At 67.7% G+C, this 55,171-nt stretch carries 59 protein-coding genes, 4 tRNA genes and 1 pseudogene (2 of these 64 cut by a window edge); 33 read left to right on the top strand and 31 right to left on the bottom strand.

Going from position 1 to position 55,171, the window contains the following annotated elements; genetic code table 11:
• Positions 1–657: the 3' portion of a tRNA glutamyl-Q(34) synthetase GluQRS gene (gene gluQRS, locus QM806_RS11115; protein ID WP_054246857.1), read on the top strand. It extends 300 nt beyond the left edge of the window; 657 of the gene's 957 nt are visible here — the last part of the coding sequence; its start codon lies off the left edge, out of view; its stop codon occupies positions 655–657.
• On the opposite strand, the gene QM806_RS11110 is transcribed toward gluQRS, so the two are convergent.
• The gene (locus QM806_RS11110) at positions 626–1,195 is read right to left on the bottom strand and encodes a DUF4190 domain-containing protein (protein WP_039951749.1); all 570 of its coding nucleotides are present in this window, start codon (positions 1,193–1,195) and stop codon (positions 626–628) included. The two genes, gluQRS and QM806_RS11110, sit on opposite strands and share 32 nt — an antisense overlap.
• 576 nt (positions 1,196–1,771) lie before the next feature.
• Between QM806_RS11110 and QM806_RS41360 the strand changes: the two genes are divergently transcribed.
• The 3 genes from QM806_RS41360 to QM806_RS11095 all read left to right on the top strand — a co-directional run bounded on the left by QM806_RS41360 (position 1,772) and on the right by QM806_RS11095 (position 4,033).
• Positions 1,772–2,395, top strand: a complete 624-nt coding sequence (locus QM806_RS41360; RefSeq protein ID WP_338132111.1) for a DUF2189 domain-containing protein — start codon at positions 1,772–1,774, stop codon at positions 2,393–2,395.
• Between the two features lie 158 nt (positions 2,396–2,553).
• Positions 2,554–3,186, top strand: coding sequence for an RDD family protein (locus QM806_RS11100; protein ID WP_007298402.1), 633 nt, complete (start codon positions 2,554–2,556; stop codon positions 3,184–3,186).
• Positions 3,187–3,304: 118 nt separating this feature from the next.
• A complete protein-coding gene (locus QM806_RS11095) occupies positions 3,305–4,033 on the top strand; it encodes a queuosine precursor transporter (protein ID WP_005248717.1) in 729 nt (242 codons plus the stop codon).
• Positions 4,034–4,076: 43 nt separating this feature from the next.
• On the opposite strand, the gene tgt is transcribed toward QM806_RS11095, so the two are convergent.
• Positions 4,077–5,321 carry a tRNA guanosine(34) transglycosylase Tgt gene (gene tgt / locus QM806_RS11090; protein WP_005561587.1) on the bottom strand — a complete coding sequence of 415 codons (1,245 nt, stop codon included), beginning with the start codon at positions 5,319–5,321 and terminating at the stop codon, positions 4,077–4,079.
• Between the two features lie 106 nt (positions 5,322–5,427).
• Here tgt and QM806_RS11085 point away from each other — a divergent pair, with 106 nt between their 5' ends.
• Positions 5,428–7,311 (top strand): sulfatase-like hydrolase/transferase, encoded by a 1,884-nt coding sequence (locus QM806_RS11085; RefSeq protein ID WP_283291348.1) that lies wholly within the window; start codon positions 5,428–5,430, stop codon positions 7,309–7,311.
• A gap of 5 nt (positions 7,312–7,316) precedes the next feature.
• Positions 7,317–8,558, top strand: a complete 1,242-nt coding sequence (locus tag QM806_RS11080; protein ID WP_283291346.1) for a hypothetical protein — start codon at positions 7,317–7,319, stop codon at positions 8,556–8,558.
• Positions 8,559–8,600: 42 nt separating this feature from the next.
• Here the strand turns inward: QM806_RS11080 and QM806_RS11075 are convergent, their stop codons facing one another.
• The 4 genes from QM806_RS11075 to QM806_RS11060 form a co-directional block, all read right to left on the bottom strand.
• The gene (locus tag QM806_RS11075) at positions 8,601–10,580 is read right to left on the bottom strand and encodes an ABC transporter ATP-binding protein (RefSeq protein ID WP_283291344.1); all 1,980 of its coding nucleotides are present in this window, start codon (positions 10,578–10,580) and stop codon (positions 8,601–8,603) included.
• Complete coding sequence (locus QM806_RS11070; protein WP_065488718.1) at positions 10,577–12,310, bottom strand: ABC transporter ATP-binding protein; 1,734 nt, start codon at positions 12,308–12,310, stop codon at positions 10,577–10,579. The genes QM806_RS11075 and QM806_RS11070 overlap by 4 nt, the downstream gene beginning before the upstream one ends.
• A 116-nt stretch (positions 12,311–12,426) precedes the next feature.
• The gene (locus QM806_RS11065) at positions 12,427–14,775 is read right to left on the bottom strand and encodes an MMPL family transporter (RefSeq protein ID WP_265146899.1); all 2,349 of its coding nucleotides are present in this window, start codon (positions 14,773–14,775) and stop codon (positions 12,427–12,429) included.
• A 50-nt stretch (positions 14,776–14,825) separates the two neighbouring features.
• Positions 14,826–15,428: a TetR/AcrR family transcriptional regulator gene (locus QM806_RS11060; protein WP_005253325.1), complete on the bottom strand. Its 603-nt coding sequence runs from the start codon at positions 15,426–15,428 to the stop codon at positions 14,826–14,828.
• A 121-nt stretch (positions 15,429–15,549) separates the two neighbouring features.
• Between QM806_RS11060 and QM806_RS11055 the strand changes: the two genes are divergently transcribed.
• From QM806_RS11055 to QM806_RS11035, 5 genes are all read left to right on the top strand, one after another.
• Complete coding sequence (locus QM806_RS11055) at positions 15,550–16,365, top strand: class I SAM-dependent methyltransferase (protein WP_169693791.1); 816 nt, start codon at positions 15,550–15,552, stop codon at positions 16,363–16,365.
• Positions 16,366–16,501: 136 nt separating this feature from the next.
• Positions 16,502–17,575 carry an aromatic ring-hydroxylating oxygenase subunit alpha gene (locus QM806_RS11050; RefSeq protein WP_043787312.1) on the top strand — a complete coding sequence of 358 codons (1,074 nt, stop codon included), beginning with the start codon at positions 16,502–16,504 and terminating at the stop codon, positions 17,573–17,575.
• 18 nt (positions 17,576–17,593) lie between these two features.
• Positions 17,594–17,809, top strand: a complete 216-nt coding sequence (locus QM806_RS11045) for a hypothetical protein (RefSeq protein WP_005561602.1) — start codon at positions 17,594–17,596, stop codon at positions 17,807–17,809.
• A 15-nt stretch (positions 17,810–17,824) separates the two neighbouring features.
• Positions 17,825–18,784, top strand: coding sequence for a PDR/VanB family oxidoreductase (locus QM806_RS11040; RefSeq protein WP_054246843.1), 960 nt, complete (start codon positions 17,825–17,827; stop codon positions 18,782–18,784).
• A 15-nt stretch (positions 18,785–18,799) separates the two neighbouring features.
• Positions 18,800–19,552 (top strand): IclR family transcriptional regulator, encoded by a 753-nt coding sequence (locus QM806_RS11035; RefSeq protein ID WP_005561607.1) that lies wholly within the window; start codon positions 18,800–18,802, stop codon positions 19,550–19,552.
• Here QM806_RS11035 and QM806_RS11030 read toward each other — a convergent pair.
• Positions 19,518–20,015 (bottom strand): RrF2 family transcriptional regulator, encoded by a 498-nt coding sequence (locus tag QM806_RS11030; RefSeq protein ID WP_005248742.1) that lies wholly within the window; start codon positions 20,013–20,015, stop codon positions 19,518–19,520. The two genes, QM806_RS11035 and QM806_RS11030, sit on opposite strands and share 35 nt — an antisense overlap.
• Positions 20,016–20,052: 37 nt before the next feature.
• Entirely contained in the window at positions 20,053–20,469 is a 417-nt protein-coding gene (locus QM806_RS11025; RefSeq protein WP_005253310.1) for a VOC family protein, read from the bottom strand.
• A gap of 165 nt (positions 20,470–20,634) precedes the next feature.
• Here QM806_RS11025 and QM806_RS11020 point away from each other — a divergent pair, with 165 nt between their 5' ends.
• Positions 20,635–21,603, top strand: a complete 969-nt coding sequence (locus tag QM806_RS11020) for a sterol desaturase family protein (RefSeq protein WP_005253308.1) — start codon at positions 20,635–20,637, stop codon at positions 21,601–21,603.
• On the opposite strand, the gene QM806_RS11015 is transcribed toward QM806_RS11020, so the two are convergent.
• The 6 genes from QM806_RS11015 to QM806_RS10990 all read right to left on the bottom strand — a co-directional run bounded on the left by QM806_RS11015 (position 21,535) and on the right by QM806_RS10990 (position 24,661).
• Positions 21,535–22,218, bottom strand: coding sequence for a YceI family protein (locus QM806_RS11015; RefSeq protein ID WP_005561610.1), 684 nt, complete (start codon positions 22,216–22,218; stop codon positions 21,535–21,537). The genes QM806_RS11020 and QM806_RS11015 overlap by 69 nt on opposite strands.
• Before the next feature lie 69 nt (positions 22,219–22,287).
• The gene (locus QM806_RS11010; RefSeq protein WP_054246841.1) at positions 22,288–23,082 is read right to left on the bottom strand and encodes an SDR family NAD(P)-dependent oxidoreductase; all 795 of its coding nucleotides are present in this window, start codon (positions 23,080–23,082) and stop codon (positions 22,288–22,290) included.
• A gap of 93 nt (positions 23,083–23,175) precedes the next feature.
• A tRNA-Ser gene (locus tag QM806_RS11005) sits at positions 23,176–23,266 on the bottom strand.
• Positions 23,267–23,321: 55 nt separating this feature from the next.
• Positions 23,322–23,513, bottom strand: a complete 192-nt coding sequence (locus QM806_RS11000; protein WP_005561211.1) for a CsbD family protein — start codon at positions 23,511–23,513, stop codon at positions 23,322–23,324.
• Between the two features lie 138 nt (positions 23,514–23,651).
• Positions 23,652–24,110, bottom strand: coding sequence for a nucleoside deaminase (locus QM806_RS10995; RefSeq protein ID WP_005561213.1), 459 nt, complete (start codon positions 24,108–24,110; stop codon positions 23,652–23,654).
• An 11-nt stretch (positions 24,111–24,121) separates the two neighbouring features.
• Positions 24,122–24,661, bottom strand: a complete 540-nt coding sequence (locus QM806_RS10990) for a tRNA adenosine deaminase-associated protein (RefSeq protein ID WP_065488705.1) — start codon at positions 24,659–24,661, stop codon at positions 24,122–24,124.
• Between the two features lie 49 nt (positions 24,662–24,710).
• On the opposite strand from QM806_RS10990, the gene QM806_RS10985 reads away from it, so the two are divergent.
• Positions 24,711–25,679 (top strand): prephenate dehydrogenase, encoded by a 969-nt coding sequence (locus QM806_RS10985; RefSeq protein WP_169693792.1) that lies wholly within the window; start codon positions 24,711–24,713, stop codon positions 25,677–25,679.
• A gap of 49 nt (positions 25,680–25,728) precedes the next feature.
• On the opposite strand, the gene QM806_RS10980 is transcribed toward QM806_RS10985, so the two are convergent.
• Positions 25,729–26,316 (bottom strand): putative glycolipid-binding domain-containing protein, encoded by a 588-nt coding sequence (locus tag QM806_RS10980; protein WP_005248751.1) that lies wholly within the window; start codon positions 26,314–26,316, stop codon positions 25,729–25,731.
• Positions 26,313–27,425 (bottom strand): hypothetical protein, encoded by a 1,113-nt coding sequence (locus QM806_RS10975; protein ID WP_265146895.1) that lies wholly within the window; start codon positions 27,423–27,425, stop codon positions 26,313–26,315. The genes QM806_RS10980 and QM806_RS10975 overlap by 4 nt, the downstream gene beginning before the upstream one ends.
• A gap of 180 nt (positions 27,426–27,605) precedes the next feature.
• Here QM806_RS10975 and QM806_RS10970 point away from each other — a divergent pair, with 180 nt between their 5' ends.
• The 5 genes from QM806_RS10970 (at position 27,606) to QM806_RS10950 (ending at position 30,795) form a co-directional block, all read left to right on the top strand.
• The gene (locus QM806_RS10970; protein ID WP_005561219.1) at positions 27,606–28,751 is read left to right on the top strand and encodes a DNA cytosine methyltransferase; all 1,146 of its coding nucleotides are present in this window, start codon (positions 27,606–27,608) and stop codon (positions 28,749–28,751) included.
• Between the two features lie 14 nt (positions 28,752–28,765).
• Positions 28,766–29,170, top strand: coding sequence for a very short patch repair endonuclease (locus QM806_RS10965; protein WP_005561220.1), 405 nt, complete (start codon positions 28,766–28,768; stop codon positions 29,168–29,170).
• 124 nt (positions 29,171–29,294) lie between these two features.
• Entirely contained in the window at positions 29,295–29,564 is a 270-nt protein-coding gene (locus QM806_RS10960) for a hypothetical protein (protein ID WP_037202863.1), read from the top strand.
• 61 nt (positions 29,565–29,625) lie between these two features.
• Positions 29,626–30,282 (top strand): class I SAM-dependent methyltransferase, encoded by a 657-nt coding sequence (locus QM806_RS10955; RefSeq protein ID WP_283291339.1) that lies wholly within the window; start codon positions 29,626–29,628, stop codon positions 30,280–30,282.
• Positions 30,283–30,363: 81 nt separating this feature from the next.
• The gene (locus tag QM806_RS10950) at positions 30,364–30,795 is read left to right on the top strand and encodes a nitroreductase family deazaflavin-dependent oxidoreductase (RefSeq protein ID WP_005561222.1); all 432 of its coding nucleotides are present in this window, start codon (positions 30,364–30,366) and stop codon (positions 30,793–30,795) included.
• A 16-nt stretch (positions 30,796–30,811) separates the two neighbouring features.
• Here the strand turns inward: QM806_RS10950 and QM806_RS10945 are convergent, their stop codons facing one another.
• The 5 genes from QM806_RS10945 to QM806_RS10925 form a co-directional block, all read right to left on the bottom strand.
• Complete coding sequence (locus tag QM806_RS10945) at positions 30,812–31,615, bottom strand: NAD(P)H-binding protein (protein WP_005561223.1); 804 nt, start codon at positions 31,613–31,615, stop codon at positions 30,812–30,814.
• A 76-nt stretch (positions 31,616–31,691) separates the two neighbouring features.
• Positions 31,692–33,005 (bottom strand): serine hydrolase domain-containing protein, encoded by a 1,314-nt coding sequence (locus tag QM806_RS10940; RefSeq protein ID WP_037202823.1) that lies wholly within the window; start codon positions 33,003–33,005, stop codon positions 31,692–31,694.
• A 102-nt stretch (positions 33,006–33,107) separates the two neighbouring features.
• Positions 33,108–34,676 carry an MFS transporter gene (locus tag QM806_RS10935; RefSeq protein WP_005561224.1) on the bottom strand — a complete coding sequence of 523 codons (1,569 nt, stop codon included), beginning with the start codon at positions 34,674–34,676 and terminating at the stop codon, positions 33,108–33,110.
• Entirely contained in the window at positions 34,673–35,911 is a 1,239-nt protein-coding gene (locus tag QM806_RS10930) for a cation:proton antiporter (protein WP_120659901.1), read from the bottom strand. Before QM806_RS10930 ends, QM806_RS10935 begins: the two co-directional genes overlap by 4 nt.
• 133 nt (positions 35,912–36,044) lie before the next feature.
• The gene (locus QM806_RS10925; protein ID WP_061041108.1) at positions 36,045–37,118 is read right to left on the bottom strand and encodes a D-2-hydroxyacid dehydrogenase; all 1,074 of its coding nucleotides are present in this window, start codon (positions 37,116–37,118) and stop codon (positions 36,045–36,047) included.
• Positions 37,119–37,327: 209 nt separating this feature from the next.
• Here QM806_RS10925 and QM806_RS10920 point away from each other — a divergent pair, with 209 nt between their 5' ends.
• The 3 genes and pseudogenes from QM806_RS10920 to QM806_RS10910 all read left to right on the top strand — a co-directional run.
• Positions 37,328–38,776, top strand: coding sequence for an MFS transporter (locus QM806_RS10920; protein ID WP_375154196.1), 1,449 nt, complete (start codon positions 37,328–37,330; stop codon positions 38,774–38,776).
• Complete coding sequence (locus QM806_RS10915) at positions 38,773–39,513, top strand: fumarylacetoacetate hydrolase family protein (protein WP_005561231.1); 741 nt, start codon at positions 38,773–38,775, stop codon at positions 39,511–39,513. Before QM806_RS10920 ends, QM806_RS10915 begins: the two co-directional genes overlap by 4 nt.
• Positions 39,510–39,650: pseudogene (locus QM806_RS10910) on the top strand (SDR family NAD(P)-dependent oxidoreductase); the annotation flags it as partial. The gene QM806_RS10915 and the pseudogene QM806_RS10910, both read left to right, overlap by 4 nt.
• Before the next feature lie 65 nt (positions 39,651–39,715).
• On the opposite strand, the gene QM806_RS10905 reads toward QM806_RS10910, so the two are convergent.
• Positions 39,716–40,627 carry a LysR family transcriptional regulator gene (locus QM806_RS10905; protein ID WP_005561233.1) on the bottom strand — a complete coding sequence of 304 codons (912 nt, stop codon included), beginning with the start codon at positions 40,625–40,627 and terminating at the stop codon, positions 39,716–39,718.
• Between the two features lie 101 nt (positions 40,628–40,728).
• On the opposite strand from QM806_RS10905, the gene QM806_RS10900 reads away from it, so the two are divergent.
• A complete protein-coding gene (locus tag QM806_RS10900; RefSeq protein WP_005253274.1) occupies positions 40,729–41,094 on the top strand; it encodes a YybH family protein in 366 nt (121 codons plus the stop codon).
• Between the two features lie 86 nt (positions 41,095–41,180).
• Entirely contained in the window at positions 41,181–41,654 is a 474-nt protein-coding gene (locus QM806_RS10895; protein WP_050998641.1) for a hypothetical protein, read from the top strand.
• 16 nt (positions 41,655–41,670) lie between these two features.
• Here the strand turns inward: QM806_RS10895 and QM806_RS10890 are convergent, their stop codons facing one another.
• Positions 41,671–42,030: an Rv2640c family ArsR-like transcriptional regulator gene (locus QM806_RS10890; protein WP_005253272.1), complete on the bottom strand. Its 360-nt coding sequence runs from the start codon at positions 42,028–42,030 to the stop codon at positions 41,671–41,673.
• A 93-nt stretch (positions 42,031–42,123) separates the two neighbouring features.
• On the opposite strand from QM806_RS10890, the gene QM806_RS10885 reads away from it, so the two are divergent.
• Complete coding sequence (locus tag QM806_RS10885; RefSeq protein WP_005253271.1) at positions 42,124–42,597, top strand: ArsI/CadI family heavy metal resistance metalloenzyme; 474 nt, start codon at positions 42,124–42,126, stop codon at positions 42,595–42,597.
• A 59-nt stretch (positions 42,598–42,656) separates the two neighbouring features.
• Here QM806_RS10885 and QM806_RS10880 read toward each other — a convergent pair.
• The 3 genes from QM806_RS10880 to QM806_RS10870 form a co-directional block, all read right to left on the bottom strand.
• Positions 42,657–42,729 (bottom strand) — tRNA-Arg (locus QM806_RS10880).
• Between the two features lie 45 nt (positions 42,730–42,774).
• Positions 42,775–42,866: transfer RNA gene (locus QM806_RS10875), tRNA-Ser, on the bottom strand.
• A 99-nt stretch (positions 42,867–42,965) separates the two neighbouring features.
• The gene (locus QM806_RS10870; protein ID WP_005253270.1) at positions 42,966–43,691 is read right to left on the bottom strand and encodes a dienelactone hydrolase family protein; all 726 of its coding nucleotides are present in this window, start codon (positions 43,689–43,691) and stop codon (positions 42,966–42,968) included.
• Positions 43,692–43,752: 61 nt separating this feature from the next.
• Between QM806_RS10870 and hisC the strand changes: the two genes are divergently transcribed.
• On the top strand, positions 43,753–44,829 hold the full coding sequence (gene hisC, locus QM806_RS10865; RefSeq protein ID WP_005253269.1) for a histidinol-phosphate transaminase: 1,077 nt from the start codon (positions 43,753–43,755) through the stop codon (positions 44,827–44,829).
• Between the two features lie 89 nt (positions 44,830–44,918).
• Positions 44,919–46,619, top strand: a complete 1,701-nt coding sequence (locus tag QM806_RS10860) for a bifunctional metallophosphatase/5'-nucleotidase (protein ID WP_120659903.1) — start codon at positions 44,919–44,921, stop codon at positions 46,617–46,619.
• Between the two features lie 8 nt (positions 46,620–46,627).
• On the opposite strand, the gene QM806_RS10855 is transcribed toward QM806_RS10860, so the two are convergent.
• On the bottom strand, positions 46,628–47,629 hold the full coding sequence (locus tag QM806_RS10855; protein ID WP_005253267.1) for an alpha/beta hydrolase: 1,002 nt from the start codon (positions 47,627–47,629) through the stop codon (positions 46,628–46,630).
• A gap of 310 nt (positions 47,630–47,939) precedes the next feature.
• Positions 47,940–48,572, bottom strand: coding sequence for a maleylpyruvate isomerase family mycothiol-dependent enzyme (locus QM806_RS10850; RefSeq protein ID WP_005569415.1), 633 nt, complete (start codon positions 48,570–48,572; stop codon positions 47,940–47,942).
• 142 nt (positions 48,573–48,714) lie between these two features.
• Between QM806_RS10850 and QM806_RS10845 the strand changes: the two genes are divergently transcribed.
• From QM806_RS10845 to QM806_RS10830, 4 genes are read left to right on the top strand one after another with little or no spacing between them, the layout of a single operon-like run.
• On the top strand, positions 48,715–48,981 hold the full coding sequence (locus QM806_RS10845) for an ArsR/SmtB family transcription factor (protein ID WP_249343845.1): 267 nt from the start codon (positions 48,715–48,717) through the stop codon (positions 48,979–48,981).
• Positions 48,981–49,964 (top strand): TIGR03086 family metal-binding protein, encoded by a 984-nt coding sequence (locus tag QM806_RS10840; protein WP_210461338.1) that lies wholly within the window; start codon positions 48,981–48,983, stop codon positions 49,962–49,964. The genes QM806_RS10845 and QM806_RS10840 overlap by 1 nt, the downstream gene beginning before the upstream one ends.
• Positions 49,965–49,988: 24 nt before the next feature.
• Positions 49,989–50,780, top strand: a complete 792-nt coding sequence (locus tag QM806_RS10835; protein WP_120659904.1) for a VOC family protein — start codon at positions 49,989–49,991, stop codon at positions 50,778–50,780.
• Between the two features lie 3 nt (positions 50,781–50,783).
• The gene (locus QM806_RS10830; RefSeq protein WP_169693798.1) at positions 50,784–50,996 is read left to right on the top strand and encodes a hypothetical protein; all 213 of its coding nucleotides are present in this window, start codon (positions 50,784–50,786) and stop codon (positions 50,994–50,996) included.
• Between the two features lie 54 nt (positions 50,997–51,050).
• Here the strand turns inward: QM806_RS10830 and QM806_RS10825 are convergent.
• A tRNA-Ser gene (locus QM806_RS10825) sits at positions 51,051–51,138 on the bottom strand.
• A gap of 42 nt (positions 51,139–51,180) precedes the next feature.
• Positions 51,181–51,663, bottom strand: coding sequence for a MarR family winged helix-turn-helix transcriptional regulator (locus tag QM806_RS10820; protein ID WP_005248780.1), 483 nt, complete (start codon positions 51,661–51,663; stop codon positions 51,181–51,183).
• A 121-nt stretch (positions 51,664–51,784) separates the two neighbouring features.
• Between QM806_RS10820 and QM806_RS10815 the strand changes: the two genes are divergently transcribed.
• The gene (locus tag QM806_RS10815; RefSeq protein WP_283291338.1) at positions 51,785–52,780 is read left to right on the top strand and encodes an NAD(P)H-quinone oxidoreductase; all 996 of its coding nucleotides are present in this window, start codon (positions 51,785–51,787) and stop codon (positions 52,778–52,780) included.
• Between the two features lie 104 nt (positions 52,781–52,884).
• Here QM806_RS10815 and QM806_RS10810 read toward each other — a convergent pair whose 3' ends face one another.
• Positions 52,885–54,087, bottom strand: coding sequence for a cysteine desulfurase-like protein (locus QM806_RS10810; RefSeq protein ID WP_005253261.1), 1,203 nt, complete (start codon positions 54,085–54,087; stop codon positions 52,885–52,887).
• A gap of 133 nt (positions 54,088–54,220) precedes the next feature.
• Here QM806_RS10810 and QM806_RS10805 point away from each other — a divergent pair, with 133 nt between their 5' ends.
• Together QM806_RS10805 and wzm are read left to right on the top strand one after the other, a co-directional pair.
• A complete protein-coding gene (locus tag QM806_RS10805; RefSeq protein ID WP_005571487.1) occupies positions 54,221–54,805 on the top strand; it encodes a bacterial proteasome activator family protein in 585 nt (194 codons plus the stop codon).
• A gap of 48 nt (positions 54,806–54,853) precedes the next feature.
• Positions 54,854–55,171 carry the 5' portion of a galactan export ABC transporter permease subunit Wzm/RfbD gene (gene wzm / locus QM806_RS10800; protein WP_005571488.1) on the top strand. The gene runs 555 nt beyond the window's last position, so only the first 318 of its 873 coding nucleotides appear in the window; it begins with the start codon at positions 54,854–54,856; its stop codon lies beyond the right edge, outside the window.

Raw genomic sequence — 55,171 nt, 5'->3', positions numbered from 1 at the left:
CTCCATGCCGCCGGTCTCGCGTACGAGTGTTTCTGCACGAGAAGAGAAATCCAGAAAGCGGCGTCGGCGCCGCACGCACCGCAGGGTGCCTACCCGGGGACGTGCCGCAACCTGACACCGGACGAACGCGCAGACCGGCTCGCCGGCGGACGACCACCCGCGCTGCGCCTGCGCGCCGGCGTCACCTCGTTCACCATCGACGACGTCCTGCACGGCAGCTATTCCGGCATGGTGGACGACCTCGTGCTGCGTCGCGGCGACGGCACACCCGCCTACAACCTCGCGGTGGTCGTCGACGACGCCGCCCAGGGAATCGATCAGGTGGTACGCGGCGACGACCTGCTCTCGTCCGCGCCCCGTCAGGCATACCTCGCCGGGCTGCTCGGGTTGACCGCCCCCACCTACGCGCACGTGGCCCTCGCACTCAACGAGGACGGCAAACGGCTCGCGAAACGTGACGGCGCCGTCACGCTCACCGACCAGAAAGCGTTGGGACGCACCCCGAGCGACGTCCTCGGAGTGCTGGCGACGTCGCTCGGGCTCGCGGAACCGGGCGAGGTCGTGGATCTCGGGATACTCCTCGACCGGTTCGACCCGGCCCGCCTGCACCGCGAACCGTGGGTGGTCAGGCTCCCGACGCCGCCGCAATCACCATGATCACGAAGAACAGGATCCAGCCGACGACGTAGGCGCCGCCGATGGCGATTCCGGCGATCGCGAGCCCACGGCCCTCCTGCCCGGACTGCTTGATCTGGCCCAGCGCGATGATGCCGAGGATGATGCCGACGACGGAGCCGACCCCGTAGAAGCATCCACCGACGATCGACGTGATCAGCGACGCGATCGCGAGACCGTTCGTCCCCAGCGACTGCGGGTAGGGCGCGCCGTACGGGTTCGGTGCGCCGTACTGCGGGGCGGGACCGCCGTACTGGCCCGGCGGCCCGTACTGATTGGGTGCGCCGCCGTACTGGTTGGGGGCGCTGTACTGATTCGGTGCGGCATACGGGTTGGGCGTCCCGTACTGCTGGTTCGGAGCCCCGTACTGGTCGCCGCCGTACTGATTCCGATTCGGCGCGGCATACGGATTCGGCGACGTCCCGTACGCGCCCGGCTGCTGATAGTCGGGGTACTTCTCGGTGGGCGCCGAATACGTGGGATAACCGGATTCGTCCACCCCGTATCCGTCACGCGGCAAGCCGGGAACCTCACCGTAAGTGGGTGGTGTTTGCCCGTTGTACGGATTCGAATCGTCCGATCCCCCAGAATTAGTCACGATAACCAGCGTAAAGCATCAAAACCGCAGGAGAAGAAGCAGACCAAAGGGAGGCGAGTAAAGGATTGTCCACGTAGTGTTTATTCGCACTGTCACGCGCGAGCATTCAACTCTTGCTGAGGGGATCACATGACGACTGGTGGATACGACCCTAACGACAAACCTGAAGGTGGTGACCAGGGCGGATACCCCCCACAGGGCAATCCTCCACCGCCGCCCGGTGGTTATCCGCCGCCCCCGGGGAATTACCCTCCGCCGCCGCAGGGACCGCCGCCCGGCGGATATCCGCCACCGCCGCCCGGCGGAAACTACCCGCCGCCGCCCGGCGGAAACTATCCACCGCCCGGTAATTACCCACCGCCGCCGCCCGGCGGAAATTACCCGCCGCCGCAGGGCAATTACCCGCCGCCGCACCAGGGACCGCCGCCCGGTGGATATCCGCCGCCCCCGCCGATGTCGGATTACGGCACGCCTGGGCAGACGCCGGGGCAGTTCTCCGTGGGCGACGCGATCGGCTACGGCTGGAACAAGTTCAAGGACAACGCGCTCATCTGGATCGGCATCCTGCTGATCGCCGCCATCATCCAGGTCGTGCTGAACCTCGTCTTCGGCGGCTTCAGCACGTCGTCCGACATGAGCGCGGCGTTCTCGGTGTGGCGCATCATCGGCACGATCGTCACGACCATCGTCGGCTACCTGATCAATGCGGCTCTGGTGCGGGGCGCCCTGCACGAAGTGGACGGGAACAAGCCGGCGTTCGGTTCGTTCTTCCAGTTCACCAATGTCGGGGCGATCATCATCGCCAGCGTGATCATCGGTGTGGCCGCCACCATCGGTTTCGTCCTGCTCATCATCCCGGGTCTCATCGTGATCTTCCTGACCTGGTGGACGCTGCAGTTCGTCATCGATCAGAACGAGGACGCCATCACCGGCATCAAGTCGAGCTTCCGCGTCATCTCGCAGAACGTCGGCCCGGTGCTGCTGCTGGCCCTGGCCCTCGTCGGCATCAACATCGTCGGTGCAATCCTCTGCGGAGTCGGACTTCTCGTCTCGATCCCGATCACGATCATCGCGTCGACCTACGCGTACCGCGTGCTCACCGGCCGTTACGTCGCGGCCTGACCGACCGCTCCCCACGGGTGAGCGTGCTTCCTGTCCAACGAGACGGAAGTACGCTCACCCGTTTTGCTACTCCCGTCACTCGAGTCACTCCCACCCCTTGCGTAAGGTGCTCAGGCGTCATCCGAGACATTCAGGACTCGAGATTCGAGGGGGAACACATGACTACCGGTGGATTCGATCCAGGCCAGGGACAACAACCGTTCGGCGGGCAGCAGTACGGGCAACCGCACTACAACGGGGCGGGGCAGCAGCACGGACAGCAGTTCGGCGCACCGCCGCAGTTCGATTCGGCGCAGCAGTTCGGCACCCAGCCGTTCGCGCAGCCGGACTTCGGGTTCGACCCGTCCCGCCCCGGTGAACTTCTTCCCCGCCTCGGCGCACGAGTGATCGACGGCCTGATCGTCGGCATCCCGATGGCCGTGGTCAGCACCGTCCTCGCGCTGGTGCTGGGCAACTTCCTGGGCAGCGTCCTCGGCGCGATCCTCACCGCGGCCGCCGCCGTCGGCTATTTCGTCTTCCTCGAAACGACGAGGGGGCAGACCCTGGGCAAGCAGATTCTGGGCCTGCGCGTCGAGGGCCCGAACGGCGGACTCCCCACCCAGCAGCAGTCGCTGACCAGGAACGGTTTCTACGTCCTGTCCGCGCTCGGCGGGTTCCCGCTCCTCGGGTTCCTGTTCGGACTGCTCGGCGTCGTCGCCGCGATCGTCATCGGGGTGACCATCAACGGCAGCCCCACCAAGCAGGGCAAGCACGACGAACTGGCCGGCGGCACGCGCGTCGTCCAGGGCTAGTCCGAACCACTCCCTACCGTGCGGGTGAACGTACCTTTCGTCGCGTCAGATCGGACAAAAGGTACGTTCACCCGTTCCTGATTCGCGCCCTTCCCCGTTCAAGTGCTTGGATTGCGGCGTGACAGCCTCAGATCAGCAGACCAAACCAGACGACCACGCGACGTTCGCGCACGTCAGCCGGGGGTACTACCCCACGTTCGTCGCCCTCTTCACCGCGACGCTGCTGATCTCGAATATCTGCGCGACGAAGGGCGTCGCATTCTTCGCCGATTCGTCGCTGACCATCGGACCGCTGCAGATCCTGCCCGTCATCACCGACGGCGGCTTCTTCCTGTTCCCGCTGGCCTACATTCTCGGCGACGTCCTCAGCGAGGTGTACGGGTTCAAGTCGACCCGTCGCGCGATCTACCTGGGCTTCGGCGCCCTGATCCTGGCCGCGTTCTGCTTCTGGCTCCTCATCGAGCTGCCGTCCGCCGACTTCTACGAGAACCAGGAAGCGCTGCGGTCCGTCGTCGGCGTCTACCCGCGTCTGCTGCTCGCCGGGCTGGCCGGTTACCTCGTCGGGCAGATGCTGAACTCGGTGACGCTGGTCCTGATCAAGGAGCGCACCAAGGAGAAGCACCTGTGGGCGCGGCTCATCGGTTCCACCATCGTCGGTGAGTTCGCCGACACCCTGATCTTCTGCTCCATCGCCGCAGGCGCGATCGGCATCAGCACGTGGAGCGATTTCGTCAACTACGTGATCGTCGGTTTCCTGTGGAAGACCCTCGTCGAGGTACTGGTCATGCCGATCACGTACCGCGTCATCGCCTACGTGAAGAAGCGCGAACCCACCTACCAGCTTTGACCCCCACGTGAGTGGGAAAGTGTGCCCGAGGACGCTTTCCCACTCACGTGCGGTAGAAGCGACCCAGGGTGTCGGCCTTGAACTCGTCGAAGTAGCCGCCTTCGATGCTGGCGCGGATCTGATCGACCAACCGGACGGTGAAGCGTTCGTTGTGGATGGTGCACAGCGTGGACGCCAGCATTTCCTTCGCCTTGAACAAATGGTGAATGTAGGCGCTGGTGTAATTCGCGCAGGTGTAGCAATCGCAGTTCTCGTCGATGGGCGTGAAGTCACGACGGAAGCGGCTGGTGTTGATGTTGAACCGGCCGTCCGGGTGGTATATCGCGGCGTTGCGCGCGACCCGCGACGGATTCACGCAGTCGAACGTGTCGGCGCCGTTCTCGATGGCCACGAAGAAGTCGTCCGGCTCGCTGATGCCGAGCATGTGCCGCGGCTTGTGCTCGGGAAGCTCCTCGTTGCACCAGCGGACGATGGTGCCCAGGTTCTGCTTCTCGAGCGCCCCGCCGATGCCGTACCCGTCGAAACCGCGGCCGCTCTCCCCCGTGATCGACTCGAGCCCCCGGCACGCCTGCCTCCGCAGGTCCTCGTACTGCGCGCCCTGCACGACCCCGAACAGCGCCTGGTACGGGCGATGGGAACGCTCGGCGGTGAGCTTCTCGTGCTCGGCGATGCAGCGCACCGCCCACGCCTGCGTCCGCTCCACCGACCGCTCCTGGTATCCACGGGTGTTCAGCAGTGTGGTGAGCTCGTCGAACGCGAACATGATGTCGGCGCCGAGCTGGTGCTGGATCTGCATCGACACCTCGGGGGTGAACCGGTGCCGCGACCCGTCCAGGTGCGATTTGAACGTGACGCCGTCGTCGTCGACGGTCGCGAGGCGTTCCTTGCCCTTCGCGATGACGTCGTCGGAGCGCACCCCGACGGCTTCCATCGCGAGGACCTTCTTGAACCCGACGCCCAGCGACATGACCTGGAATCCGCCGCTGTCGGTGAACGTCGGGCCGTCCCAGTTCATGAACTTGCCCAGACCGCCGGCCTCGTCGACGATGTCCGGCCCGGGCTGCAGGTACAGGTGGTACGCGTTGGCGAGCAGCGACTGCGCGCCCAGCTCCTTCATGCTCTCCGGCAGCACCGCCTTGACGGTGGCCTTGGTGCCGACGGCCACGAACGACGGCGTCGCGATGTCGCCGTGCGGGGTGTGAATGGTTCCGGTGCGGCCCAGCTGCCCGTCGAGTCGGGTGCCGACGGTGAAGAACGGATCGGGCGGGGTCGGGACTACGGCATTCACGGGTGTATCCAATCACGGGCGACATTTCCGGCGACACATCACTACTTCGTTCGAAAGTGGGTACAGACAGGGAGACGATCCCAGCCCTTCGACCGGAGGAACCGCCATGAGCGACGAGAAGGCCGGCCATCGGATCGACAGGAGAACGTTTCTCTCGGGTGCGGCGGTCGCCGGCGGGGTAACCGTGATGTCGGGCCTCTTCGACCGCCGGGCGGACGCGTCGGAGAAGCCGCTGCATCGTCAGCCCAGCAATTACGTGCAGCCCAACATCGTGTTCATCGTCGTCGACGAGATGCGGTTTCCCCAGGTCTTTCCGGCGGAAATCACCACTGCCGACCAGTTCCTGCAGCGGTTCATGCCCAACCTCTACACGCTGTGGGCGCCCGGGGTGAAGTTCACGCAGCACTACACGGCCGGGGTGGCATGCAGCCCCGGCCGTGCGTGTTTCGTCACCGGCCTCTATCCGCTGCAGAACTGGATGCTGCAGACGCGGACCGGCAATCGGGCCTCCCCCGTCCCGTCGCCCGCGATGGGGAGGGACTTTCCGACGTACGGCAAACTGCTGCGGCAGGCGGGCTACGTCACGCCGTACGTCGGGAAGTGGCATCTGTCGCCGTCCCCCGACGAGGACTCCGGGCTCGCCCCCGGCTACCTCGAGGAGTACGGGTTCGACGGACTGACGATGCCCGACATCATCGGAATGAACGGTGAGGGATTCGAATTCGACGGGCACATCGCCGACCAGGCCGCGGCGTGGTTGTCGACGCGGAAGCCCGGGGACGGCCCGTTCTGCCTCACCGCGAGCTTCGTCAATCCCCACGACCAGCAGTTCTTCTGGGCGGGAACGGAAGCGGAACGGTATCAGTCGCTGTACGCCAACAACGTTCCCCCGCTGAGCCCCGCCCGGGCCTGGTCGGTGACCACCGCCGAGAGCGACCCTCCGCGGCTGGGTTATCCGTCCGTGCCGCCCAACTGGGAACCCGAGAAGGCACTGCAGTCCAAACCGAGCACCCAGGTGTTCGCGCGGGAGTTCCAGGCCCTGGTGTGGGGCGGCGTCACCGACGACATCCAGAATCTGTCGAACTACTACCTCCAGCCCTACGGTCAGGGCACCGATCCCGACCGACACATCGCGTTCGCCCCGTACACGTACTGGGAGCGGGCCCTGGACAGTTACACCAACGTGCTGTCGATGGTCGATCACCACATCGGCACGGTGATCAACTCGCTGCCGGAAGACGTCGCGGCGAACACCGTCTTCGTCATGACGTCCGATCACGGCGAATACGCCGGGGCGCACGGCTTCGTCGCAGGCAAACTGTCCACCGCCTACGACGAGGCGTTCCACATCCCGCTGATCGTCGCCGACCCGACCGGGCGATTCACCGGCGACACCGACACCCCGCGCGGTCAGCTCACGTCGAGCGTCGACGTGGTGCCGCTGCTCGCGACGCTCGGTCACGGCGACCGGAACTGGATGTCCGGGGACCTGTTCGCCACCTATGCCGAACGCGTCGACCTTCTGCCGTTGCTGCGGAGCAACGCCGCGGCCGGTCGCGACCACGTCGTCCTCGCCACCAACGAGCACGCACCGCAGGGGGTCAACTGGAACAACTCCCCCACCCACATCTACGTGCTGCGCACCCCCGAGGCGAAGGTCGCGGTGTATTCGAAGTGGTTGGGACCCACCGCCTACGTCGACCCGGCCTCGTTCCAGTACGAGTTCTACGACTACGCCACCGAACGCGGCCGGGCGGAACTCGACAACACCTTCGATCACGACCCGCGCGGTCCGGCCATGGCCGCCCAGCTGATGACCCAGTACCTGCCGACTCAGCTCGCCGCGCCGCTACCCCCGGCGTTCGCACAGCAGGGTGCCGACGCGATGGCCCGGTACCTCGCCTACATCCAGCTGATCAACCGGTACACGCCCGGAGAGATCGACCGGGAGGGCATCGACAAGCTGACCGCGTTCGGGGAGGTGTTCTGACAGCTATGACCGGGAAAGTCGTTGCCGCCGTGCTGGTTCTGCTGCTGTGGTCCGGTGGCACCTCCCTCGCGTCCGCGGCGCCCCCACCGACCGCGCAGTGCGCGTGGCAGTTCATGTCCGACTCGACCGTGCTCGACGTCGCCTTCCCCGACGCCAACGCGACGTACTGGGTGCTGCCCTACGCGTTGGGGCCGGGTGACACCATCGAACTCAGCGGCACCTACCCGGCTGCCCGCTACTTCTCGCTCAACACGTACGGGACGAACTTCGACACCGTCGACACGTTGCGCGACAACCAGATCGGACCCGACCCCGGCAGCGGAAACCCGTTCGCCGACGCCGCCGCCGACGCCCTGCCCGCCACGCAGAAGCGCTGGCACGCGACGGTCGTGACCGGCCCGGCCGACCACTCCCGCAACCAGATTCAGGCCCTGCCCGCCGGGGCCGACGCGCAGTCGGTACCCGTCGGTTTCCTCATCATCCGGGTGTACGTGCCCGACGACCCGGCATCTCCGACCGGCGGCGTTCCACTACCCGACGTGACACTGACGTTCGGGGGCCGGACGTCGCCGGTGCCGACCTGCGGATCCGAATTCGATCCCTCCGCCTACGACAACGGCCCACTCGGACAGGCCGCGGAGGCCGCATTCGACCAGATCATCGCCGGCGCGGCGTCCGGCGCATTCCCCGGCAACGTGCCCGAGGCGACGTTCGTGAACCCCGCGAGCACGTCGGGCCTGTTTCCCAACGGCGACAACAAATATGTCGGGGCGGGGCTGACGTACCAGCCCGGACGCATCGTCGTCGTGCAGGGCCGGGCGCCGACGTTCCCCGACACCCGTGCCGGCCAACCCGTCACGGCACCCGGCCGGCAGGTGCGGTACTGGTCGATGTGCCAGAACGATCAGGTGACGCCGTACCCAGTCGTCGCGTGTGCCGCCGACTTCCAGACACGCACCGACGGCGCAGGCAACTACACGTACGTCGTCGCCGCACCGCAGGACGTCCCCGCCCGCGCCGCGTCCGACCCGACCGTCACCGTCCTCCCCTGGGGCTCCACCGACGTCGCGAAGAAGGTGCTGTTCCTGCGGTACATGCTGCCGTCCGACGCCTTCTACCCGCAGTCGGTGCAGGCGTCGCAGAACAATCACACCGACCCCGCCACCACGATGGGTCCGTACTATCCCCGCGCCGCCTACTGCGACACCGCCACCTTCGAAGCCGGGGGTGCCGCCGCCTGCCTGTGAGTACTTGTTAACCGCGGGCGGTTAACAAGTACTCACAGGTCGTCAGACATCGGCGCCGACGAACTGGCTGTTGTAGAGGCGGTAGTACGCGCCGCGGGTGAGGAGCAGGTCGTCGTGGCTGCCCTGCTCGACGATGCGACCGTCCTCCATGACGACGATGAGGTCGGCGTCGCGGATGGTCGACAACCGGTGTGCGATCACGAAACTCGTGCGATCACTGCGCAGGACCGCAGTCGCGTGCTGCACCAGCAACTCGGTGCGGGTGTCGACGGAACTGGTCGCCTCGTCGAGGATCAGGATCGACGGCTGCGAGATGAACGCGCGGGCAATGGTGATCAACTGCTTCTCACCGGCACTGATGTTGCTGCCCTCTTCGTCGATCACGGTGTCGTAGCCGTCGGGCAGCGAGTGGACGAACCGGTCGACGTAGCTGATCCGCGCGGCCGCCTGGATCTCCTCCTCGGTGGCGTCGGGACGTCCGTACGCGATGTTGTCGCGGATGGTGCCGCCGAACAGCCACGCGTCCTGCAGCACCATGCCGATGCGGGACCGCAGGTCGTCGCGCGACATCTCGGCGATGTCGACGCCGTCGAGGAGGATCCTGCCGCCGTCGAGTTCGTAGAACCGCAGGATCAGGTTGACGAGTGTGGTCTTGCCGGCGCCGGTGGGTCCGACGATGGCGACCATCTGGCCGGGTTCCGCCACCAGCGACAGGTTCTCGATCAGCGGCTTCTCCGGCGAGTAGCTGAACGACACGTCCGAGAACTCCACCCGGCCGAACGTATGGACGCGACCCGCATCACGCGGCTCCGCCGGTGTGGGAGCTTCGGTGAGGTCGGGCTCCTCCTCATCCTCGTCGAGGATGGCGAACACCCGCTCGGCGGACGCCACACCCGACTGCATGAGGTTGACCATCGCCCCGATCTGGGTGAGGGGCTGGGTGAACTGGCGCGAGTACTGGATGAACGCCTGCACATCGCCGAGGCTCATCGTGCCGGACGCCACCCGCATGCCGCCGAGCACGGCGATGGCCACGAAGTTGAGGTTTCCGAGGAACATGATCGCGGGCATGATCAGACCCGAGATGAACTGGGCCCGGTAGCTGGCCTGGTAGAGCGCCTCGTTCTGCTCCTCGAACCGCGCCTCCACCTCACGGCTGCGGCCGAACACGGTGACCAGTTCGTGGCCCGTGTACGCCTCCTCCACGTGAGAGTTGAGCGCTCCCGTCGACTTCCACTGCGACACGAAGTGGGTCTTGGACCGTTTCGCGATCTGCGCTGTCACGAGGATCGACAGCGGCACCGTCAGTACCGCGATCAACGCGAGCAGCGGCGAGATGACGATCATCATCACGAGGATGCCGATCACCGTCATCGCCGACACGATCAGCTGGCTCATCGTCTGCTGCAACGACTGCGAGACGTTGTCGATGTCGTTGGTGACCCGGCTCAGCAGGTCGCCGCGGGAGTGGGAGTCGAAGTAGCGCAGCGGAAGTCGGTGGATCTTCCGTTCGACCTCGGCGCGCAGGTTCTTCACGACGCCCTGCACGATGCTGTTCAGCAGGAAACCCGACAGCCACATGAACACCGACGACCCCAGGTACAGGGCCACCACGATCGCCAGCACCCGGCCGAGCGCACTGAAGTCGATACCGACACCGGGCACGACGGCCATGCCGGACACCATGTCGGCGAACGTGTTCTGCCCGTCGGCCCGCAGTGCGGCGACGGCCTGATCCTTCGACATCCCGGCGGGCAACTGCGCGCCGATGATGCCGTCGAAGATCAGGTTCGTGCCCTGACCGAGCATGCGCGGCGCGATCGAGGTGAGCACCACCGACACGGCGGCGACCAGGAGAACGATGCCGACGGCGATCCGGTGGGGACGCAGCCGCCTCAGCAGCCGCTTGGTGGACGGCCACAGGTCGTTCGGCTTGGACCCCGGGGCGCCCGGAGCGACCGGTCCCGGAATACGGGGGCCGGCGGGCCTTTCGGCAGTGGTGGTGGTTGCGCGATCGCTCATAGTGCTTCCTGGACCGATCGTTGGGATTCGACGATCTCGACGTAACACGGACACGTCTCGAGCAGTTGGTCGTGCGTGCCGATCCCGACCACCGCGCCGTCCTCGAGGACCACGATCTGCTCGGCCTCCACGATCGTCGAGACGCGTTGGGCGACGACGATGACGCACGCGTCCGAAGTTTCGGGTTTGAGCGCCGCACGCAGCCGGGCGTCGGTGGTGAGGTCGAGGGCGGAGAAGGAGTCGTCGAACAGGTAGATCGACGGGCGACGGACCAGTGCCCGCGCAATGGCGAGTCGCTGTCGCTGACCGCCGGACACGGTCGTGCCGCCCTGTGCGATCGGGGTGTCGAGACCCTCGGGCATCGCGCGGACGAAATCGGCGGCCTGCGCGATCTCCAGAGCCCGCCACAGTTCGTCGTCGGTGGCATCGGGCTTGCCGTACCGGAGGTTGGTGGCGACGGTGCCCGAGAACAGGTACGGCCGCTGCGGAACGAGTCCGATGCCGGACCGCAGGACGTCGAGGTCGATGCGACGCACCTCCGTGTCGGACACGGTGACCGAACCCGACGTGGCGTCGATGAGACGCGGGATCAGCGACAGCAGCGTCGTCTTGCCGGAGCCGGTGCCGCCGATGATCGCCGTGGTCTTGCCCGGTTCGGCGCGGAAGCTGATGTCGCGCAACACCGGTTCGTCGGCGCCGGGGAACTTGAACTGGGCGTCGCGCAGTTCCACCACACCGGGGTTCTCCAGCACGGTGACCGCATCGACCGGCGGCACGACGGTGGAATCGGTGGCGAGCACCTCGCCGATGCGTTCGGCGCAGACGGTGGCGCGGGGGGCCATCATCGCGATGAACGACGCCATCATCACCGACATCAGGATCTGCATGATGTAGCTGAGCATCGCGGTCAGCGAGCCGACCTGCATGGTGCCGCTGTTGATCTCGTGGCCGCCGAACCAGATGACGGCGACGCTGGTGATGTTCGCGATGACCATCACGAGGGGGAACATCACCGCCGTCAGTCTGCCGACCCGCAGGGCGGTCTGGGTGAGCTGCTCGTTCGCGTCGCCGAACCGCGCCACCTCGGAGCGCTCACGGACGAACGCCCGCACCACGCGGATACCGGTGATCTGCTCACGCAGCACCCGGTTGACCCCGTCGATGCGGGTCTGCATCTCCCGGAACGCGGGCACCATCCGCGAGATCACGAACCCCATGGACAGCGCGAGAACCGGCACGGTGACCGCCAGGATCCAGGCGAGCCCGGCGTCCTCCCGAATCGACATCACGACACCGCCGACGCACATGATCGGCGCCATCACCAGGATCGTGCAGCTCATCACGACGAGCATCTGCACCTGCTGCACGTCGTTGGTGTTGCGGGTGATCAGGGACGGCGCGCCGAAGCGGCCGAACTCGCGGGACGAGAAGCTCCCGACCTGATGCATCACGGCGCGGCGCACGTCGCGCCCGAAACCCATTGCGGCACGGGCGCCGAAGAACACCGAACCGATCGAGCAGATGATCTGCACGACGGTGACGAGCAGCATCATGACGCCCGTGGACAGGATGTACCCGGTGTCGCCCTTGGTGACGCCGTTGTCGATGAGATCGGCGTTCAGACTGGGCAGGTAGAGGGCGGCCGCGGTCGCGACCAGCTGGAACAGGACGACCGCCGTGAGGTCCCGCTTGTACGGGCGGAGGTACGTGGTGAGCAGGGCATTCAACATGGGCAGCGATCCTGGCGGGTCATCATTGTGTCCGAAGGTTACCAACAGAAGGCCTACGGCCTTGTGCGCCTTTCTGGTAGCAGGCACTACCAGAAAGGCGCACGGGCGCGAAGCGCCTACCGGACGGGCTGCAGCGGCTCGTCCGCGTCGTGCAGGACCTTCTTCAGCTTCTCGCCCTCGATGTCCACGTTGGGCAGGATCTTGTCCAGCCACTTCGGCAGCCACCACGCCTTGTCGCCGAGCAGTGCCATCACGGACGGGATGATCACCATGCGCACGACGAAGGCGTCGAAGAACACGGCCGCCGCCAGGGCGAAGCCGATCGACTTGATGAACGAGTTCGGCTCGGCGATGAACGCCGCGAACACCGAGATCATGATGACCGCGGCGGCGCTGACCACCCGGGCACCGTGGTTGAAGCCGACGGTGACGGCCTGCTTCGCGGTCGCGCCGTGGACGTATTCCTCCCGCATCCGGGTCACCAGGAACACCTGGTAGTCCATCGCGAGACCGAACACGACGCCGATCAGGAAGATCGGCATGAAGCTGACGATCGGCTGCGGGTTGGAGATGATGCCGCCCCAGCCCTCCTGGAACACCGCGACCGTGGCACCGAACGTGGCCGCGACGCTGAGGAGGAAGCCGAGCGTGGCCGTCAGCGGCACGAGCACCGACCGGAACACGAGCAGCAGCAGGAGGAAGGCCAGGCCCACGACCACCGCGAGGTACGGGATCAGCGCGTCCTGCAGCGTCTCGGACACGTCGCCTTCGAGCGCGGTCTGCCCGGTGACGCCGTAGTTGACGCCGATCGAGGCGTGCAGACCTGCCTCCGCACCGCGGATGTTGTTCACCAGGTCCATCGTCGCCGGATCGCTGGGGGCGCTGCTCGGCGTCACCAGGATCTGCGCGGTGTCACCGGCCTTGTTCACGCCGACGACCTGCGCGTTGGACACGTCGTCCTGCGCGGTGATGGTCTTCACGACCTCACCGAATGCCTCCGACGGCGTGCCGGTGGTGACGTCCTTGGCGTCGACGACGACGAGCAGCGGACCGTTCTTGCCGGGGCCGAAGCCTTCGCTCACGAGGTCGTAGGCCTGCCGGGAGCTGGTGGCGGGGTCGCCGGTGCCCTCGCTGGGCAGGGCCAGGCTCAGGCCGGTCGCGGGGATGGCGAGCGCCCCGAGCACCACGACTCCGGCGATCAGCGGAATCGCGGGACGGCGGACCACGGCGCTGATGTACCGCAGGGCGAGGCTCGGCTTGCCCTCGTCGTCCTCGAGGTCGCGACTGCTGAGGAACGGGATCTTGCCTGCGAACGCCTTCTTCCCGAACAGCCCGAGGATCGCGGGCAGGAGCGTCAACGCGATCGAGACGGCGATGAACACCGTGAACGCGGCGGCCGCACCCATGTCGGAGAGGAACGGGATCCCGACGACGCGCAGCGCGATCAGGGCGATGATCACCGTGAGACCGGCGAACACCACGGCGGAACCGGCGGTGCCGACGGCACGTCCGGCCGCTTCCGAGCGGTCGTCCGTGAGGGTGAGTTCGTGCCGGAACCGGGACACGATGAACAGCGAGTAGTCGATGGCGACGGCCAGGCCGATCATGATGGCCAGCGTGGGTGTCATCGAGCTGAGGTCGGTGAAGCCGGTGGCGACGGTGATTCCGAGGCTGCCGATCATGATGCCGATGATCGCGGTGATCAACGGCAGACCGGCGGCGACCAGCGAACCGAACGTCAGTGCGAGCACGACAGCGGCCACGCCGATACCGACGAGCTCGGTGGCGCCACCGGGCGGTTCGGCTTCGTTGGCGGCGGAACCACTGATCTCGACGGTCAGTCCGGCGTTGCGGCCGGCGTCGGCAGCGGCCGAGATCTGGTCGCGCAGAGCCTGGTCGACGTCACCCATGCTGCCCTTGAACGGCACCTCGACGTAGCCGACGGTCTTGTCGGCGTTGAGCGGGGACAGCGCCTGCGCGTTCGCGACGGCGGCCTCTTCACCGATTCCCTTGTCGGGCGCGGACGACTTCGCCATCTCGACGAGCTGCTCGTTCGCCGTGACGGGGTTGACCAGGGCCTTCGCGGCGTCGGCGCCCGAGGCGGTGGCGGGATCGACCTTGGCGGCGTCCTGGACCTGGTCGATGCCGCGCACCTTGGCGAGCACCGCGTCCATCGCCTGCCGACTCTGCTCGCTCTCGAGGGTCTGCCCCTCGGGAGCGGCGAACACGTAACGCGCGCTGACGGCGTTCATCGGGTCGCTGCCCGCGGCTTCGGGGAACCGTTCGGCCATCAGGTCCTGCGCCTGCTGCGCGGGGGTGCCCGGGATGGAGAACGAGTCCTTCGTGGGCCCGGACAGTGTTGCCGCCCCGACGCCCATGAGGACCAGGATCACCAACCAGACGCTGAGGACCGCACCTTTTCGCCGGTAGGCGAATCTGCCGATCCGATAGAGATAGGTGGCCACGAGAGGCTCCTTCTGAGTCGGTGGAACGAAGAGTGATTCGGGGCAGCCGGCTACGGCTGCGGGATTCCCTGACGGAGTTGGCGCATGGCGTCGCGGACCAGTTCTTCGGGTCCGCTCGCGCCGGATTTGCCGCTCATCCACAGGTCGAGCGACGCCTTGCACGCCGATCCGACCGCCAGGTGCAGCAGGTTGGGGTAGAGGTCGGTGTCGATGTTCGTGCCCGTGCGTTCGGCGATCACCTCACCGACCAGACGGGTGACGCGCAGGTGCACTTCGAGTTTCTTCGCGAGCAGCGCGGGGCTGGTCTCGACGAGTTCCATCATCACCGCGGTCTCTTCGAGCGGTTTCGCCGGATCGGTGACGATCTGGACCACCACGTGCTCGAGGGAATCCCAGATCGGCTCGTCCTCCGGGCGGGCGCGGAGCAGGTCCACCCAGTCGTGGACGGACTGCTCGAAGTGCGCGAGTACCGCCTCCTCCTTGCTGGAGAAGTAGTTGTGGAACGTCCGAGTCGAGACCCCCGCCTCGGACGCGATGGCGTCGGCAGTGACGCATTCGATGCCCAGCGCGCGGGCCAGGCGTGCGGCGGCGCCGCTGAGGGCTGCACGCGTGGCGGCCTTCTTGCGGTCCCGCAGTCCGATTTCCGAAATCACTACTCCGACGGTACAGAACTTGCAGAGCTCTGCAAATTTGCGCGACAGTGCAACTTTTATGTTCTTGCCCACAGCCCGCGCAGCACTGTGTCGGGAGTCACCGCGGCGTTACGGTGGATCCATGTCCGATCCGACGGCGCCGCTGTCGTTCCGGGCGGACGAGATCGACCGCGCCGCCCTGGACCAACTCGCCGCAGTCCTCGACCTGCAGGCCGCGCGCCCGGGAATCCGGCGACTGCGCGAGTGGTCGCTCGCTGCCCTGCACGTGCAGCCGGGCGAGAGCGCCCTCGACCTCGGATCGGGCACGGGATCGGAGACGCGGGCCCTCGCCGCCGCGGTCACCCCGTCGGGTCGCGCGATCGGACTCGATCCCAATCCCGGCATGGCCCTCCTCGCCCGGGAGCGGACCGAGGAGGAGGGCTCGACCGCGCAGTTCGTGATCGGCGACGCCTACTCGCTGCCGTTCCCCGACGACCGCCTCGACGTCGTACGGTGCGAACGGGTGTTCCAGCACCTGAGCGAGCCGGACCGCGCGGCGGCGGAAGTGGCCCGCGTGCTGCGGCCCGGCGGGCGCGGCGTCATCGTCGACAGCGACTGGGGCACGGCGATCATGCACCCCGGAGATCCCGAGATCCTGCAACGGATCATGGACGTGATGCTGTCGCACACCGCGAACCCGCACTCCGGGCGGCTGCTCCCGGGACAGCTCACCTCCGCCGGACTCGTCGTCGAGGACATCGGCACGGAGGCGCTGATCCAGGATCCGGGCGATGTGACCGGCCCACTCGTCCAGATGATGACGGCCGCCGCGATCGCCGCGGGGGCGATCACCGAGGCGCAGAGCGCCGAGCTGCTGGACCAGCTGAACGCCGCCGCCCGCAGCGGCGACTTCCACATGTCGGTGACGATGTTCGCCTACCTCGTCCACAAGCCCTGACGAAACCCTTCCGACATTCGGAAACCGAGTGTGGTGGATCACCTCCGGTGCCGCACAGTGGTGGAGACGACGCCGACGCCTCACCGAGTCCGGCGTCACGAATAACGCAGCAGCCCAGCATATTCCGGAGGCACTCATGTCCACGATCGCCCGTAACCAGTGGTACGTCGCAGCGTACGGCCGTGAGGTCGGACGCGAGCTGTTCTCGCGCACCATCTGCGAGGAGCCGATCCTGTTCTGGCGGACCGAGGCCGGCGAGGCCGTCGCGATGAGCGACCGGTGCGTGCACCGCCGGTACCCGCTGTCCGAGGCGCCGAGCCGGCTCGACGGCGACAAGGTGGTCTGCGGCTACCACGGATTCACCTACGGCAGCGACGGCGGCTGCGTGTTCGTGCCCGGCCAGGCGCGCGTTCCCCGCACCGCCCGGCTGAAGTCGTATCAGGTGGTCGAGCAGGACTCGTTCGTGTGGGTCTGGATCGCCGACCCACAAAACCCCGAGCAGGGCGATCCCACCCGCATCCCCCGCGCACCGTGGATGGACTCCCCCGACTACACCGTGGTCAGCGGCATGGAACCGATCGACTGCAACTACGGCCTGCTCGTCGACAACCTGATGGACCTGTCGCACGAGACGTACCTGCACGGCGGCTACATCGGCACCCCCGAGGTGGCGGAAACCCCGATCACCACGGAGATCGACGAGGACCGGAACGTCATCTACGTGTCCCGGCACATGGACGACGCCGAGTGCCCGCCGTTCTACTCCAAGTCCACCGGCATCGAGGGACGCATCACCCGCTGGCAGGACATCGAGTACACGCCGCCGTGCCTGTACCTGCTGCACAGCCGCATCGCCCCGATCGGCGCACCGCTGCCCGGCGACGACGGCTCCGACCCGCACGCGTTCCACAGCGAGATCGTGTACGCGATCACCCCGTCGACGGAGAATTCCACCCTCGACTTCTGGGCCGTGGCCCGCGACTTCGCGGTCGGCGACGACGCCGTCACGACGTTCCTGGCGGAGAACAACCGAACCGTCGTGATGCAGGACGTCGTGGCGCTGAACGTCCTGCAGAAGGCGCTCGACACGGAAAAGGACGGCTACCAGGAGCTGTCGATCAACATCGATGCCGGTGGCCTCGGCGCACGCCGGATCCTGAAGAAGCTGGTCGACGCGCCGCAGGCCGTCACGGCAGCGGCGGTGGGCTGAGCCGTGGAACCGACCAGGATGCTCCGCGGCGCCAACGTGATGCGCATCGTCTGGCTTCCGGGCTCGGACCTGCTCGAGGGCGAGTGCCACTGCGGCGCGCGCCACGTCGCGGAAGAACCCGCCACCCTCTGGGAGTGGTTGCTCGCCCACCCCGAGGGACACCACCCCGCCGATCCGCCGGTGCCCGCCACGCCGCTGCCCGCGGCGCCGGAATCCGCTCCCGTTCCCGTCTGACCCGGAGAAACCGCCATGCCTACCCCACCCGAACCCGTGCTCGAGCTGGAGCTGACCACCAGGACCACCGGCGCCGACGGCGTCGTCGTCCTGGAGTTCCGCGACCCGTCCGGCGCGGACCTGCCCGCGTGGACACCGGGTGCGCACATCGATCTCGTGCTGACGCCGGAGCTCACCCGCCAGTACTCGCTGTGCGGCGACCCGGCCGACACCGGGACCTGGCGCGTCGCCGTGCTGCGGGAGGCGATGGGGCGCGGCGGTTCGCAGTTCGTGCACGACAAGCTGAGCGAGGGCGACCGCGTCACGGTCCGGGGACCGCGGAACCATTTCGAGCTCGCACCGTCACCGCGGTACGTGTTCGTCGCGGGCGGCATCGGGATCACGCCGATCCTCACCATGGCGCACGCAGCGGAGAACGCCGGCGCCGACTGGACCCTGGTCTACGGCGGGCGCAGCCGCAGTTCGATGGCGTTCGCCGACGCACTCGCCGAGCGGTTCGGCGACCGGGTGGTAGTGCACCCCGAGGACGAGCACGGCCTCATCGACCTACCGGGACTGCTCGACGACGTCCGGGACAACACCCTCGTGTACTGCTGCGGGCCCGCGCCGCTGCTCGACGCGGTCACCGGTCACTGCGACAGCTGGCCGTCCGGCGCGCTGCACATCGAGCGCTTCGCGGCCAAGGATCTCGAGGAACCGGTCCGCGCCGAGGGGTTCGAGGTGGAGCTGACTCTGAGCGGCAAAACCGTCACGGTGGCACCCGAGCAGTCGATCCTGCAGGCCGTCACCGCCGCCGGCGTCCAGGTGCTGTCGTCCTGCGAGGAAGGGACCTGCGGAACCTGCGAGACGGCCGTGCTCGGCGGTACTGTCGATCACCGGGATTCCCTGCTCACCGCGGACGAGCAGGCCGCCAACGACACCATGATGATCTGCGTCTCGCGTGCGAGCTGTCCACGTCTGACGCTGGAACTGTGAGACGGAGAACGAGCAATGGCGATCACCGGGTCGGTGACCATTCGCTCGTTGCGGCTCCTCGAGCTCTTCACCCCCGCGTCCCCGCGGCTGACCCTCAGCGATCTGTCGCGGAAGTCAGGGTACCCGCTGAGCACCGTGCACCGGCTGACCAGCGACCTCATCGAATGGGGCGCCCTCGAACGTGACAGCAGCGGCCGCTTCACGGTCGGGCTCAAGCTGTGGGAGATCGCGTCGCTCGCACCGCGCGGCACGATGCTGCGCGAACTGGCGATGCCGGTGATGGAGGACCTGTCGCAGATCACGCGGGAGAACGTACAGCTCGGCATCGCCGAGGGCACCGAGGTCGTGTTCGTCGAACGCATCGCCGGACAGAAGGCCGTGCCCGTCCAGACCCGCGTCGGCGGCAGGTTCCCGCTGACGGCGTCCGGCATCGGCCTGGCCCTGCTCGCCTACATGCCCGCCGACGTGCAGGAGCAGGTGCTGAGCGGGCCGATCGAGAAGTTCACCGAACGGACCGTCACCGACCCCGTCGTGCTGCGGCGGACGCTCGCCGAGATCCGCCGATCCGAGGTCGCGATCAGTGATCGCCAGGTGACCATGGACGCGGTCTCCGTCGCGGCACCGATCTTCGAGCGTCCCGGAGCGGCGGTCGCGGCCGTGTCGCTGGTGGTCTCGGCGGAGAACGCGTCACTGAACGCGCTGGTCCCGCTGGTGCGTGCGGCCGGCCGGACGATCAGCCGCGCGCTGCGCCCTCGTCAGCCGTCGTAGCCGGACGGGTGCGACGCTCCCAGGCCCCCGGATCGGATGTCAGCGTGGTGAGGAAACCCGGCAGCTGCTCGTTCGCCACATCCGCCAGGCTCACGTTCTCGAGCACGGCCCGCAGGTTCACCCGTACCGCGATCCACACGTCCTGCAGTTTGGCGGCCGGCCCGCAGTAGTCGACGTCCTCGGGACGCTCACCCCGCACCGACGCGAGCGGACCCTCGACGGTCCGGATGACGTCGGCGATCGTGATGTCCTCGGCGGGACGGGCCAGCCAGTAGCCGCCGTCGGGTCCGCGCCTGCTGTTGACCAGTCCCCCGCGCCGGAGGTCGGCGAGGACGGCCTCGAGGAACTTGTGCGGAATGGTCTGCGACTGTGCCAGGAACTCGGCCTTGGACGGGGACGGCCCGGCAGCGGCCAGTTCGATCAGTGTCCGCACGGCGTAGTCCACCTTTGCGGTGATGTGCACACCGAATTCCTACCATCCGAGTATGAAAACGGGCAACTCACGCTTCGCCGCGCGCACCCAGAATGTCCAGGTAATGCGGGTTGTACATGACGCCGAGGATGTTGCCGAACGGGTCCACGACGGACGCGGTGACGAATCCCGACTCACGTTCGGTGCGCGGCTCGTGCTCTGTCGCGCCCATCGACAGCAGCTTCTCGACGGCGACGGTCACGTCGTCGACGTGCCAGAACACCACCACGCCGGACGGGCCGTCCGCGGCGCCGTGCGGGGCGTATCGACGGTCGATGATGCCGAGCTCGTGCTGGTAGTCGCCGATCCGGTATTCGATGTACGCAGGGTTCTCGGAGCCGGGGCGTTGGAAGTACGGGGCGATGCCGAGCACGGCGCTGTACCACTCGCGGGCCGCCGGGATGTCGTCGGCGAAGAGGCTGACGGTGGTGAGTCCTCGCAACATGACGAGTCCTTTCGACTGATCCGGTTCCTGCTGACGGGATCCATTCTTCGCCGCAAAGTGCGCACCCGATGAGCACTTTGTTTTGCTCTTCGAATCGAGGCGGATAGTGATGCGTGTCACTCCGAGGTACATTGAACTGGACGATCGTCTTGTGGAGGAAGCAGCATGTGGGAGACCGTGACGTCGGCGTGGAATTCGGCGCTGCTGACGCCCCTGCACGAGCCGGTGACGCTGGCCATCCCGGCGTTCGTGCTGTTCCTCGCCATCGAATGGTTCGCGGCCCGGCACCTCGAGGACGCGACGTTCGACCCCGACGGACGGTCCCGCCCGGTGCGCGGAGGCTACGAGCGCCGCGACGCGCGGGCGAGCGTGTCGATGGGCGCCGTGTCCATCCTGACGACCACGTTCTGGAAGCTGCTGGCCCTGATCGGGTACTCCGCCATCTGGGTGTACCTCGCGCCGTGGCACCTACCCGCGGACGCGTGGTACACGTGGGTGATCCTCATCCTCGGCGTCGATGCGCTGTTCTACGCGTATCACCGGATGGCGCACCGCATCCGCCTGATCTGGGCCACCCACCAGGCGCACCATTCGAGCGAGTACTTCAACTTCTCGACCGCGCTCCGCCAGAAGTGGAACAACAGCGCCGAGATCGTGATGTGGATTCCGTTGCCGCTGATCGGCGTTCCGCCGTGGATGGTGTTCATCGGATTCTCCGTGAACCTCGTCTACCAATTCTTCGTCCACACCGAGCGCATCGGCACGCTGCCCCGGCCCATCGAGTTCGTGTTCAACACCCCCTCTCATCACCGCGTCCACCACGGCTGCGACCCCGAATACCTCGACCGCAACTACGCCGGCATCCTTATCGTGTGGGACCGGATGTTCGGCACGTTCCAACCCGAAACCCACCGCCCCACCTATGGACTCACGAAACCGGTGGGCACCTACAACATCTGGAAACTGCAGACCCGCGAATACGCCGCCATCGTCCGGGACTGGCGCCGGGCGTCGTCGTGGCGCGACAAGCTCGGCTACGTGTTCGGGCCGCCCGGCTGGGCGCCGTCAGGAACGCGCGAAGCTGACCAGGAAGTCGACCGTGCCGTTGCCGTCCACGGTCACGAAGCCCAGTGACGGCGGCGTCACCCCGAAGTCCGTCCAGGTCACCGGGATACTGCCCGAGGCGATGAGGTCGTCGCCGGAACGCAGCACGTCGATGTCGACGGACACCGGACGCGACTGCCCCTTGAGGGTCAGCGTGCCCTGGGCCGTGACCGTTCCCACGGAACCGTCCGCAGGCAGCCCGGACAGATCGACCGGGGAATCGACCGTGAACGTGGCGGTCGGGAACGTGCCGGTGTCCATCACGTTGCCGCGGAACTGGTTGTCGCGGCGGGACTGATCGGTCGCGATCGTCGCCACCTGCACAGTCACCTCGCCGGCGGTGAGTTTCTCGCCCTCGACGGTCGCGTTGCCGGTCACGTCGCCGGTCGACCCGACCACCGTGACGCTGGCGCCGTTGAGGATCTCGTGGACGGTGTACCCCGCCGCCGTCTGGTTGGAGCCCTGACCCGGCGTGACGGTCCACTGTCCGTCGACCGATCCGGTGGCCGCCTCCGCGCCCTCGGTCGACACCGAGGCCGCCGGTGCGTCGTCCTCCGCGATGAATTGGCCGTAGAACCACGGTCCCACCAGCACCGCGATCACGACGATGACAACTGCGCCGACCAACCACCACAGCTTCTTCATGAGATCACGCTAATTGCAGCTTCAATGGATGTCACTCGCTACGACCTGCGAGAGTGCTGTGAACGGCGGTCACGGGACGATGGAATCGATGTAGCCGCCGTCCACCCGCACCGCCGCGCCGGTGGTCGCCGACGCCTGCGCCGAACTGAGGTAGACGACCATGTTCGCGATCTCCTCCGGCTCGATGAGTCGCTGCAGCAACGACTGCGGCCGGTACTTCTTCATGAACTCGCGCTGCGCCTCTTCCCACGGCAGGTCCGTGTCGACAAGGCTGTAGACGAAATCCTCCACACCGCCCGTGTGGGTGGGGCCGGCGAGAACCGAGTTGACCGTGACCCCCGTCCCCGCCGCCTCTTTCGCGAAGCCGCGCGAGACCGCCAGCAGTGCCGTCTTCGACATCCCGTAATGGATCATCTCGGCGGGAATGACGATCGCGGAGTCACTGGCGATGTCGAGGACCCGGCCCCACGACCGTTCGACCATGCCGGGCAGGACCAGACGTGTCAGCCGGATCGCGGACAGCACATTCACCTCGAAGTAGCGGCGCCACTCGTCGTCATCGATCTCCAGGGCCGGCTGTGAGCCGAAGATCCCCAGATTGTTGACGAGGATGTCGACGACCGGAACGATCTCCAGGACCCCGCGCGCGCCCTCGTCCGTCGTGACGTCGGCGGCCGCCGGAACGAATTCGCCGTCCGGGACGTCGGCCCGCAGTCGCTCGATCGCCGCACCCACGGACTTCTCGGTGCGGCCGTTGATCGCCACCCGTGCGCCGGAGCGGGCGAGACCCGCTGCGATCGCGGCGCCGATGCCCTGCGTCGATCCGGTGACCAGTGCCGTCCTGCCCGTCGAGTCGATGCGCATGTCGCCTGCCCCTTCCCTCCAGGACACGCTAACGAACATCCCCGGCACGGATACACAAAAAGCTCCCCACCTGCGAGTGCAGGTGGGGAGCTTTGGCGGTGGCGGAGGGATTTGAACCCTCGGACGGGGGTTACCCGTCACACGCTTTCGAGGCGTGCTCCTTAGGCCGCTCGGACACGCCACCGCCGGTGACTTTACCGGATGTGGCGCCCGAGCCCGAAATCGCCAGGTGAAACCGTTTAAGTCAGCTTGTCCTTGACGTTCTTGGCGGCGTCCTTGACCTTCTCGCCGGCATCCTTCACCGCCGAGGACGCCTGGTCTGCCTTGCCCTCGTCGCGCAGGTCCGGATCGCCCGTGGCTTTGCCGGTGGCTTCCTTCGCCTGGCCCTTGAGGTCTTCCGCCTTGTTCGAAGCTTTGTCTGCGATTCCCACGAGATACCTCCGTGAATCCGATTTCGAACCCGGGGACGGGTCCGGCGGCGCCTCGTCAGCGCCTGTCTCCAGAGAAGCACGGGTCATGCGGACCCGGCCACATTGTGTCGAGTACCCCACGAAAGAGTTTGAAACCGGTCAGCGCCGTTCACGGAAGAAGTCTTCGAGGATGCCGGCGCATTCGTCCTCGAGAACACCGCCCCTGACCTGCGGGCGGTGCGTGAGGCGGCGGTCGCGGACCACATCCCACAACGAGCCGACGGCACCGGTCTTCGGCTCCCACGCCCCGAACACCACCCGGGAGATCCGGGCCAGCACGAGCGCGCCCGCGCACATCGTGCACGGCTCCAGCGTCACCGCGAGCGTCGCCCCCTCGAGACGCCAGCCGTCGCCGTACACCCGCGCAGCGGCCCGCAACGCGATGATCTCCGCGTGGGCCGTCGGATCCGACATCGCCTCCCGCGAGTTCACGGCCCGCGACACCTCGACACCGTCGGCGTCGAACACCACCGCACCCACGGGCACGTCGGCGTCGGTGGCAGCCCGGGCCGCCTCGATCGCCGCGCGGATCATCCGCTCGTCGTCCTGAAGAGTCACGGCGCGTGGAACTACCGGGGAAGCTTGTCGAGAACCCCGGCCAGCTCCGTGGTGAACCCGAGCCGCTGCGCGATCATCCCGAGCTGCTCGTCGGGATACAGGTCCGTCTCGGACGTGATGACAGCCAGAACGGGTTCAGGCAGACCGAGGTCCGCGAGCAACGACAGGTCGCCTTCCTCCCACGGCTCGATGTCGTCGAGTTCGTCCGGGTCGATGTCCGGGACCTCGACGTTGAGCGCCTCGAGGACGTCGGCGGCGATGTCGTAGTCGAGGGCCGCGGTGGCGTCGGACAGCAGCAGACGCGTTCCCGACGGCGCAGGCCGGAGCACGACGAAGAATTCGTCGTCCACGTCCAGCAGACCGAAGAACGCGCCCGCGCTACGAAGGGCCCGAAGCTCCTCCTCCGCGACGCTGAGACTGGTCAGAGCAGCCGAAGTGAGGGCCTTGACCTTCCACCGGCCGTCCTCGTGTACTACCGCGACACCGAAGCCCTCCAGATCCTCTGCCCGATCCGAGGAGGCGCTGTTGTTTTCCGCGCGCTGTGCACCCATGAGCGCAACGGTAGCCCGCGGGGTGCCGGTAAATGAAGTCCGCACTCGAATGTGCCAACCTGTTCGGGTGTCTGATACCCCTTCCGCACCTCCGGTGTGCGTGCTCGGCCTGGGCTTGATCGGCGGTTCACTGCTGCGTGCGGCGGTCCGGGCGGGCCGCGAGGCGTGGGGTCACAACCGATCCGCGCCGTCCGTCGACGCCGCCCGGTCGGACGGTTTCGACGCCGACACCGATCTGGTCGCGGTACTCCAGCGCGCGTCGGCCGAGTCGGCGCTGATTGTGATCGCGGTCCCCGTGCCCGCCGTTGCCGCCACTCTCACCGCGATCGCCCTGTACGCACCGAACTGCTCGATCACCGATGTCGTCAGCGTCAAGGCGGAGGTCGCGGCGGCGGCGGCCCGTCAGGGACTGTCCGACCGCTACGTGGGCGGACACCCGATGGCGGGAACGTCGGCGTCCGGGTGGAGCGTCGGCAGCGCCGACCTGTTCCGGGAAGCCGTGTGGGTGGTCGGCACCGACGACGGCGTCGACCCCGCCATCTGGACGCAGGTCGCGCAACTCGCGTTGGACTGCGGTTCCGTCGTCGTGCCCGCCGAGTCCGCCGAACACGACCGGGCGGTCGCACGCATCTCGCACCTGCCGCACCTACTGGCCGAGACCCTCGCGATCACCGGTGCCCGCGGCGGACCGCTCGCCCTCGGCCTGGCGGCCGGCTCGTTCCGCGACGGCACCCGCGTGGCCGGCAGCGCGCCCGGACTCGTCCGGGCCATGTGCGAAGGCAACCGGGACGCCCTGCTGATCGCCCTGGACGAGGCGCTGGCACTGCTGCAGGACGCGCGGACCGAACTGGCGGACCAGTCGTCGACGGCGACGCTCGTCGAGGCCGGCCACACCGCTCGCCTGACGTACGACAACCAGGAGACGTGGGAAATCACCGGCATCGTTCCCGGCCGCGCAGGCTGGATCGACGACATGCGTGATGCGGGTCGGCGGGGAGGGCGGCTCCGCCGCCTGTGAGCCTTTCTGGTTGCCGGAGCTACCAAAAAGGCGCACGGGTGCGGAGCGCCTAAATCCGTTCGGCCAGGCCCGGGTAGTCGATGATGAACCCGTCGCGGTCGACGGTCACCGAGGAACTCGACACCGGCGACAGCACGTGGATGCCGTCCGGACCACTGCTGTAGGTGAGGATCGCGCCCTCGACCCGCAGGTCCAGGAGGTTCACGTAGACGACGGGTACCTCGACGTCCTCGGACCCGAGGTGCAGTCCGTACCGCCGGATGGGCAGGGCGTTGAAGAACGGGCTGAGCACCATGTCGACGTCGAGGGCGCCGTCGAACGTGGACCGCTGGTGGTTGGCGCCGTGCTCCACCATCCACGTGCCCTCTTCGTCCCGGCTGATCGACATCTGCCGTTCACCGGCCGCAACGGACGTCCGCAGCGACAGCCGGCGGGTGACGCCGCTTTCGTCCGTGACGAGGTCGTAGGACGCGCTGAACGCCGGATGCTCAGGGCACTCGCCGCCGATGATCCGGCCTGCTGCCTTGATGCGGTCACCGTTGAGCTGGACGCGCACCGATTCCATTCGGGGTGCGTTGTCCGCCCGCCACGTCAGTACTGCGGGCCAGGTCGAGGCACCGGAGGCTTGGATGCTCACCTGTCTACGGTAAGCGACGACGGCTCCCGGGGTGGCAACGGGCCGAGTTTCGTTGCAGCAGAGTTGCCGAGACTCAGTGCCCGGGCTCGTTCCGTGACCGCGATGCGCGACGAGAAGACGACGAGGGCGCCGAGTCCGACCGCCACGTTCAACAGCGCCCCGAACTCCTGGGCGACGAAGTCGAACACCTCGGTGAGCAGCACCGTGACCAGCGCCGCGGCCCGCAGGAACTGCAACGGCCACAGCTTCCCGTTCCGCAGTCGCACGATGGCCGACCAGCACAGGACGAACGCGATCGCGGACCCGGTGAGCTGGCCGACCGTCGTGATGTCCGTTCCCTCGTCGCCGCGGAGGTCGTCGTCGAGCGTGATCACCGCGCTGAGCAGTCCCAGGGTGGAGAACAGGGTGAGGAGCACGGCCGCCGTCCAGAGCATCCCGGGACCCTTCGCGAAGGCGGGGGTCGCGCGGCGGGCCAGCTCCCGGGCCGTGGGCACGGCCCGGCCGTTCCGGTCCGGGCAGTGGGTGAGCAGATCCCGGACCGACGTCAGCGTCGCCTCGTCCGCGCCGGCGGCGGCCGCCCGGCGCAGCTGCGCCAGCGCCTGCTCCCGGCGTGCGCGGTCCAGCCCGCGGTCCAGGCCGCCCAGCGCGATGGCGGCGGCGTTGGCGACGTCCTCCGTCGGGGTCGGCGGCCGGACGTCGTGCAGCGACCGGTTGACCAGCAGCAACACGACGATCACCACGTACATGATCGCGACGGACGGCCGGTAGAAGTAGTCATTGGACTTGGTGACGAACTTGCCGATCTCGTCGAGGAACAACCCGAACCCGATGCCGCCGATCACGACGCCCAGGACGCGCGGTTTCATCCCCAGGAACGAGAACACGGTCACCAGCGCCACGACCATGCCGAGTCCGCCCCACAGGACGTGCGCGATGTGCAGCGAGGAACCCCCGACCTGCGGATAACCGGTGAGGTGAAGGTAGGCGCGGGTGAGCAGGATCGTGACGATCCCGATGATGACGAACGCTTCGACGAGGCCGCTGCCCTGGGCGTCGCGCAGGAGGTGCGGCCGGTTCCGGAAACCCGAGATTCGGAAACCCGAGATCATGGCGCCTCCCTGTGCTCCCGCCTACTGGAAGTCTATGTGGCTTCGCCACCCGTGAGTACTTATTAACCGCCCGCCGTTAATAAGTACTCACGGGTCGTTGGTCAAAGCAGGCACAGATCTCGAGTAACGTTCTCGGGTGACTGGTTCGTGAGGAAGGGTGCCGTGACGTCAACCGGGAGCATGGTGGGCCTGTTCGCCGGTATCGGCGGGCTCGAGTTGGGTCTGAGAGAGCACGGCTGGAACACCGAACTGCTCTGTGAGATCGACCCGGGCGCCCAGGCGGTTCTGCGTACCCGATTCACCGACGTCCCTGTGCATTCCGACGTCACCAAGCTGCGTTCCCTCCCCCAGGACATCGAACTCGTCGCCGCGGGATTCCCCTGCCAGGACCTCTCCCAGGCCGGCCGGACCGCCGGTATCACGGGTTCCCGTTCCGGCCTCGTCGACGAGGTCTTCCGCTTGGTGAAGCGGAAGAAGGGTCCGCGCTGGCTCCTGATCGAGAACGTGCCGTTCATGCTGCAACTGGGTCGCGGGGCTGCTATGAGGCATATCACGGACGCCCTCGAGGACCTCGGCTACACGTGGGCGTACCGGGTGGTCGATGCGCGCGCGTTCGGGCTCCCCCAGCGCCGTCAGCGGGTCCTGATGCTCGCCTCGCGCACCGAGGACCCCCGCGCGGTGCTGTTCGGTGAGGACGCCGGAGAACGCCCCGTCGACGACCATGCCGACTTCCCGTGCGGTTTCTATTGGACCGAGGGCACCCGCGGTCTCGGGTGGGCGGTCAACGCGGTCCCCACGCTGAAGGGCGGTTCGTCCGTCGGTATCGCGAGCCCGCCCGCCGTGCGACTGCCGTCGGGCGAGATCGTGACGCCCGGACTCGTGGACGCCGAACGCCTGCAGGGCTTCGACCCCGACTGGACGGCGCCCGCCGCGCTGGTCCCCGGGCTGAGGAACAGTCATCGGTGGAAGCTCGTCGGCAACGCGGTGAGTGTGCGGATGGCGTCGTGGGTCGGTCGGCGTCTGCTCGAGCCGGCGGACTACGAGCGGGGCATCGAGACGCCGATGAAGCCCGGCGACGCGTGGCCGGTGGCGGCGTGGGGCAGCAATCGTCAGGCCTTCCGGGTGCACACCTCGACGTGGCCGGTGCAGGAGCCGTACGAGGATCTCAGCGGATTCCTGGAGGACACCCGGCTGCTGTCGGCGCGCGCGACCGCCGGCTTCCTGAAGCGGGCGCGGATGGGCAATCTGCGTTTCGTTCCCGGGTTCATCGACGACGTCGAGAGCCACCTCGACCGCATGGGCGGCTTCCCCGAGGCCGCCGCGTAGCGGACGGACCCGCGATGCCCGCCACCGATCCCGCGACCAGTGCCCGGATGCGGGCGCAGCGGCGTCGCGACACCGCACCCGAACTCGCACTGCGCCGGGAACTGCACCGGCGCGGGGTCCGGTACTACGTGGACCGGGCGCCGATGAAGGGCGTCCGGCGGCGCGCCGACCTGGTGTTTCCGCGACGGAAGGTGGCCGTGTACGTGGACGGGTGCTTCTGGCACAGCTGCCCGCAGCACGCCACGTTCCCGAAGAACAACGCGCAGTGGTGGGCCGAGAAGCTCGCCGGCAACGTCACCCGCGATCGTGACACCGACACGAGGCTGACCGACGCCGGGTGGACGGTGGTGCGGATCTGGGAGCACGAGAATCCGGTGGTCGCCGCGAACAGGGTCCAGGAAGCTCTGGCCGACGAGTGACCCCTGCTTCGCTGACGGCGGCAGGTCGAGGTGTTGAATTTCCACCCCTAGGGGTATGGTCGCCGACGGCGGATCAGTGCAGGATGGTCTCATCGGTAACCATTCGGACCACCTTCGGAGGAGCATGATGATCCGCCGAATCGTCGCGGCGGCCTCCATTGCGTTTGCAGCAGCGGCCGTCCCACTCGTCGGTCCGGCGACCTTTGCCGTCGCTGCACCGGGTGACACCTACATCAGCAACCCCCCAGCCAACCCGTCGGATCAGAGTTTCTGCGACGACCAGGCCGCCCTCGCCAACAACCTCTCCGCGAAGGGCGATTTTGCGCGTGCAGACGGCGTCGTGTCGGCCGCGAACATGAGCGGTTGCCGCATCTACACGTTCCCCAGCCCGTAATCGGTTGCCGTTCCGGCAACCGGATTCCCGGTTCGACGGGCCCGGCGGCCACAGTGGGAGCATGACCCACGAGCAGGCACCGGACATGACCGATTTCTTCAGCCAGGAGTTCTGGGACGAGCGTTATCGCTCGACTACCGAGGTGTGGAGCGGCAACCCCAACCCGCATCTCGTCGAGCAGGTCGCGGACGTGACCCCGGGCAGCGCCCTGGACGTGGGCAGCGGTGAGGGCGCCGACGCGATCTGGCTGGCGGCCCGCGGGTGGAACGTCACCGGAGTGGACGTGTCGACGGTGGCGTTGGAACGCGCCGCCGAACGGGCCGCCGCAGCCGGCGCCGACATCGCGGACCGGACGACGTGGGAGCAGGCCGACATCCTGTCGTGGGAGCCGCCGGCCCGCCGATTCGATCTGGTGTCGGCACATTTCATGCATCTGCCGGGACCTGCCCGCGAGGCCCTGCACCGTCGCCTGGCCGGAGCGGTCCATCCAGGTGGGCGGCTTCTCGTCGTCGGGCATCACCCGTCCGATCTGGAGACGTCCGTCGGGCGGCCCAATGTTCCCGACATGCTGTTCACACCGGAACAGGTCGCTGCCGTACTGGACGCCGCGGAGTGGGAGATCCTGGTGTCGGCGGCGCCCTCGCGTGAGGCGCGCGACCCCGAGGGCCGGCCCGTCACCGTTCACGACACCGTTCTGCACGCGGTTCGCCGGGCCTGACGACGGTCTACTGTGTGGGCACGATCTGTTCCGAGTGCCGAGACCAGAGTGCCGAGACCAGAGTGCCGAGACGAGGACGCCGTGGCCGACCTGTTCGTGAAAGCCCTTCAGCTGCACCAGTTCGTCTACGAACGCAGCGGAGGATGGGTGGGGCACCGGTTGCTGTTCGGGATGCCGACCCTGCTGCTACACAGTGTCGGCCGGAAGTCCGGGCAGCCGCGCACGTCCGCGTTGACGTACGGCCGCGACGGCGCACGCTTTCTGGTCGTCGCGTCGAAGGGTGGTGCGCCCACGTCGCCCGCGTGGATGCACAACGTGCTGGCCGCGCCGACCTGCGAGATCCAGGTGGGCCGCGACCACATCACCGTGGCGGCGCGGAAGGTTCTGCCGGGCGACCCGGATTACGACCGGATGTGGGCGACGATGAACGAGATCAACCACGGCCGGTACAGCGACTATCAGAAGAAGACGGATCGGCCGATCCCCGTCATCGCGCTCACCCCGACCCGCTGACTCGGCCGGCGCGGCCTCAGCGGAACTCGTCGACGTGCGCCGACGCCCACTGCGCGAAGGTGGTCGCGGGGCGCCCGGTGAGTTGCTCGACGAGCCGGTTCGCCTCCTGGGGAGCGTCGACCAGACTCGCCATCCCTTCCAGATACCAGCGGGCGTACTCCCCCATCGCCGGTGTCAGGACGTCCACGGCCTCGTCCAGCGACACCTGCCGGTACTCGATGTTCCGGCCGAGGGCGGCGCCGAGTTCTCGGACGAGGTCGGCGCGGGTGATCGTCTCGGGACCGGTGAGTTCGTACGACGCGCCGACGTGCCCGTCCTCGAGGAGAGCGACGGCCGCGACCTCGGCGATGTCGTTCATGGCGATCGGCGCGTTCGCCGCCGTCGGGTACGGCTCACGCACGGTGTCTCCCGCGGCGATCTGCGGTGCCAGGATTCCCGCATTCTCCATGAACTCGCCGGGCCACAGGTGCGTCCACTCGATGCCGGACGCCTCGACGGCCCGTGCGACGTCACCCCAGTGTCCGTCGTGGGGGCCTGACAGGTCGACGACGTGCCGGACTCCGGCCTGCTTCGCCAGGGCGAGCGCGTCCGGGGCGGTGTCGGGAGTCGGTGCGAGGTACAGGGAATCGACGCCCTCGAACGCCGCGGGCAGGCTTGCGAGTCTGCGGAGGTATCCCTCGACGACGGTGACCGAGCCCGGAAGTTGCGCCTTGTCAGGATGATTCGTGAGGGCCCGGACGTCCGTCGCACCCCGCGCGAGCAGGTGGTCGACGAGCATTCTGCCGATGTTCCCGGTTGCCCCCGTCACGAGAATCGTCATGCCCTGCACGCTACCGCCGCGGGAGGGCATGTGAGTGGCGAAGTGTGCTCGCGTACGCTTTGCCACTCACATGGGGTCAGCTGGTCGGCGGGGCGGACGTCGAGGACGTTGCCGGGGTCTCCGAGGGCGTCGGCGTGGCCGGGGACGACGCGTCCGGATTCTGCACTCCGGCGCTGAGCTTGTAGACGTGTTCCGGCGAGATGATCTCCGTGACGGCCCCCGCCAGCGCCGTGCTGGGTTCGCTGCCCTGATAGGGGACGTCGGTGTTGATCATGATCGCGAGGGTGGTTTCCTGCTCGGGCAGGTAGACGCACACAGTCTGGTACCCGGGGAGGCTGCCGTTGTGCCCGATCCAGCCGGCGACGTCGAAGATGCCCAGGCCGTAGCCCACGTCGGATGCCAGACCCGGTGCGTTCACCGTCTCGAGCCGCTGCGCCTGTGTGGCCGGCTGCAGCAGGGTGCCGGTGGCGAGAGCCGGCGCCCAGATGTGCAGGTCGTCGAGGGTCGAAATCATCGCGCCCGCCGCCCATCCCCAGGACGGATTCCAGTTGGTGGCCACGGCTTCCTTGTCGTCCAAGGTCTGCTCGGTGTAGCCCTGCGCGTGCGGTTCGGGGAACGCGTTGGTGGTCGGGAAGCTCGTGCCCGCCATCTTCAGCGGCTGGACGATCTTCTGCGTCACGTACTCCGGGAGCGGCAGTCCGCTGACCTTCTCGATGACAAGTCCCAGCAGGGTCGTGTTCGTGTTGGAGTACTCGAACCCCTGGCCGGGCGGGAACGTCGCGGGCTGCGCGAACGCGTAACCCAGCAGTTGTTGCGGGGTGAACGCGGCCTGCGGGTCGCTGAGCAACGCCTTCTGGAAGTCCTCGTTGGCCGAGTAGTTGGCCAGCCCGCTCTGCATCCGGGCGAGCTGGCGCAGCGTGATCTGATCACCCAGCGGCACGCCCTCCACGTACTTCGAGATCGGGTCGTCGAGCGCGACCTTGTCTTCGTCGACCAGTTGCAGCACCCCGGTGACCGTGAACGTCTTTGTCACACTGCCGATTCGGTGGTAGAAATCGGTCTCCATCGGCGCGCCCGTCGTCTTGTCGGCGACACCGAACGCCTTCACGTAGTTGCCGTCGGGCCCCCACACTCCCACTATCGCGCCGGGAATCGCCGCCATCGACATCGTCTTCTCGATCGCCTCGTCGAGTCGGTCCGCGACCCCGGGGTCGATCTGCGCGTCCGCCCCGGCGTTCGGTGATCCCGTCTGCGTCGTCGTGGAGGTAGCGGAGGTGCCCGTGGAGGACGAGTCCTCGGAGCACGCCGCAGGCACTACCAGCAGCAATGCCGCGGCGGCCGCCACGAGGCCTCGTCGCCGATTCGTCCTGGTCACGACCTGAGCTGTCATCGTGCGTCCCGTCGTCGAGGTGCCCCTCTCGGGAATTTACTCCGCGACCGCCGGGCGAATGTACCTTTCGGCGCTTCTGAGGCGACCGGCGGTACATTCGCCCTACTGCGCTCTCTCGGTCGCGTATTCAGCCAGCAGCCGCTTCTCCTTCTCCCGGTGCGGGAAGAAGAAGAACACCACCACGGCCCCCGCGCACACCACCAGGATCGCGGCGAGGTACGCGCGATCGTCGCCGTCCAGGAAGGCGTTGCGGGCGGCGGCGATGATCTGCTCGGCGTACTGCGGATAGCGTTCCGCGAGCACTTCGGCGCTGGAGTACGACTTCGTGAGCGCCGCTTGGGTTTCCGGGGTGATCTGGCTCGAGTCCGGCGACGAGGCGATCGTCGCCGACAGCGACTTCGCGTAACCGGCGGTGAGCACCGCGCCGAGGATCGACTGCATGATCGCGCCGCCGAGGTCGCGTTGCAGGTCGGATGTGCCGGACGCCATGCCCGCCCGCGACACCGGCACCGAACCGGTGAGCGACCGCGACGCCGGGGTGCCCGCGAACCCGACTCCGATGCCGACGAACGCGTATGCGAGGGCCACCCACCAGAAGGTCGCGTCCTCGTCCCACCACACCAGCGCGACAAGCAGTCCGAGGACGACGAACAGGTAGCCGAGCAGCAGCGTGAACCGGGCGCCGTGCGATTCGACGAGTTTCGCGGAGCGGGGTGCGACGAGGACCATCGCGACCGCAGCCGGGATGATCGCGGAACCGGCGGCGAGCGTGGAGTACCCGAGCACGTTCTGGAGGAACTGCTGCCCGATGAACATCGCACCCATCAACGCGCCGAACACGATCACCCCGCCGACGGCGGCCACCCAGAACGTCGGGCGGGCGGCGACGTGCAGATCGAACAGCGGGTGCGCCGCCCGCCGTTGCTGCAGGAAGAACGCGGCTCCCGCGGCGAGGGCGATCAACCCGAGACCGAGGGCGAGCGCCCCGGCGCCGTCCACAGGCGCGAAATTGATCGCGAGGATGAGGGCGGCGATGAAGACGACGGAGATGATGCCGCCGAGATTGTCGACGGGATCGGTCGTCTCGTTGACGTGGGCGGGCACCCACAGGATGGCGGCCACGAGGGCGAGACCGGCGAGCGGAAGGGTCACGAGGAACACCGAGCCCCAATGGAAGTGCTCGAGCAGCGCGCCCGACACGATCGGCCCGAGCGACGAGATCGCGCCACCGAGGGCCGACCACAGTGCGATCGCCTTGGTCCGGGGCGGTCCCGACCACAGCGCCGTGATGATCGCGAGGGTGGTGGGGAACGCGAGCCCGGCGGAGACACCGCCGAGAACACGTGCGAGAAATAGTATTTCGAAGTTCCCGGCGAATCCCGCGATCGCCGACGCCGGCAGCGACAGCGCCATGCCGAGCACCAGCATCTGCTTGCGGCCGTAGCGATCGCCGAGGGCCCCCAGATACAGGACCGACGCGGCGAGCCCGAGGGAGTACGCGACGGCGACGAGGTTCAGCTGCGTCTGACTCGCGTCGAAGGCGCGGCCGATGTCGGGCAGTGCGACGTTCGCGACGGACAGGTTCAGGTTGGCGACGGCGGCGACGAGGATGAGGGTCGCGAGGATCAGCGTGGCTCGGGCCGGCGCCTGCGTCGTTTCGGTTCGAGTCACTGTCTGCTCCCGGGGTTCTGGTCACCGCGTGGGCTCGCCGTGTCGGCCGACGGTTCGGGGCCCGACGCCAGCAGCGACGCGGCGAGCGGGAAGAGGAGGACGGTGATCGCGCCTGCCGCGACGAGCACGGAGGCGTTGGCGGACGTCATGTCACCGGAGTCGACGGCCACTCCGGTGACGGCCACGATCAGCGGCAGACCCGTTCCCGCGTACAGCGCCAGCTGGGTGCGTTCGCGGCCGGTGAAAGGCGGATCCGTGCCGTCGGCGCCCCGGTCGAATCTCCCGGCGAAGTAGACCGGGCCTGCCCGCACCAGCAGGATCAGCAGGACGAACGCGATCAGGACCCCGGGTTCCGACGCCACCGCGGCGACGTCGATAGCCATGCCGGACGTCACGAAGAAGATCGGGATCAGGAACCCGAACGCCAGGCCGTCGAGCTTCGTTTCGAGCGTCTCGTCACCTTCGGGCGCGGCCCGCCGCAGGATGAACCCGGCCGCGAAGGCACCGAGGATCGTGTCGAGACCGAACGACGCCGCGAGCACGGTGAGTGCGACGAGAAGCAGCATGGTCAGCCGGACCGTGGTCTGCGACGTCGTCTCCGATCCCGACCGGATGATCGCGGTGATCCGGGAACCCTCCCGCCGCACGCGGGCGGGTATGAACGCGACCAGCACCGCCGCGGCCGTGAACAGTCCGAGGACGACGATGGACGCCACCGACCCGCGGGAGCCGAGCAGAACTGCCATGGCGACGACGGGTCCGAGTTCGCCGAACGCGCCGTGATTGAGGATCGTCCTGCCCAGCCGGGTGTCGAGTGCGCCCGCGTCCCGGAGGATCGGGAGCAGCGTGCCGAGCGCCGTCGACGTCATGGCAATGGCCACCGCGGTTCCGGCGTCGACCACGTGGACGAGGCTCAGCAGCGTCACCACCGCGAACGCCAGGGCAAGTGACACCAGCCACGTCAGCAGGGCCCGCCTGCCGCCGCGGCCGGTGATCTCGGCCGTGTCGATCTCGTACCCGGCCAGCAGGAACAGCAGCCCCAGCCCCAGGTCGCGCAGCAGTTCGATCTCGCTGCCCTCGACCGCCAGGTCGAAGACGTGCGGACCGATGACGATCCCGGCGACGAGGAGAAGTACCACCTCGGGCACCAGCTTCCGGGGAAACAACCCGGCGAGCAGTGGGGCGACCACGGCGCATGCGACGATCCAGAACAGTGAGGCTCCCACGGAAGGCATGCATCACCCCGTCTCTCGAACACCGGACACAGCACTGCGTCCGAGCTTCACAGAGCCCGGCCGACGAGACATCATCCGTGAGGGATGAACGTCGCCGGCGCGCCGCCGACACACAGCCGGCAGCGCCGAATCGTCAGTAGAACTCGACGGTGTCGACGCGGTTGATCAGTTCCTCGCCGTCGAGGAACCGGGTGGCATTGCGCGCGAACAGTTCCGCGATGAGGCGATCCTCCGCGGGATTCAACGCTGCGGTGTGCGGGCTGACCAGCACGTTCGGGTGAGTCCACAGCGGACTGTCCGACGCCAGGGGCTCGGACGCGAAGACGTCCAGCGCGGCGAATCCGACCCGCCCGTCCTCGATCGCCGCGGTCATGGCGATCTCGTCGACGACGGTTCCCCGGCCCACGCTCACCACCGTCACGCCGGGTTTGACCGCGCCGAATACCTTTGCGCTGACAAGACCTTCGGTGGCGCTGGTTCCGGGAAGCGTCACGACGATGCCGTCCGCGTCCCCGACCACATCGGCCAGGCGGTCGGGGTGCACGATCTCGTCGACTCCCTCGATCGCGGTGTCGCGCCTGCTCGTTCCCACGACGGTGGCGCCGAGGGCCTTCAGCTTCAGTGCCGTCGCGCGGCCGATGCTGCCCAGCCCGACGATGACGATGCGCTGCCCGGACACGGTTCCCATGGCCCAGCGGCCGCTCCACACCTTGTCGCGCTGCTGGGCGAGGAGGCGCGGGAGGGTCTTGGCGCCGGCCAGCAGGCCGAAGACGGCGAACTCGGCCAACGGTTCCGCGTGCACACCGGCGGAGGTACTGAATGCGATGCGGGCGAGTTGCTCGTCGGTGAGGCCGGCCGCCTTCACCTGGGCCCCGCCGCCGGCGGGCATCGTGTGCACCCAGCGGAGTTGGGGGTTGACGCCCGCCGTCCTGGTCAGCGCCGCCGGAGTCTCGTCGGGCACGCCGTACAGGGCTTGCGCCGAATCGACCAGATCGTCGAAGGCCTTCTGCTGCTCCGCGGTCCGGGAGAACGACGGATCGCCGGAGTGATCACCCGGGAATCGGGAGGGCGGGAGCAGATCCTGCTCGCGGATGAAGTCGATGCGCGGTTCCGCCCGAATGACGAGACTGATGAGCTCTTCGCTCACGGGGGTCGCGGCGACTACGCGGAGTCGCCCGTCGAGTGGCTTCGAGTCGTGTGCGCTCACTGCAGATTCCTTCGTATACGGGCCGATTCTGACCATATGTTCAGAACAAAAACTCTGCACTAATCATGTGATTCAGTCAACACTTTCAGTTATGTATGACAAATAGCCGTCTTCGCGGTATCGTCCTCGACACGCCAGTGACCTGGGTCACTACACCGAACTGTTTGTGACCGCGCTCGACGTGGTCCCCTCCCACAACGGAGCAGAAGATGTCCCCAGAATCGAAGATTCAAGTAGGCGCGGACTCGAAGATGCCGGAAGGCGGCAGTGAATCCACCCGACCGGTGCGCGCCTCCGACGACCCGGATTACGCCGCGAACCTCAAACGGGCGACGCTCGCCAGTTCCATCGGCAGCGCGCTCGAGTACTACGACTTCGCCCTGTACGGCCTGGCGTCGGCGCTGATATTCGGCGAGCTGTTCTTCCCTGCCATGGGTGCGTCGGCCGCGCTGATGGCCAGTTTCGGCACGTACGCCGTCGGCTTCCTCGCCCGTCCCGTCGGCGGCCTGTTCTTCGGTGCCCTCGGTGACCGCCTCGGACGCAAGGCCGTCCTGATGATCACGATCGCGATCATGGGCGGTGCGAGCACGCTGATCGGCGTCCTGCCCACCGGCGCACAGGTGGGCATCTGGGCCCCGATCCTGCTGGTCGCGCTGCGACTGCTGCAGGGCTTCGGCGCGGGAGCCGAGCAGGCCGGTGCCACGACACTGATGGCGGAGTATTCGCCCACCCCGCGACGCGGATTCTTCTCCGCACTCCCCTTCGTCGGGATCATGGTGGGCACCCTGATGGCCTCCGGGGTCTTCGCGATCCTCGGCCAGATCGACCGTGAACTCCTCCTCGACTGGGTGTGGCGGGTGCCGTTCCTGGCGTCTGTCTTCCTCATCGCGGTCGCCGTGTTCATCCGGCTCCGCATGCAGGAGAGCCCCACGTTCATCAAGCTGGAGAAGCAGGATCAGATCAGCGAGAGCCCGTTCCGGGAGCTGATCGGCAGCTCGATGCCCAGCGTGCTCCGCGGCATCGGCCTCCGGATGGCCGAGAACGGCGGCTCGTACATCTTCCAGACCCTCGGCATCAGCTACGTGACGACGGTGGTGGGTGTCAGCAAGTCGATCGGACCGCTCGCCATTGCCTGCGGCGCCGCCATCGGCATGCTCGTCATCCCGATTTCGGGCGCGCTGTCGGACCGCTTCGGCCGGATGCGGGTGTACCGGTTCGGTGCGGCCCTGCAGCTCGTCCTCGCGGTCCCGTCGTGGTGGCTGCTCTCACTCGGCAACCCGGTTCTCGTGGTGGCAACGCTCGCGGTCAGCTACGGGATCGGCGTCAACGTGATGCTCGGTGCGCAGTGCGCGGCCCTGCCCGAGTTGTTCGGCAATCGCCACCGCTACATCGGCGTCGCGGTCGCCAGGGAGACGAGCGCCATCCTCGCCGGCGGCATCGCGCCCTTCGTCGGCGCACTGCTTCTGTCGCTGCTGAACAACTCGTGGGTGCCGCTCGCAATTTACGTTCTGGTCCTCAGCGTCATCACGTTCGCCACCACGTTCGTGACACCCGAAACCCGTGGCCGCGACCTCGGGCTCGCCTGGGACGCGATGGCCGACCCGGTCCACGGACCGGATGCCGTCACCACGGGGTCGAAGGATCGGGTCGACGCATGAGACTGGCCCGCATCGCCACCGACTCGGGACCGCGGCCGGTGTGCCTGCGCGACGGTCGCTGGCACGAGGTGGCGGATCCGTACGCGGATACCCTGACGTTCACCGGACCCGCACACGACCTCGACGGCGCACGCCTGCTCGCGCCCGCCGAACCGCGGGTCCTGCTCGGGATGGCCCACAACGGCGCACCCGGAGATCGCGACCTCCCGTTGCAGGCGTTCATGAAGTCGACGCGCACGGTGATCGGCCCTGAGGATCCGATCGTGGTCGACGAAGGGCTGGGGCAGGTCAACGTCGAGGGCGAGCTGGCCGTCGTCATCCGCCGCACCTGCCGCCGCCTGCGCCCCGGGGACGTCCCGTCCGCGATCCTCGGATACACGATCGGCAACGACGTCACCGCGGTGGAGCAGACAGCGTTGGACGACAAGCTCACCCAGGCGAAACATGGCGACGGTTTCACCCCGCTGGGACCGTGGATCGAGACGAATCTCGGCTCCGGGGACGTGCCGATCGCGGTGCGCGTCAACGGCGTGACGGTGGCCGAGGCGTCCACCCGGCAGCTGGCCTGGAACGTGTCCGAGCAACTGGTCCATCTCACCCGGTATCTGACCCTCGGTCCGGGAGACGTCGTGCTCACCGGTTGCCCGTTCACGCTCGGCCCGGTCAAACCGGGTGACCGTGCCGAGATCACGCTCGGCGGAATCGGCACGCTGGCCAACCCGGTGCGTGCGCTGTGAACCTCTTCGATCTGTCCGGGCGCATCGCCCTGGTCACCGGTTCGAGCCGGGGAATCGGCTACGCCCTCGCGCGGGGCCTGGCCGAGGCGGGCGCCACGATCGTCCTCAACGGGGTGTCGGCCGAGCGCGTCGGACGGATCCCGGTATGTCAATGGTCAGGTGATCTTCATCGACGGGGGGATGACCGCGGTGGTGTGAGGGTTCAGCCACCGACCGGGGCGGCCGGTTCGGTCTGCAGCTCGCCGAAGGAGCGGCGGGTGTGCAGGACGAGTTCGCGGAGCGCGGGACCCGCGAGGCTCTTCCAGACCAGCGCGAGCACGGCCGGGATGTCCACGTCGTCCAGTGCGACCGCCGTCAACCGTCCTCGGTAGTCCGTCGCCATCGACTCGCTGAGGATCGCGACCCCCAGCCCGCGGATCGCGAGGTCGGCGACGGCGTCGGGCGCACTCGCCTGCAGGGCGATGTCGGGGCGGAGGCCTGCGGCCGCACACGCCTGGTCGAAGACCGTCCGGATCCCCGTTCCGGTCGGCATACATACGATCGCATGGTCGCCGAGTTCGGCCAGGGTGACGCGCGAACGCCCGGCCAGGGGGTGTCCGGGTGGCACGGCCGCGACCAGCCCCTCGCTGATGATCGGGAAGGCGTCCAGGCCTTCCGGCGGGGCGGTCGCGGTGCCGACGAGAGCGAGATCGATGGCACCGGCACGGACCCGTTCGACGAGGCGGTCGGAACTGTCCTCGGTCAGCGTGATCTCGATCCCCGGGTGCGCGACGTGGAACGCGGACAGCGCGTCGAACAGCGGCTTCACCGTGCAGGCGGTGACCATCCCGACGACGAGCCGGCCCCGGATCAGCTGGTTGACGTCGTCCACAGCCTGTCGCATCGACTCGGCCGACGCGAGCGCCTCGCGGGCGTGCACGAGCGCTGCCTCCCCCGCGGACGTAAGCGTCGCGGTCCGGCTCGACCGGTCGATCAGCGTGGCGCCGAGGTCGTGCTCGAGCTGCCGGATCTGCGCACTGATCCCCGATTGGCTGATGTGGACGCGTTCGGCGGCACGGGTGAAGTTCGCTTCTTCGGCGACCGCGACGAAGTACTCCAGCTGCCTCAGTTCCATAAGCAAAGATTCTAGTATCCAGCAAAACTATCTGTTGGACTTCCGGTTGCAGGGCAACCATTCTGAGATGTGACAGCAAGTTCACCCACGAAAGGAGTCCCGTGTCCGACTACGAGAAGGCCCTGAACCCCGAAGATCTCACCCGACTGTTCGTCGAGCGCAGCAATGCCGGCGACGCGGCCGGAGTCGCCGCCCTGTACGAGGAGAACGCCGTCATGGCGTATCCGCCCGGCAGCCGGACGGTCGGCCGGGCAGCCATCCAGAAGCTGTGGGAGTCGGTGCTCGCGAATGCGCCGCACTTCGAACCGGAGACGCCGCTCCCCACGCTGGTCAGTGACGACATCGCGCTCACGTCCACCCCGCCCACGGACGGATCCGGCGCGCGGGCCCAGGTCGTCCGCAGGCAACCGGACGGAACCTGGCTCCGACTGCTCGACCAGCCGGAGTTCGTCCCGCCCACCCGCTGAGGTTGTGGCTGCACCGGCCCCTACACGGCATGAACTTCGTTGTCCACCATTGCATCTGCACTCGGATCGGTGGGACCATAGGGGTCATGCGCAGACCGCGTTGGCCGGCAGTAGCACCACCCACCACCGGAGGACACCGGGTGCACGGTCCCCTGCTCCTCACGGCCGAAGACCACCTCACGCTCGAACTGTTCGAGGTCGTGGCGTTCCCGGACGGCCTCCACCTCCGGATGGCCCTGACCGCGACGGGCAGGCCTGCGGAGCTGGCGCAGTTCGAGACCCGCCCGTTGTCCGACCCGGACGATCCCTCGACTCGGTGGTCCTATCTGTCGGTGCGGGCGCGGGTCGACGACATCGAAGGCGAGGCCGACCCCTACCATCCGGCGGCGGCGTCGAAGCCGTGCCGGAGCGGGCCACCCGAGTACCGCACCGAACCGCATTACTGGCTGGACGCGATACCCACGTCGGGATTCATCGCGGTCACCGCAGGCTGGCCACGGATCGGTCTCGGTTCGACCACCACCACGATCGGTCTCGAATCGAGCACGCGAACGTCGTGACCGGTCCCGGTCGCCGTCAGGTGCAGCAGTTGGGGTCGAGGACCACCCGCAGTGCGTCGAGGGCGTCCGGCCGCGCACTGTAGAAGACGTTCATGCCACGGCGGACGGGCTGGACCATTCCCGCCTTCTTGAGCTGGCCGAGATGGTGACTGACGGTCGATTCGGACAGGCCCACGCCGGTCGCGAGATCGCACGTGCACACCTCGCCGCCGCTCGCGGTCAGCAGGATCGACATCAGCTTGATGCGGACCGGGTCGGCCAGCGCCTTGAGGCGTAGCGCGAGGTGCAGAGCGGCCTCGTCGGTCATCGGGGCGGCCGAGACGGGCGCGCAGCAGATCGGCGCTGAGACATCTACGACCGGCAACGTCTTGGGCATGACTCCATCCTCTCACCTTCTTGACATATGTCAAAAAGGTGAGAGTCTGTGATTGCAAGCAATTCGATATATGTCCCACAGGTGGAGGTTGTCATGTCCCGCGCCCAGCTCGCCCTCAATGTCGACAATCTAGAGGAAGCAGTCACGTTCTACTCGAAACTGTTCGATACCCAACCGGCGAAACTGAAGCCGGGCTACGCGAACTTCGCCATCGCGCAGCCACCCCTCAAGCTGGTGCTGCTGGAGAATCCCGGCGAGGGCGGCACCATCAACCACCTCGGCGTCGAGGTCGAATCGAGCGCCCGGGTGCACGAGGAGATCGCACGGCTGACCGGGGAAGGCCTCTTCACCGACGAGGAGATCGGCACCACCTGTTGCTTCGCGACCCAGGACAAGGTGTGGGTCACCGGCCCCGCCGGCGAGAAGTGGGAGGTCTACACCGTGCTCGCCGACTCCGACACATTCGGGTCGAGCCCCCGGCACCTCGACGCCGACACCGAGGGGGGCGCCTGCTGCGGCACCGCCGCGGACGGGGAGAAGGCCGCCGCGGGCACGTCCTGCTGCTAGTGCGCCCGGCAAAGAGAAACCCCGCCATCTGCATCACTGCAGTTGACGGGGTTTCTTTGTGCGCCCGAAGGGATTCGAACCCCTAACCTCTTGATCCGTAGTCAAGTGCTCTATCCGTTGAGCTACGGGCGCATGTTCTTCAGTTGTCTAGCTTGCACCGGCCGACTAGGCCCGGTGTGGCGGAGGCGAGAGGATTTGAACCTCCGGTCCCTCGTAAAAGGGACAACTCATTAGCAGTGAGTCCCATTCGGCCGCTCTGGCACGCCTCCCTGGGGTGGTTCCGATCCCTTCGGACCGCCGGTGCGAAAGATTACACACCTTTCCACCACAAAGGCAAAACGGCTGGTCAGAGCGTAAGGCTGGCCGGTTTATCGCAGGTGACTGTCGAACCAGTCGAAGATCCGCCGCTGCGCGTCGACGATCGCCTGCGCGCCCGGGTCGTCGTCCCTGCCGTCGGGCACCTGGGGCGGTTCGTCGGCCCGGTGGGCGAGCCCCGCATAACTCACGACGAGCCCCGCGACGTCCGACTTGGCGGTGGCGTCGCGCAACAGCTCGACCTGATCGGGCGGCGTGGACGGATCGTCCTCCCCGTACAGACCGAGCCACGGCGCCTTCAGGTCGGGTGCCGCGTCCACCAGCGCAGGCGCGTCCTCCGACAGCGGCTCGACGATGCCGCGGGCGGCAACACTCACGGCGGCGCCGACGGGACGCGTGGTGGCGACCAGCAGGGCGGCGGTTCCGGCGTCGTCGAAACCCAGCACGCCCACGCAGTCGGCGTAGATGCCCCGCGCGATCAGCCAGTCGAAGGTGGCGTCGAAGTCGGCGAACAGGGCGTCGCCGAACACCTCGACATCGCTCGGCGCCGGTTCCCGGTGGAAGAGGTGCGGCGCTACCGTCACCCACCCCTCCATCGCGAGCGAGCGCATCAGATCGAGGAGAGGTTCGCTGAAGGTGCGCGACTCGTGCAGGACCACGATCCCGCCCCGCGCCGGACCGTCCGGTTCGACCGCGGTGAGCGGAACACGCATCTGAGGGCTTTCCGGCGCGTCTCCGGACGTCCGCAGGGCTGCACTGTCCCTGAAGAATCCCGACATGCCCCTACCTTGGCACGAAGGGGGCGTCGGCGCAGTGGATCGGGAGGCGCATAATCGCCTGGTGACTCCGCGAACCAGGGCAGACCTCGAGACGATTCCGGCCTACATCCCCGGCAAGAACTTTCCGGGCGCGATCAAGCTGGCGAGCAACGAGACCACGTTGGGGCCGTTGCCGAGCGTGCGCGATGCCATCGCGGAGGCCGCCGGCAACGCCAACCGATATCCGGACAACGGCCATGTCGCCCTGATCGCGGCGCTCGCCGACCACCTCGGGGTGGCCACGGAGAACATCGCCGCGGGTTGCGGTTCGGTGAGCCTGTGCCAGGAGTTGGTGCAGGCCACGTGCAACGACGGTGACGAGGTCATTTTCGCGTGGCGGTCGTTCGAGGCCTATCCCGTGGTCACGCAGGTGGCCGGGGCGACACCCGTCAAGGTTCCGCTCACCGCCGACCACGGTCACGACCTCGACGCGATGCTGGCCGCGATCACCGACCGCACCCGGCTGATCTTCGTCTGCAACCCGAACAACCCCACCGGCAACACGCTCACGAAGGCCGAACTCGAGCGGTTCCTCGACGCCGTCCCCGCGGGCGTTCTGGTGGCCCTCGACGAGGCCTACTTCGAGTACAACCGGTCCGACGCCGACGGCATCGAACTGTTCCGCGGACGCCCCAACGTGGTGGTGCTGCGCACGTTCTCCAAGGCCTACGGCCTCGCCGGCATCCGCGTGGGGTACGCGGTCGCCGATCCCGCGGTGGTCACCGCGCTGACCAAGGTGCACATCGCGTTCGCGGTCAATGCCGTCGCGCAGGCCGCCGCCATCGCGTCGCTGGCCGCGTCCGGAGAACTGCTGGCACGCACGGACGGCGTCGTCGCCGAGCGGAACCGGGTGCGCGACGCCCTGCTCGCCGCCGGGTACGACGTGCCCGAATCGGCCGCCAACTTCGTCTACCTCCCGCTGGGCACGCACTCCGGGGCGTTCGCCGCCGCCAGCGCCGAGGCCGGCGTGCTACTGCGCCCGTACGGCGACGACGGTGTGCGGATCACGATCGGCGATCCCGCGGAGAACGACGCGTTCCTCGCGTTCGCGACGAGCACCGAGGCACGCTCGATCGCGAACGTCGCGGTCCGCGCGTAACGCTCGAGACGTAAACGTTACCCACGGGTATAACGCCCGTGACTCCCTGTTGGCAGACTCAGTGAGGTTTTGCCGAAGGGAGCCCATACATGCGTCGCCGCGCCGCGCTCCGCACTGCCGTGCTGGCGGCCGGACTGGCGACGACGCTGGCGATCTCGGTGACGTCGGGGCTGTCCGCGGCGCAGTCGCAGGACGCGGCGGTCTCCGTCCGGCTCCTCGCCTTCAACGACCTCCACGGCAGCCTCGAACCGCCGCCCGGCATCCGCAGTCAGGTGAAGCACGCCGACGGCTCGCTGGTCCCGGCCGGCGGCGCCGCCTACCTGGCCGCGTACGTCGACCAGCTGCGCGGCCAGGCGACCCATTCGCTGCTGTACTCGGTGGGTGACAACTGGGGGTCGTCCGCGCTCGAATCCGCGATGTTCCACGACGAACCGACCGTGCAGCTACTCAACAGGATGGGCGTCGACGCGTCCGCGATCGGCAATCACGAACTCGACGAGGGTTACACGGAGTTCCGGCGGATGCAGACCGGTGGCTGTCATCCCGTCGACGGCTGCCGGTTCGGAAACACGTTCGAGGGCGCGAACTTCCCGCTCCTCGCGGCGAACATGGAGTTCGACGACGGCGCGCCCGCGACCCTGCCGTTCACCGTCAACTACGTCGAGGGAATCCCGGTCGGCGTCATCGCGACCATGCCCGCCGACACCGCGACGATGGTGACCCCGGAGGGGGTGGGCGGGTTGCGCTTCACGGACGAACTCGCCGCCGTCGACCGCACCGCGGATCTCCTCGACTTCTTCGGCGTGCGGGCCATCGCGCTGCTGATGCACAAGGGAGCCGAACCGGACGCCGACAACGGCCCCAACTCGTGCGAGGTGACATCCGGACCCGCGCGCGACCTCGCGCTGCGGGCGTCCCCGAAGGTCGACGTCATCTTCACGGCCGACAGCCACCAGCAGTACAACTGCTCGTTTCCCGACCCGATGGGAAACCCGCGCATCATGATGCAGGGCGCGTCACACGGCCGGATCGTCTCGGTGGTCGACGTGTCGATCGACCGCACCACCCGCGACGTCCTGCGCGACCGCGCGTCCGCGTTCAATCAGGTGGTCACCCACGACATCCCGTCCGACCCCGACATCCAGGCGCTCGCCGACGGTGCCGCCGCCCAGGCCTCCGAGATCGGTGCGGCGCGCGTGGCGTCGGTGACGGGCGACCTCACCCGCGACGAGACCGGCAGCGGCGAGTCCACCCTCGGCAACGTAGTCGCCGACGCCCAGCTGGCGGCCGGATCGGCGCACGGCGCCCAGGTGGCACTCACCAACCCCGGTGGACTCCGCGAGGATCTGCTGCGCGGCCCGGACGGCGCCGTCACCTACGGGCAGACCTACGCCGCTCAACCCTTCGGCAACACCCTCGAGGTCCTGACGGTCACCGGCACGACCCTGAAGCGTGCCCTCGAGCAGCAGTTCCAGCCGCGCGGAGACGGCACGATCACGGAGCGGATCCTCGCCCCGTCGAGTTCGCTGACCTACACCATGAATCGTTCGGCGACTGTCGGCGAACGCATCTCGGACATCCGGGTGAACGGCGACGCGGTCGTCCCCGACGGCACCTACCGGGTGGCCGTCAACAAGTTCCTCGCCGACGGCGGCGACGGCTTCGACGCGTTCCGCACCCGCGCCGAAGCCGTGCGCGCGGGCTGCGACCTCGACGCGTTCACGGCGTATCTGGGGACCACTTCACCGGTGACGCCGCCGAACACCGACCGGATCACCGTGGTCGGATAGGGACGCGGTCAGACGCCGAGCGCGCTCTTCAGGACGGGCCACGACGTGCGCAGTTCGTCCTGCCAGTACGGCCACGAATGCGTGCCGAAGTGGCGGTAGATGAACGTCGCCGGAATCGCGAGGTGGGTCAGGCGCTGCTGGAACGTCTGCGTGCAGAGGTTCGCCGCGGCCTCGAGGGGACCGCCCACCGCGATCGTGGACGCGATGTCTCCGCTGATCTCATACGGTCCGGGGAGCCCGTTGCCCGTCGAGATGTAGATCTGCTTGCCGCGCAGGGCTTCGGCGTTCACCGAAGGGTCGTGCGCAGTCCAGGCCGGATCGGTGTCGGGACCCCACATGTTGGCCGGGTTCCCGCCCTTGAACGCCACCGTGCCCCGCACCGAATCCCGCGAGCTGGGTTGCGTGTTGTCGAGGCATCCGCTGTAGGCGGCGAGACCGCGGTAGAGCTGCGGGTGCCGGGTGACGAGGTTGGCGGCACCCATCGCGCCCATCGACACACCCGCGACGGCGTTGACGCCGTTGCCGCTGAAGTTCTTGTCGATGATCGGCGGGAGTTCGTCGGCCAGGAACGTCTCCCACTTGTTGACACCCAGCGTGGGGTCGGGCTGCTGCCAGTCGGTGTAGTAGCTGGCGGTGCCGCCCACCGGGAGCACCACGTTGACCTTCTTGTCGGCGAAGAACTGGACCACGTCCGTCTTCTGCGTCCAGGTGCTTTCCCGGAAGTCCGACTCGGCGCCTGCGCTGACCCCGTCGAGCAGGTACAGCGACGGCCTCGACCCGCCACCGGCGGGATGCAGCACCTGCACCTGCACGACGCGGCCCATGGCGGGGGAATTGATGAAGACGGCACTACGGGTGTCGGTGAGCGGGACGATCTTGTCGACGCTCGCGACGCCACTTCCCGGAGGCGCGACCGGAGCAGGCACCGGATCGGCCACAGCAGTGAACGCCGGCCCCATGAGGGTCAGTGACACTGCCAGACCGATGGCAGCCAATGCTTCGCGACGCATAAAGAAATACCTCTTCCCCGGACTGTGTGGACCCCGATTGCACAGTACAAAATGCGTCCGGTCAACAAGAGCTTAGAGGTTTTGTGACAGCTGTGTGCTCCAGCGTGATCACGTTGTAGTCACCAGGGTTGAGGGTCGGGGGGAGGCGCTCGACCGCTGGGCACCTCCAACCCTGTGAGCAGGGACTTCCACTGGTAGTCCCGGCTCATCCGCCTCGGCAGCCGCACCCGTTTCACGCAGCCGCACCCCTTCTGGGGCCCGAATACGGGTGCGGCGACGCAGAAGGGGTGCGGCTGCGGATGCCGGGCCGTTACTTCGGCAGGGCGGACTTCAGCTGGTCGAGACCGTCGCCGCTGAGTTCGTCGAGGGCGGCGCGACGACCCGTCATCGCCAGCACCAGCGCCAGCATCGGACCGGAGACCTCCGGCCCCGATCCGGTGGACCACTCGGTGTCGGTGGCCCGCAGCGTGAGCCCCGCGACCCGGGACTTCGACCCGATCAGCAGGTTCGAGTTCTTGTAGAAGTCGGCGACTCGGATAACCGCGTCCATCGGGTACTCGTGTGCGATGCCGAGCGGTCGGCGGATGTCCTCGGCGTGGACGATCATCTCGCCCAGCATGGCGTCGATCGGGCCGGGCGGATGCGTGGAGTCACCCATGTGCGCCCGGAACTCGTCGAGCGACTCCGCTGGTGTTCCTTCCTCTTCGTGTGCGATGTCCTTCTCGAACATGGTGTTGATCCGGAATCCCGACCCGACGAGTTTTCCGACGAACTTCGGCGGCGTCATCTTCTCCGTCGCCGTCATGTGCGCGAACACGTCCCGCACGGTCCACCGTTCGCAGAGCGACGGCGTCGACCACTGGGTATCGGTCAGCGGTTCGAGGTCGTCCACCAGTGCGCGGCGTTCGTCGTGAATCGTGGGCCAGGGGCTTGACGTTGTCATTTCTCACTCCCTCGTCGCTCTGAATTCTCCCACCTCACGATCGCTGCGGCGAGACCCATTGCACAACGCGTTAGTCACGACTAACGTATTGATCGTGCTCGATCAGTTGGAAGTCGCAGCTGAGCCCACCCGGAGACGCCTCATGCAACTGCTGACATCAGGTGAAAAGACCGTCAACAACCTCGCCGCACACTTCCCCGCGAGCCGGTCGGCGATCTCGCAACATCTCCGGGTGCTCGCCGAGGCCGGGCTGGTCACTGCGCGTAAGGATGGACGCTTCAGGTACTACCGGCTCGACCCGCAGGGACTCGTTCAACTCCGGACGTTGTTCGACTCCTTCTGGATCGACGAACTCGACCGCCTCGTCGCGGACGCCACCGAGGAAGCAGCTTCCAAAGGAGACAGCTGATGCCATTCGACAAGACCGTCGTCGTCCCGCTGGACCCGGACGCCACGTTCGACCTCGTCACCCGACCGGAACGATTGCGGCGATGGCAGACCGTCGCGGCACGCGTCGACCTGCAAGCCGGCGGCGAGTACCGGTGGACCGTCGTCCCCGGACATTCCGCCGCGGGCACGTTCAGCGAGATCGTCCCCGGCAAGCGGGTGGTGTACACGTGGGGATGGGAGGCTGACGACGAACTCCCCCCGGGCTCGTCCACCGTGACCGTGACTCTGACCCCCACCGCCGGCGGGACCGAGGTGCGACTCGTGCACGACGGGCTCACCGACGAACAGGCCGTCCGCCACGCGGAGGGCTGGAACCACTACCTCGACCGTCTCGTCGCCGCCGCCCAGAAAAGTGACGCCGGACCCGACGACTGGGCGGCCGTACCGGATCCACTCGACGAACTGTCCAGTGCCGAGGCGACATTGGCGGTCGTGCAGCGTGTCCTTCGCGACGTCACAGACGAGGACATGTCCAAGCAGACGGCGTGCACCGAGTTCACCGTCTCGCAGCTCGCCGATCATCTCGTCGGTTCGATCACGGCCCTCGGTGGCGCCGCGGGCGCGACGTTCGACGACGACCCGGGCAAACCCGTCGAGGCCAGAATCGCCGACCTCGCCCAACCCGCACTGGAGGCGTGGCGCAGTCGCGGCCTGGACGGCACGGTGACGATCGGGACGAACAACCCTCCCGCCACCGTCGCCGCGGGGATCCTCTCGATCGAATTCCTCGTTCACGCCTGGGATTTCGCGGCAGCGACCGGAGGTGAGGTTGCCGTATCCGAGCCTCTCGCCGAATACGTGCTGTCGCTGACACACAAGATCATCACACCCGAAGGCAGGAAGGCCGTCGGGTTCGACGACCCCGTACCCGCCCCACACACCAGCGACGCGATCACCCGGCTCGTCGCCTACACCGGTCGCCACCCCGTCCCGGCCGTCTGACACCTCACACGGAAAGGTCCAGTCATGCCCATCAAGTCGGAATACGCCCAGGGAACACCGGACTGGGTAGACCTCCAAACCAGCGATCAGGACGCCGCCAAGGAGTTCTATGCGGAACTGCTCGGCTGGGAATACGACGACCGTCCGATGCCCGAAGGCCCCGTCTACTCGATGGCCACCGTGCGCGGCGAGAACGTCGCCGCCATTGCGCCACTACAACCCGACGCGGCCGCGGCCGGGGCGCCGGCGAACTGGAACACCTACATCGCAGTCGACGACGTCGACGCGACGCTCGCGAAAGTCCCCGGCGCAGGCGGCCAGGTTCTGATGCCGGCGTTCGACGTGGGGGAAGCGGGCCGCATGTCCTTCGTCACCGACCCCACCGGGGCGGCCGTCGGATTGTGGCAGGCGAACAAGCACATCGGCGCCACCCTCGTCGGCGACCCGGGCGCCTGCCTGTGGAACGAACTGAACACCGGCGACGTCGACAAGGCGCTCGCGTTCTACAACAGCGTCTTCGGGATCACCTCGTCGAAGATGTCGATGGGACCGGAGTACACCTACACGCTGTTGGAGGTGGGTGACGACCAGGTCGGCGGCTGCGGTGAGCCGATGAAACCCGGCACACCGAACCACTGGCGGGTGTACTTCGCCGTCGAGGACGTCGACGCCAGCGCCGCGAAGGCCGTCGAACTCGGCGGCACGATCGTCGAAGAAGCGATGGACATCCCCGCCGTCGGCCGCATGGCCGCCGTCACCGACCCGCAGGGCGCGATCTTCAGCATCATGACGCCCGAGGAACGTCAGGATCAGTAGACCGTGAAGATGCCCACACCCTCCGAGGAGGACAAACAGTTCTTCCGGTCGCTGATCCCCGACACTCCCGGCGTCGAGGTGAAGCCGATGCGCGAGTACCTGGCCCTGCCCGACCGGTGGCGCGGCACCCCGGACCGCGCCACACCGTGGGTGGAACGGGCGCTCGCCGAGATCGGCGCACTGCCGCCGAAGCAGCCGAAACCCCGGAAGAGGTAGCGGTACGACAGCAGCCCTGACCTGGAGGGAAACCAGATCAGGGCTGCCGGTCGTTGGCGGAAGCGGAGGGATTTGAACCCCCGGTCGCTTTCACGACGCTCGCTTTCAAGGCGAGTGCATTCGGCCGCTCTGCCACGCTTCCGTGGGCGATCTTATCGGTACGGAGGCGCCGGCGGGCAACCGGTCAGCGGTCGCCGATGGCCTTGTCGACGCGTTCGAACACCTCGGCGAGAACCTTCAGCTGAGACTTGGTGAGCAGATCGACGAGATTGCTCCGCACCCCCGCCACATGGGTGGGGGCCGCTTCGGCCAGCCGGGCGCGACCTTCGTCGGTGATGACGGCGAGCACCCCGCGGCCGTCCTCGAGGCAGGTGTCGCGGGTGACCATGCCCTGCGCTTCCATCCGCCGGATCTGGTGGGTGAGGCGGCTGCGGGAGGAGAGGACGCCGTCCGCGAGGTCGCTCATGCGCAGCGACCCGTCCGGCGACTCGGACAGCAGCACCAGAATGCGGTAATCCGCGAGGGACAGATCGTGTTTCTCCTGCAGATCCCGGTTGAGGACGTCCATCAGCCGCTGGTTGCCGTCCATGTAACCGCGCCAGGCGCGCATCTCGGCCGGGGTCAACCAATTGGTCGCGGCTTCGGCGTCGGAGGTTTCTGCTGTCACAGGTTCACAGTCTAGTAGTGCGACATTACTTTCCAGTAGCGTGCGGTCCCCGGAACGCCGAGGGAACGCTGTGATCGCTCACATCCACCGGGCGCCGACGCATTTCGCTAGCGTCGTCCCCATGTATGCGATCACGATCGACCAACCGGGCGGCCCCGAAGTCATGAAGTGGACGGAGCAGCCCGACCCGGAACTTCCACCCGGTCACGTCCTCCTCGACGTAGCCGCGACGGCCGTCAACCGCGCCGACCTGTTGCAGCGTCAGGGGTTCTATCCCCCGCCGCCCGGAGCCAGCGACGTCCTCGGGCTCGAATGTTCCGGCACGATCGCCGAACTCGGCGAGGGAGTGTCGGGGTGGTCCGTCGGCGACCAGGTGTGCGCACTGCTGGCCGGCGGCGGATACGCGGAGAAGGTGGCCGTCCCCGCGTCGCAGCTTCTCCCGCTGCCCGACGGGGTGGACCTGCTCGTCGCCGCGTCACTGCCGGAGGTCGCGTGCACGGTGTGGTCGAACGTCGTGATGGGCGCCGGGCTGTCCCGCGGCGACGTGCTGCTGGTGCACGGCGGTGGCGGCGGCATCGGCACGCACGCCATCCAGGTGGGCGTCGCGCTGGGTGCCCGCGTGGCCGTCACCGCCGGCTCCGAGGAGAAGCTGGCGCGCTGCCGCGAACTCGGCGCCGACATCCTCGTCAACTACCGTGAGGCCGATTTCGTCGACGAGATCCGCAAGGCGACCGACGGACACGGCGCCGATGTGATCCTCGACAACATGGGCGGCTCGTACCTCGACCGCAACGTCGACGTGCTCGCCGCCGACGGCCGGCTCGTCGTCATCGGCATGCAGGGTGGCCGCAAGGGAGAACTGGACCTCGGCAAGTTGCTGTCCAAGCGCGGCCATGTGACGGCGGCCGGACTGCGGGGGCGGGCCGAGACGGGACACGAGGGCAAGGCCGACATCGTCGCCGACGTCCGCAAGCGGCTGTGGCCGCTGATCGCGGAGGGCGCGGTCCATCCCATCGTCTCGGCCGAACTGCCCATCACCGAGGCGCCGCGCGGTCACGAACTGCTGGACTCGGCGGACACCGTCGGCAAGGTGATCCTGACGATCCCGCGGAACTGACGGCGAAGTGCGTCGCCCGATGTGACATTCGTCCACTCGATCGGAACGAATGTCACATCGGGCGCAGCAGGCGGCGGGGTCAGGGGGCAACAGCGGGCGGCGGATCAGCCCAGGGTGGCGAGCTCGTTCACGAGCTGGTCGATCTCGTAGCGCGTGGTGTACGGCGCGAGACCGATGGTGACGGCGCCGCCCTCGTCGTTGACGCCGAGCGCGTCGAGCAGCCGGGAACCGCCGTGGACGCCGCTGACGGTGGCGATGCGCTTGTCGGCGAGATGCGACGCCACCTTGTCGGCCGAGACTCCGGCGACGGTGAAGCTGAGCGTCGGAACCCGGCTGGGCGAGCGCCCGATGACCATCACCTGCGGTAGCCGCTTCAGCGACGACATGAGGTGGTCGAACAGGGTGTCCTGGTAGTTCTGCAGCGAGCTGATGGACGCCTCGAGCTTCTCGCGCCGGGAACCGGTGGCCGATTCGTCGAGGTTCGCGAGGAAGTCGATGGACGTGGTGAGGCCGGCGAGGAGCGCGAACTGGTGCACCCCGACCTCGAGACGTTCGACACCCCGCGCATACGGGTTGAGCGACACGGCGGGGATGCGGTCGAGGAGGGTGGGGTCGCGGAAGACGAGCGCCCCGACCTGCGGCCCGCCCCAGGAGGTGGCGCCGACGGCGACGACGTCCGCTCCGAGTTCGTTGATGTCGACGTGCGCGTAAGGGGCGGCGCCGATCGCGTCGACGACCATCAGTCCCCCGACTTCGTGGACGCGGTCGGAGGCGACACGGACGTCGGGCGCCGAGCCGACGATCGGGGAAGCGGCGGTGAGTGCGACGAGACGCGTCGTGGTGGTGATGAGGTCCTGGAACTGCCAGCTGGGGAGTTCGCACGTCTCGATCTCGACCTCCGCCCACCGCACCTGGGCGCCGTAGCGGCTGGCGACTCTGAGCCAGGGGGCGACGTTCGCTTCCTCGTCGAGGCGGGAGAGCACCAGCCCGGTTCCGAGGCCGAGTCGCGTGCTCAGCGACTCCGCCAGCCAGGCGAGGAGAACGGATCGGTCGGGTCCGAGCACGACCCCGGCGGGATCGCCTCCGACCAGGTCGGCGACGGCTGCTCGGGCCGCATCGAGTACCGCCGCACTGCGCCGGCTGGACACATGTCGCCCGGTCGACGAAGAGGCAGACGCCCGGAAGGCCGTGGAGACAGTGCGCGACACCGCGTCCGGAATCTGCATGCCGGCCTGCGGATCGAGATGGATCCAACCGTCGCCGAGTGAGGGGATGAGTCCCCGAACGCGGGCAACGTCGTAAGCCATGCCCGACACTCTAAGACCCCAAGTCAATACGGTCGAAGCCAGCCATCGGTTGTTGTGGAGTGCAACAAAGGTGGAATGGGCCCAAATTGGACGCACCTTCGCACTGCCGAGCGGGAACAGCCAAGATAGAGGCATGACGAACTCGGAGAATGAACACGTCGTCGTGATCGGCCCCGACGGTCAGCCCATGGCCATCCCCGTCGCCGAGGCCGCGAGCAAGCCCGAGGGCTCCGACGCCGCCGCGGACGCGAACGGGAACGGCACGGAGTCGGTGGCCGACATGGTGGAGCAGCCGGCCAAGGTCATGCGCATCGGCACGATGATCAAACAGCTCCTCGAGGAAGTGCGCGCCGCACCGCTCGACGACGCCAGCCGCAACCGGTTGAAGGAGATCCACAAGTCGTCGATCCACGAGCTCGAGCAGGGCCTCGCCCCCGAGCTGCGCGACGAGCTCGAACGCCTCACCCTGCCCTTCACCGACGACACCGTCCCCACCGACGCCGAACTCCGCATCGCGCAGGCGCAGCTGGTGGGGTGGCTCGAAGGACTGTTCCACGGCATCCAGACGGCCCTGTTCGCCCAGCAGATGGCGGCCCGCTCCCAGCTCGAACAGATGCGCCAGGGAGCACTGCCTCCGGGTTTCAGCATGGGCAACCCGCACGGGGCGCACAATCACGATCCGGGGTCGCAGTCGAGCGGTACCGGCCAGTACCTGTAGCAACGGGCGAAACAGCATGGAACTCGACTCCCGGTAGGCTCGGTGCCCGTGTCAGCATCCGCTATCGAAACCGAGGCCACAGGCGGCCCGCTCCCGACGTCCGACTCGCAGACCTTCCGTCGCGCGTTCAAGGACCTCAGGGACGGCTTCGCTCAGCGCGAGCTGTGGCTGAGCCTCGGCTGGCAGGACATCAAGCAGCGCTACCGCCGGTCGGTGATCGGCCCGTTCTGGATCACGATCGCGACCGGCGTGCAGGCCGCGGCGATGGGCATCCTGTACTCCGCCCTGCTCGACATCCCGCTGGACGAGTTCCTGCCGTATGTCACCGTGGGTCTGATCGTCTGGAACCTGATCAGCGCGAGCATC

Origin of the sequence: Rhodococcus sp. IEGM 1351 (assembly GCF_030056875.1) — a bacterium.
GTDB classification, from domain to species: Bacteria; Actinomycetota; Actinomycetes; order Mycobacteriales; family Mycobacteriaceae; genus Rhodococcus_F; species Rhodococcus_F opacus.
The sequence above is the reverse complement of the archived record's forward strand: the minus strand, read 5'-3'. Positions and strand labels throughout refer to the sequence as shown.

Bases quoted from the DNA above. Each gene is read 5' to 3' on its own strand.
- QM806_RS11100 (WP_007298402.1), top strand. From the start codon at position 2,554: ATGACTACCGGTGGATTCGATCCAGGCCAGGGACAACAACCGTTCGGC.
- QM806_RS11085 (WP_283291348.1), top strand. From the start codon at position 5,428: ATGAGCGACGAGAAGGCCGGCCATCGGATCGACAGGAGAACGTTTCTC.
- QM806_RS11080 (WP_283291346.1), top strand. From the start codon at position 7,317: ATGACCGGGAAAGTCGTTGCCGCCGTGCTGGTTCTGCTGCTGTGGTCC.
- QM806_RS11075 (WP_283291344.1), bottom strand. From the start codon at position 10,580: ATGAGCGATCGCGCAACCACCACCACTGCCGAAAGGCCCGCCGGCCCC.
- QM806_RS11070 (WP_065488718.1), bottom strand. From the start codon at position 12,310: ATGTTGAATGCCCTGCTCACCACGTACCTCCGCCCGTACAAGCGGGAC.
- QM806_RS11055 (WP_169693791.1), top strand. From the start codon at position 15,550: ATGTCCGATCCGACGGCGCCGCTGTCGTTCCGGGCGGACGAGATCGAC.
- QM806_RS11050 (WP_043787312.1), top strand. From the start codon at position 16,502: ATGTCCACGATCGCCCGTAACCAGTGGTACGTCGCAGCGTACGGCCGT.
- QM806_RS11045 (WP_005561602.1), top strand. From the start codon at position 17,594: ATGCTCCGCGGCGCCAACGTGATGCGCATCGTCTGGCTTCCGGGCTCG.
- QM806_RS11040 (WP_054246843.1), top strand. From the start codon at position 17,825: ATGCCTACCCCACCCGAACCCGTGCTCGAGCTGGAGCTGACCACCAGG.
- QM806_RS11035 (WP_005561607.1), top strand. From the start codon at position 18,800: ATGGCGATCACCGGGTCGGTGACCATTCGCTCGTTGCGGCTCCTCGAG.
- QM806_RS11025 (WP_005253310.1), bottom strand. From the start codon at position 20,469: ATGTTGCGAGGACTCACCACCGTCAGCCTCTTCGCCGACGACATCCCG.
- QM806_RS11020 (WP_005253308.1), top strand. From the start codon at position 20,635: ATGTGGGAGACCGTGACGTCGGCGTGGAATTCGGCGCTGCTGACGCCC.
- QM806_RS11015 (WP_005561610.1), bottom strand. From the start codon at position 22,218: ATGAAGAAGCTGTGGTGGTTGGTCGGCGCAGTTGTCATCGTCGTGATC.
- QM806_RS11010 (WP_054246841.1), bottom strand. From the start codon at position 23,082: ATGCGCATCGACTCGACGGGCAGGACGGCACTGGTCACCGGATCGACG.
- QM806_RS10990 (WP_065488705.1), bottom strand. From the start codon at position 24,661: ATGGGTGCACAGCGCGCGGAAAACAACAGCGCCTCCTCGGATCGGGCA.
- QM806_RS10985 (WP_169693792.1), top strand. From the start codon at position 24,711: ATGTGCCAACCTGTTCGGGTGTCTGATACCCCTTCCGCACCTCCGGTG.
- QM806_RS10975 (WP_265146895.1), bottom strand. From the start codon at position 27,425: ATGATCTCGGGTTTCCGAATCTCGGGTTTCCGGAACCGGCCGCACCTC.
- QM806_RS10970 (WP_005561219.1), top strand. From the start codon at position 27,606: ATGGTGGGCCTGTTCGCCGGTATCGGCGGGCTCGAGTTGGGTCTGAGA.
- QM806_RS10965 (WP_005561220.1), top strand. From the start codon at position 28,766: ATGCCCGCCACCGATCCCGCGACCAGTGCCCGGATGCGGGCGCAGCGG.
- QM806_RS10960 (WP_037202863.1), top strand. From the start codon at position 29,295: ATGATGATCCGCCGAATCGTCGCGGCGGCCTCCATTGCGTTTGCAGCA.
- QM806_RS10955 (WP_283291339.1), top strand. From the start codon at position 29,626: ATGACCCACGAGCAGGCACCGGACATGACCGATTTCTTCAGCCAGGAG.
- QM806_RS10945 (WP_005561223.1), bottom strand. From the start codon at position 31,615: ATGACGATTCTCGTGACGGGGGCAACCGGGAACATCGGCAGAATGCTC.
- QM806_RS10940 (WP_037202823.1), bottom strand. From the start codon at position 33,005: ATGACAGCTCAGGTCGTGACCAGGACGAATCGGCGACGAGGCCTCGTG.
- QM806_RS10930 (WP_120659901.1), bottom strand. From the start codon at position 35,911: ATGCCTTCCGTGGGAGCCTCACTGTTCTGGATCGTCGCATGCGCCGTG.
- QM806_RS10920 (WP_375154196.1), top strand. From the start codon at position 37,328: ATGTCCCCAGAATCGAAGATTCAAGTAGGCGCGGACTCGAAGATGCCG.
- QM806_RS10915 (WP_005561231.1), top strand. From the start codon at position 38,773: ATGAGACTGGCCCGCATCGCCACCGACTCGGGACCGCGGCCGGTGTGC.
- QM806_RS10905 (WP_005561233.1), bottom strand. From the start codon at position 40,627: ATGGAACTGAGGCAGCTGGAGTACTTCGTCGCGGTCGCCGAAGAAGCG.
- QM806_RS10895 (WP_050998641.1), top strand. From the start codon at position 41,181: ATGCGCAGACCGCGTTGGCCGGCAGTAGCACCACCCACCACCGGAGGA.
- QM806_RS10890 (WP_005253272.1), bottom strand. From the start codon at position 42,030: ATGCCCAAGACGTTGCCGGTCGTAGATGTCTCAGCGCCGATCTGCTGC.
- QM806_RS10885 (WP_005253271.1), top strand. From the start codon at position 42,124: ATGTCCCGCGCCCAGCTCGCCCTCAATGTCGACAATCTAGAGGAAGCA.
- QM806_RS10870 (WP_005253270.1), bottom strand. From the start codon at position 43,691: ATGTCGGGATTCTTCAGGGACAGTGCAGCCCTGCGGACGTCCGGAGAC.
- QM806_RS10860 (WP_120659903.1), top strand. From the start codon at position 44,919: ATGCGTCGCCGCGCCGCGCTCCGCACTGCCGTGCTGGCGGCCGGACTG.
- QM806_RS10855 (WP_005253267.1), bottom strand. From the start codon at position 47,629: ATGCGTCGCGAAGCATTGGCTGCCATCGGTCTGGCAGTGTCACTGACC.
- QM806_RS10850 (WP_005569415.1), bottom strand. From the start codon at position 48,572: ATGACAACGTCAAGCCCCTGGCCCACGATTCACGACGAACGCCGCGCA.
- QM806_RS10845 (WP_249343845.1), top strand. From the start codon at position 48,715: ATGCAACTGCTGACATCAGGTGAAAAGACCGTCAACAACCTCGCCGCA.
- QM806_RS10840 (WP_210461338.1), top strand. From the start codon at position 48,981: ATGCCATTCGACAAGACCGTCGTCGTCCCGCTGGACCCGGACGCCACG.
- QM806_RS10835 (WP_120659904.1), top strand. From the start codon at position 49,989: ATGCCCATCAAGTCGGAATACGCCCAGGGAACACCGGACTGGGTAGAC.
- QM806_RS10815 (WP_283291338.1), top strand. From the start codon at position 51,785: ATGTATGCGATCACGATCGACCAACCGGGCGGCCCCGAAGTCATGAAG.
- QM806_RS10810 (WP_005253261.1), bottom strand. From the start codon at position 54,087: ATGGCTTACGACGTTGCCCGCGTTCGGGGACTCATCCCCTCACTCGGC.
- QM806_RS10805 (WP_005571487.1), top strand. From the start codon at position 54,221: ATGACGAACTCGGAGAATGAACACGTCGTCGTGATCGGCCCCGACGGT.